At 73.1% G+C, this 49,192-nt stretch carries 28 protein-coding genes (1 of these 28 only partly in view); 17 read left to right on the forward strand and 11 right to left on the reverse strand.

Translation table 11 applies throughout. The features are described 5' to 3' along the window. The 12 genes in view from BLA60_RS04715 to BLA60_RS04775 are tightly spaced (at most 8 nt apart) and all read left to right on the forward strand, a layout consistent with a single transcriptional unit that may run on beyond the window. A protein-coding gene (locus BLA60_RS04715) for an MbtH family protein (RefSeq protein ID WP_075131374.1) crosses the window boundary here: on the forward strand, positions 1 to 77 show its end. The gene continues 145 nt to the left of window position 1, outside the view; only the last 77 of its 222 coding nucleotides appear in the window; the start codon falls outside the window, past its left edge; it ends in the stop codon at positions 75 to 77. A gap of 5 nt (positions 78 to 82) precedes the next feature. Next, complete coding sequence (locus BLA60_RS04720; protein WP_245811812.1) at positions 83 to 1,291, forward strand: MupA/Atu3671 family FMN-dependent luciferase-like monooxygenase; 1,209 nt, start codon at positions 83 to 85, stop codon at positions 1,289 to 1,291. Then, a complete protein-coding gene (locus tag BLA60_RS04725; RefSeq protein ID WP_075131375.1) occupies positions 1,288 to 1,518 on the forward strand; it encodes an acyl carrier protein in 231 nt (76 codons plus the stop codon). The genes BLA60_RS04720 and BLA60_RS04725 overlap by 4 nt, the downstream gene beginning before the upstream one ends. Further along, entirely contained in the window at positions 1,515 to 3,185 is a 1,671-nt protein-coding gene (locus BLA60_RS04730) for an HAD-IIIC family phosphatase (protein WP_075131376.1), read from the forward strand. The genes BLA60_RS04725 and BLA60_RS04730 overlap by 4 nt, the downstream gene beginning before the upstream one ends. A 7-nt stretch (positions 3,186 to 3,192) precedes the next feature. Continuing rightward, a complete protein-coding gene (locus BLA60_RS04735; RefSeq protein ID WP_162292898.1) occupies positions 3,193 to 4,677 on the forward strand; it encodes an SDR family NAD(P)-dependent oxidoreductase in 1,485 nt (494 codons plus the stop codon). A 1-nt stretch (position 4,678) separates the two neighbouring features. Then, positions 4,679 to 7,405: a type I polyketide synthase gene (locus BLA60_RS04740; RefSeq protein ID WP_075131378.1), complete on the forward strand. Its 2,727-nt coding sequence runs from the start codon at positions 4,679 to 4,681 to the stop codon at positions 7,403 to 7,405. Continuing rightward, positions 7,398 to 10,580 carry a non-ribosomal peptide synthetase gene (locus BLA60_RS04745; RefSeq protein WP_075131379.1) on the forward strand — a complete coding sequence of 1,061 codons (3,183 nt, stop codon included), beginning with the start codon at positions 7,398 to 7,400 and terminating at the stop codon, positions 10,578 to 10,580. Before BLA60_RS04740 ends, BLA60_RS04745 begins: the two co-directional genes overlap by 8 nt. Continuing rightward, complete coding sequence (locus BLA60_RS04750; protein WP_075131380.1) at positions 10,564 to 12,879, forward strand: condensation domain-containing protein; 2,316 nt, start codon at positions 10,564 to 10,566, stop codon at positions 12,877 to 12,879. Before BLA60_RS04745 ends, BLA60_RS04750 begins: the two co-directional genes overlap by 17 nt. Next, positions 12,866 to 16,660 (forward strand): type I polyketide synthase, encoded by a 3,795-nt coding sequence (locus BLA60_RS04760; RefSeq protein ID WP_084734622.1) that lies wholly within the window; start codon positions 12,866 to 12,868, stop codon positions 16,658 to 16,660. Before BLA60_RS04750 ends, BLA60_RS04760 begins: the two co-directional genes overlap by 14 nt. Beyond that, positions 16,657 to 17,637, forward strand: a complete 981-nt coding sequence (locus BLA60_RS04765) for an LLM class flavin-dependent oxidoreductase (protein WP_075131381.1) — start codon at positions 16,657 to 16,659, stop codon at positions 17,635 to 17,637. Before BLA60_RS04760 ends, BLA60_RS04765 begins: the two co-directional genes overlap by 4 nt. Positions 17,638 to 17,645: 8 nt before the next feature. Beyond that, positions 17,646 to 22,502, forward strand: coding sequence for a non-ribosomal peptide synthetase (locus tag BLA60_RS04770; protein ID WP_162292899.1), 4,857 nt, complete (start codon positions 17,646 to 17,648; stop codon positions 22,500 to 22,502). Continuing rightward, the gene (locus BLA60_RS04775) at positions 22,499 to 23,809 is read left to right on the forward strand and encodes a condensation domain-containing protein (protein WP_075131383.1); all 1,311 of its coding nucleotides are present in this window, start codon (positions 22,499 to 22,501) and stop codon (positions 23,807 to 23,809) included. Before BLA60_RS04770 ends, BLA60_RS04775 begins: the two co-directional genes overlap by 4 nt. A 3-nt stretch (positions 23,810 to 23,812) precedes the next feature. Here the strand turns inward: BLA60_RS04775 and BLA60_RS04780 are convergent, their stop codons facing one another. The 4 genes from BLA60_RS04780 to BLA60_RS04795 are packed head-to-tail and all read right to left on the reverse strand — an operon-like array spanning position 23,813 to position 32,696. Then, positions 23,813 to 24,553 (reverse strand): thioesterase II family protein, encoded by a 741-nt coding sequence (locus BLA60_RS04780; protein ID WP_075131384.1) that lies wholly within the window; start codon positions 24,551 to 24,553, stop codon positions 23,813 to 23,815. A 3-nt stretch (positions 24,554 to 24,556) separates the two neighbouring features. Then, a complete protein-coding gene (locus BLA60_RS04785) occupies positions 24,557 to 27,595 on the reverse strand; it encodes a non-ribosomal peptide synthetase (protein ID WP_075131385.1) in 3,039 nt (1,012 codons plus the stop codon). Continuing rightward, the gene (locus BLA60_RS04790) at positions 27,592 to 32,319 is read right to left on the reverse strand and encodes a type I polyketide synthase (RefSeq protein WP_281257410.1); all 4,728 of its coding nucleotides are present in this window, start codon (positions 32,317 to 32,319) and stop codon (positions 27,592 to 27,594) included. Before BLA60_RS04790 ends, BLA60_RS04785 begins: the two co-directional genes overlap by 4 nt. Further along, on the reverse strand, positions 32,316 to 32,696 hold the full coding sequence (locus BLA60_RS04795) for a phosphopantetheine-binding protein (RefSeq protein ID WP_075131387.1): 381 nt from the start codon (positions 32,694 to 32,696) through the stop codon (positions 32,316 to 32,318). The genes BLA60_RS04790 and BLA60_RS04795 overlap by 4 nt, the downstream gene beginning before the upstream one ends. A gap of 134 nt (positions 32,697 to 32,830) precedes the next feature. Here BLA60_RS04795 and BLA60_RS04800 point away from each other — a divergent pair, with 134 nt between their 5' ends. Beyond that, entirely contained in the window at positions 32,831 to 33,865 is a 1,035-nt protein-coding gene (locus tag BLA60_RS04800; RefSeq protein ID WP_075131388.1) for a zinc-binding dehydrogenase, read from the forward strand. Positions 33,866 to 33,907: 42 nt separating this feature from the next. On the opposite strand, the gene BLA60_RS04805 is transcribed toward BLA60_RS04800, so the two are convergent. From BLA60_RS04805 to BLA60_RS04820, 4 genes are all read right to left on the reverse strand, one after another. Beyond that, positions 33,908 to 35,155, reverse strand: a complete 1,248-nt coding sequence (locus tag BLA60_RS04805) for a nucleotide disphospho-sugar-binding domain-containing protein (RefSeq protein WP_084734624.1) — start codon at positions 35,153 to 35,155, stop codon at positions 33,908 to 33,910. Positions 35,156 to 35,168: 13 nt separating this feature from the next. Next, positions 35,169 to 36,077, reverse strand: a complete 909-nt coding sequence (locus tag BLA60_RS04810; RefSeq protein WP_075131389.1) for a putative sugar O-methyltransferase — start codon at positions 36,075 to 36,077, stop codon at positions 35,169 to 35,171. Beyond that, positions 36,074 to 37,201, reverse strand: coding sequence for a glycosyltransferase (locus BLA60_RS04815; protein ID WP_075131390.1), 1,128 nt, complete (start codon positions 37,199 to 37,201; stop codon positions 36,074 to 36,076). The genes BLA60_RS04810 and BLA60_RS04815 overlap by 4 nt, the downstream gene beginning before the upstream one ends. 64 nt (positions 37,202 to 37,265) lie before the next feature. Further along, a complete protein-coding gene (locus tag BLA60_RS04820; protein ID WP_075131391.1) occupies positions 37,266 to 37,979 on the reverse strand; it encodes a class I SAM-dependent methyltransferase in 714 nt (237 codons plus the stop codon). A gap of 136 nt (positions 37,980 to 38,115) precedes the next feature. On the opposite strand from BLA60_RS04820, the gene BLA60_RS04825 reads away from it, so the two are divergent. From BLA60_RS04825 to BLA60_RS04835, 3 genes are read left to right on the forward strand one after another with little or no spacing between them, the layout of a single operon-like run. After that, positions 38,116 to 39,495 (forward strand): NDP-hexose 2,3-dehydratase family protein, encoded by a 1,380-nt coding sequence (locus tag BLA60_RS04825; RefSeq protein WP_075131392.1) that lies wholly within the window; start codon positions 38,116 to 38,118, stop codon positions 39,493 to 39,495. Continuing rightward, positions 39,492 to 40,478 (forward strand): NAD-dependent epimerase/dehydratase family protein, encoded by a 987-nt coding sequence (locus BLA60_RS04830; protein ID WP_075131393.1) that lies wholly within the window; start codon positions 39,492 to 39,494, stop codon positions 40,476 to 40,478. Before BLA60_RS04825 ends, BLA60_RS04830 begins: the two co-directional genes overlap by 4 nt. After that, positions 40,475 to 41,584, forward strand: coding sequence for a DegT/DnrJ/EryC1/StrS family aminotransferase (locus tag BLA60_RS04835; RefSeq protein ID WP_075131394.1), 1,110 nt, complete (start codon positions 40,475 to 40,477; stop codon positions 41,582 to 41,584). Before BLA60_RS04830 ends, BLA60_RS04835 begins: the two co-directional genes overlap by 4 nt. Positions 41,585 to 41,642: 58 nt before the next feature. Here the strand turns inward: BLA60_RS04835 and BLA60_RS04840 are convergent, their stop codons facing one another. The 3 genes from BLA60_RS04840 to BLA60_RS04850 form a co-directional block, all read right to left on the reverse strand. Further along, complete coding sequence (locus BLA60_RS04840; RefSeq protein ID WP_075131538.1) at positions 41,643 to 42,251, reverse strand: dTDP-4-dehydrorhamnose 3,5-epimerase family protein; 609 nt, start codon at positions 42,249 to 42,251, stop codon at positions 41,643 to 41,645. A gap of 73 nt (positions 42,252 to 42,324) precedes the next feature. Continuing rightward, entirely contained in the window at positions 42,325 to 43,533 is a 1,209-nt protein-coding gene (locus tag BLA60_RS04845; RefSeq protein WP_075131395.1) for a 3-deoxy-7-phosphoheptulonate synthase, read from the reverse strand. Further along, positions 43,530 to 44,549: an FkbO/Hyg5 family chorismatase gene (locus BLA60_RS04850; protein ID WP_084734625.1), complete on the reverse strand. Its 1,020-nt coding sequence runs from the start codon at positions 44,547 to 44,549 to the stop codon at positions 43,530 to 43,532. The genes BLA60_RS04845 and BLA60_RS04850 overlap by 4 nt, the downstream gene beginning before the upstream one ends. Positions 44,550 to 44,708: 159 nt before the next feature. On the opposite strand from BLA60_RS04850, the gene BLA60_RS04855 reads away from it, so the two are divergent. After that, on the forward strand, positions 44,709 to 49,192 hold a 4,484-nt coding region (locus BLA60_RS04855), incomplete at its 3' end, for an AMP-binding protein (protein ID WP_154814107.1).

Below are 49,192 nucleotides of genomic sequence, written 5' to 3' on the forward strand. Positions count from 1 at the left end.
TGTCCTACCTCGACAGCACGTGGACCGATCTGCGACCGAGGAGCCTGCGCGAACGTACGGCCGAGGGTGGACGGTGACGAGGGTGACCGGAACAGTCGAACTCCAGGCCCTGGCCCGTCGACTCGCGGCGCTCGACCCCGACCAGCGCCGCCGGGTCGAGGAGGAGCTGGCGCGGCGGGGCGTTGACCTGCCGGCGGCGGTGCTCACCGAATCGACGGCCTCGCGCGCGAGCTTCAGCGTGTACTTCTTCTCCTCGGCGGAGAAGGCCGGGCGCGACCGGTACCGGCTGCTGCTGGCGGCGGCGGACATCGCGGACCGGCGGGGGTTCGAGGCGGTGTGGACACCGGAGCGGCACTTCCACACCTTCGGTGGTCCCTACCCGGCGCCGTCGGTGCTGGCGGCCGCGCTGGCCACCCGCACCGAACGGGTCGCGCTGCGCGCCGGCAGCGTGGTGCTGCCACTGCACGACCCGATCCGGGTGGCCGAGGAGTGGTCGGTCGTGGACAACCTGTCCGGTGGCCGCGCCGGTATCTCGGTGGCGTCCGGGTTCCACCCGGTGGACTTCGTCCTGGCGCCGGACCGGTTCGCCGGCCGGCGCGAGGTGCTGGTCGACCACCTCGACGTGGTGCACCGGCTGTGGCGGGGCGAGGCGGTGCCGGCGAGAACCGGTGTGGGGGAGGAGGAACTGATCCGCATCTACCCACGCCCGGTACAGCCGACCCTGCCGACCTGGCTGACCGCGAGCGGTGAGAACGACCGGTCCTTCGAGCTCGCCGGCCGGCTCGGGGTCAACGTGCTCACCGCGCTGCTCAACCAGAACGTCGACCAGTTGGCGCGCCGGATCACCCTGTACCGCACGACACTGGCCGAACACGGGCACGATCCCGACGCGCACCGGGTGACGGTGATGATCCACACCTTCGTCGGCGACAGCGACGACGACGTGCGCGAGACCGTCCGCCAACCGCTCTACCAGTACCTGAGCACTCATCTCGACCTGGCCAGGTCGCTGGCCGCGAGCCTGTCGGACACCGAGGATCTCGGCGACTACGCCGAGCACGAGGACGCGTTGCTGGAGTTCGGGTTCGAGCGCTACGTCGAGCACGCCTCGCTGATCGGCACCCCACGGCGGTGCGCGGACATGGTGCGGCGGCTGGTGGCGGTCGGCGTGGACGAGATCGCGGCGCTGCTCGACTTCGGGGTCGACGACGACCTGGTGCTCGCCAGCCTGGAGCGGCTGGCCGGCCTGCGGGACGAGCTGTCGCGTGTGGACGGAGAACGGTCCGGATGACCACCCTGGAAGGCGTGCTCGCCGAGGTGCTCGACCTGCCGGTGGACGACATCGGGGAGGAGACCGGGCGGGACACCACCGCGGAGTGGACCAGCCTCGCGCACGTCCAGGTCGTCACCGCGGTCGAGGGCGCGTTCGGGGTCACCCTCACCACCCGGGAGATCTCCGAGGTGACCACCGTGGGCCGGCTGCGCGCGGTGCTGCGGACCAAGGGGGTGTCGGCGTGACCGCCGCCGCCCGGTGGCGGGAGCTGCTGCGATCCGGTCGCCGTCCCGACGTCCGGGTCCGGTTGCTCGGCTCGTTCACGATGGACGCGGTGCTGCCGCACCTCGGGACCGCGCTCGCCGACCTGGGGGTCGTCGCGGAGATCACGGCGGGACCGTTCAACCAGATCGTGCAGGAATGCGTCGACCCGCGCAGCGAGACCGCCGCGCTGGAACCCGACGTGCTGGTGGTGTGGCCGAGACTGGAGGAGTTCTGGGGAGAAGGCGGCCTCGACGAGGTGGCCTCCGCCGCGACGATGGCCGCCGGCCGGCTCTGCGCGCGGTTGGTGCTCGTCCTGCCCGCCACGCCGGTGGACCGGCCGCTGGGCGCCGGGGACGCCTCGAACCCGACCGGTGTGGCGGCCAGCGCCGCCTCGGCCCGGGAGCGGGTTCGTGCCGCCGTCTGCGACGCCCCCGGGGCCGTGCTGTGTGACGCCGAGGAGACCGTACGTGCGGTCGGGGAACAGTCGGCCTACGACCACCGGCTCGGGGTTCTGTTCGGAATCCCTTACACGGAGCTGTTTCTGGCGGCGATGGGGCAGTCACTGGGCAGGTCGGTCGCCCTGGCCCTCCGGCCGGCGCGCAAGGTCGTCGTCGTCGACGCCGACAACACGCTGTGGGGTGGGGCGGTCGGCGAGATCGGCGCGGACGGCGTCGACCTCGGCCCGGGACCGGGCGAGGCCTACCTCGCGTTCCAGGACCACCTGCTGGGCCTGCGCGCCAACGGCGTGCTGCTCGCGTTGTGCAGCAAGAACCTGGAGGAGGACGTGTGGGCGGCGTTCTCCCGCCGGGAGATGCGGCTGCGCCGCGACCACCTGTCCGCGTGGCGTGTCGGCTGGCGTGCCAAGCACGAGGCGATCACCGAGATCGCGGCCGAGTTGGGTGTCGGGGTCGACGCGGTGGTGTTCGTCGACGACAGCCCGGCCGAACTCGCCGAGGCGACGGCGGCACTACCCGGTCTGGCCACGGTGGCGATGCCGGCGGACCCCGTGTGGTGGCGCGCGGCGGTGGACACCGCCGCGCTGGACCGGCTGCCACCGACCGCCGACGACATGGCCCGGCCCGAGCGGCTGCGCCAGGACCGGGACCGCGACCAGCTGCGCCAGACCGTCGCGCCCGAGATCTACCTGAAGGACCTGGAGATCTGGGTGGAGGCGCGCGACCCCGAGCCCGCCGACCACCGCCGGCTCGCCCAGCTCGTGCTCAAGACCAACCAGCTCAACCTCAACGGGGACCGGCTCTCCGGGCAGCGACTGGCCGAGCTGTGCGCGAGTCCGGACCACGCGGTCCGGCTGGTCACCGTCGGCGACCGGTTCGGCGACTACGGGCAGGTCGGTGCCTACGTGCTGGAGCTCGGTGACCGGACCACCGCGCGGCTGGGCCTGTTCCTGCTCAGCTGCCGGGCGCTGGGCCGGGGTGTCGAGCGGGCGATGGTCGCCGACGCGTTCGCCGTCGCCGACCGGCACGGGATCGGCACGATCCTCGCCACCGTGGAGGAACGCCAGCGCAACGAGCCCGCCAGGAGGTTCTTCACGTCGCTGGGCTGCCGCGTCGGTGTGGAGTCCACGGTGGACGCGGTCGACGCCCCGTCGTACGTCTCGGTCAGGGAGTCCGGTGTCGGCCGTGGGTGAACCGTCGGTGACTTTCGACCGCGGGCTGGTCGAGTTGTTCGCCGAGGCGAGCAACGACCGGAACCCGCTGCACACGCGGGGCGAGTACGCGCGGGCCACCGCCTACGGCGAACCCGTCGTGTTCGGCGTCCTCGCGGCCCTGGCCCTGCTGGGCAGGATGCGTGGCGTGGTGACCGATCCGGTCCGGCGGCTGACGGCCTCCTTCCGGCAACCGGTGTTCGTCGGGGTGGAGTACGAGGTCGTCGTCACCGGGACGGGCGACCACCGCCGGGGTGAGCTGCGGCGGGCCGGCCAGCGGGTGGTGACCGTGGCGGTGCGCGGCGGCGACCCGACCGATCCGGCCGACCCGGTGGCCGGCGAACCGGCGCCGCCCACGCCGATGCGCGCCGAGCCCGCCCGGTGGACCGTCGAGGACCTGCTGCCCGGGACGACCGTCGACGGTGGCTACCGGACCACCAGATTCGCCGAACTGGTCACCCGGCTCGGGCTCGGCGACGGACCGCTGCCGGCCGCGCACCTCGCCGCGCTGCTGTGGAGCAGCTACCTCGTCGGCATGGAGGTGCCGGGCCGGCAGGCGCTGTTCACCCGGGTCACCATGGACTTCCACGAGGAGCGGATGACCGGGACGTGCTCGTACCGGGCCGAGGTCCGCCGGGTCGACCCGAGGTTCCGGCTCGTCGAGCTCACCGGGCGGGTGCTGTTCGGCCGTCGAACCGTTGCCAGTGCGATGATCCAGGCCCTCGTCCGGCCACCCGTGACACCGGTCGCCCTGGCCGGGCCGCCCCGCGAGGTCGACGCGCTGCCCACGCTGGAGGGCCGGGTCGCGGTCGTGGTCGGCGCGAGCAGAGGGCTGGGGGCGGCGTTGGCGCTCGTCCTCGCGCGCCGGGGCTGCACCGTCGTCGGCTGTTACCGCGACTGCGAGACCGAGGCGGCGCGGCTCGAACGCGCCGCGCCGGGCGGCCTGCTGCGCCTGGAGCGCGGCGACGCCGCCGACCCGGAGTTCTGCGCGCGACTGGCCGGCGAGGTCGCCACCCGGCACGGTCGCGTCGACCTGCTGGTCTGCTCGGCCGCCCCGGCGCTGCGGCCGCTGCGGCTGCTCGCGGGTGCCGCCGGTGAGCTGGCCGACCACGTGGCCGACACGGTCCGGCTGGTCGCCACGCCCGTCGCCGCGTTCCTGCCGCTGCTCGACAGGGCCGAGGGTCAGGTCGTCGCCGTCTCCTCGCGGGCGCTGTCGGCGCCACCGGCGCAGTGGCCGCACTACGTGGCCGCCAAGGGCGCCGTCGAGCACCTGGTGCACGCGCTGGGCCCCGCCAACCCGAGGCTGCGGTTCCTGATCTGCCGGCCGAGGCGGATGGACACGGCCTATGTCGACTCGGTCACCGACGACCACCCGGCCGCCGCACCGCTCGTGGTCGCCACGGAGTTGGTGGATGCCATCGGCCGGTTCGCCGACCGGCCGGTCCGGGGGCGTGTTCCCGTGCTGGAGGTGTGAGATGAGTGACGAGACGTCGGTCGCCGTGGTCGGGCTTGCCTGCCGGGTGCCGGGCGCCGGGGACGCCGCGACCTTCTGGCGCAACGTTCGTACCGGCACGGAGTCGATCAGGAGGTTCTCCCCGGACGACCTGCGGGCGGCCGGGGTGCCGGACACCGTGGCGGCCGACCCGGCGTACGTGCCGGCCGGCGGCTGGCTGGCCGACCTCGACCGGTTCGACGCAGGCCTGTTCGGTGTGCCGGCGAGCGCGGCGGCGGCGATGGATCCCCAGCACCGGATCTTCCTGGAGTGCGTGTGGAGCGCGCTGGAGGACGCCGGCTGCGTTCCCGAGCAACCGCACCGGACCGGGCTGTTCGCCGCGGCGTCGTCGAACGACTGGCTGATCCGGCTGCTGCGCGACCGTGAGCTGGTCGACGCGATCGGGCTGGACCAGGCCCTGCTGGGCACGGAGAAGGACTACCTGGTGTCCAGGGTGGCCTACACGCTCGGTCTGTCCGGGCCGGCGCTCGCGGTGCAGACGGCGTGCTCGTCGTCGCTCGCGGCGGTGCACCTCGCGGCGAGGAGCCTGCTCACCCTGGAGTGCGACGTCGCCGTCGCCGGCGGGGTGAGTGTCACGTTCGTGGACCCCGTCGGCTACCGGCACGAACCAGGCGGGATCCGCTCGCCGGACGGGCGGTGCCGGGCGTTCGACGCGAACGCCAACGGCACCGTCGCGGGCAACGGGGTCGGCGTGGTGGTGCTCAAACGCCTCGCCGACGCGCTCGCGGACGGGGACACGGTCCGGGCGGTCGTCAGCGGTACCGCCATGAACAACGACGGACGGCTCAAGGTCGGCTTCACCGCCCCCAGCGTCCGGCGCCAGGCGGAGGTGATCGCCGAGGCGCTGGCCGTGGCGGACGCCGGCGCGGACACCGTCGACTACGTCGAGGCCCACGGCACCGGCACGGCCGTCGGCGACCCGATCGAGCTGACCGCCCTCGGCGAGGTGTTCGGCGGGCGGCCGGCGACCGACCCGGTCCTGGTCGGCTCGGTGAAACCGAACATCGGGCACCTGGACGCCGCCTCCGGTGTCGTCGGGCTGATCAAGACGGTCCTGGCGGTCGAGGCGGCGCTGGTGCCGGCCACGATCAACCTCCGCACGCCGACCGGGGCCGTCGACTGGACCACGCTCGGCGTCACCCCGAACACCGCACCGCGACCGTGGCCGGTCCGGGTGGGCCGCCCGCGCCGGGCCGGGGTGAGCTCCTTCGGCATCGGCGGGACGAACGTGCACGTGGTTGTCGAGAGCGCCGAGGTGCCCGACGTGCCGGCCGAGCCCACCACGGCGGAGATCGTGACGGTGTCCGGTGCCGACGACGCGGCGGTGGACCGCGGGATCATCGCGCTGTGCGACCACGCCGGTACCTCGGCGGGGCCGGTGCGGCTGCGGGACCTCGCCGCGACCACCCGGACGGGACGCACGGCCCTGGCGAGCCGGGCCGCCGTCGTGTGCCGGAGCGCGGACGAGTTGGCGGGGCTCGAACCGGGGTCGTGGATCCGGGGTCACGCCGACGTCTCGGCGGTGGTGTTCCTGTTTCCCGGGCAGGACTCCTGGTACCCGGGCGCCGGCTCGGGGCTGGCCGGGGAGTCCCTGTTCCGGGCCGGCGACGAGCTCCCCGTTGGCGACGATCCTCTCGCCGGCGACGAGGCGCGGCTGTTCGTGCTGGAGTACACGCTCGCCCGGCTGTGGCAGCTGCGGTGGGGTGTTCGTCCACTCACGACGGTCGGCTGCGGTGTCGGCGAGTTCGTGTCGGCCTGCCTCGCCGGGGTCCTCACCCCGGCCGACGCGCTGCGGGCGGTGACCGAGCGTGGACGGCTGCTGCGCGAACTGCCGGACCGCGCGGTCGAGGAGTTCACCGCGCTGATGGCCGGCGTGCCGCTGAGCCCACCGGACCGGCCGTTCGTGTCCACGGTCACCGGTGGTCTGCTGGACCCCGACCGGGTCGCCGACCCGGAGTACTGGGGAGGGCAGCTGCGCGCGCCGGTCCGCTTCGCCGATGCCGTCACCAGTGCGACCACACTGGACGGTTCGGTGTGGCCGCTGTTCGTCGAGGTCGGCCCCGGTGCCGCGCTGACCGCGCGGCTACGCCACCTCCGGCCCGACGCGGTGGCCGTGCCCAGCCTGCCGGCCGAGGCGGACCGCGCCGGCCCGGCCGACGACCGGACCACCCTGCTGAGCGCCGTCGCGGCCGCGTGGGCCAACGGCGCGCCCGTCGACTGGACCGGGCACGGGCGCGCCAGGAAGATCCCGCTGCCGACCTACCCGTTCGCCCGGGAGCGGTACTGGCCGGACAGGATGCCCAGGGCCACCAGTCAGGCCGGGCTGTACCTGGCCGATCCCGTCGAGCCGGGGCCGGTCGAGGCCGTGCCGGCGGACCGGTCGTCCGGCGGGGCGGACGAGGTCACCGAGTTCCTGCTGGAGTCCTGGCGCACGTTGCTCGGCGTGCCGGACGTCACCGGGGACAGCGACTTCTTCGAGCTCGGCGGCGAGTCGTTGCTCGCGATCCGGCTCACCGAAGGGATCCGGCGCCGGTTCGGCGTGCCGATCCCGCCCACCCAGCTGTTCTCGACGTCCACAGTGGACACACTGGCCGTCGTCGTCCGGGGCGGGACCGCACCGGAGGACGACGTGGTGGCCGACCTGGTGGCCGACATCGCCCGGATGGCGCGGGGCCCGGCCGATGGCTGAGCCAGCGCCGCTGGCGCACCAGCAGCACCGGGTCTGGCTGCTCGACCGACTCGACCCCGGCAACCCGGCGTTCAACGTCCCGTTCGGCACCTGGCTGCGGGGACCGCTCGACCGGTCCGCGCTGGCCGGCGCGCTGACCGAACTGGCCGGGCGGCACGAGGCGCTGCGGACCTCGTTCGTCGTGCACGACACCGAACCGGTCATGGTGGTCTCGCCGCCCGACCTCCCGCTCACCGAACTGGCCGCCGCGACACCGGCCGACGCGCTGGACCGGGCGGCCGAGGTGGCCCGGCACCGCTTCGACCTCGCCGCCGGACCGCCGGCACTGGCCGCCGTGATCAGCGTCCCGCCGGACCGGCACCTGCTCGTCCTGGTCGTCCACCACATCGTGTGCGACGGCTGGTCGGGCACGATCCTGCTGCGAGACCTCGGGGCCCTCTACTCCGCCAGGGTCAGCGGGGTGCCGGCGCGCCTGCCGGCACCGGCGATCACGCCCTCGGCGTACGCGCGCCGGCAGCGGTCGGAACTGAGCGGCCAGCGGCTGCGCGACCACCTTGACTTCTGGACCGGGCACCTCGCCGGCGCGCCACCGGTCATCGCCCTGCCGACCGACGCCCCCCGCGCCGCGAGCGGGGCAGGGGCCGGGGCGATCCACCGGTTCACGCTCGACGCCGACCTGACCGAGCGGGTCCGCCGGTTCGCCAGGCAACACCGGGCCACCCCGTTCCTGGTGCTGTACACGGCGTTCGGGGCCCTGCTGCACCGCTACAGCGGCCAGGACCGGGTGGTCGTCGGCTTCCCGATGGCCAACCGGACCGACCCGGAACTGGAGTCGCTGGTCGCCTACGTGTCCAACGTGCTGCCGATGTGCCTCGACTTCTCCGACGACCCCGGGTTCGCCGACGTCCTGACCGGGGTGCGCTCACGGCTGGCGCCGGTGTACGAGTACCAGGACGTGCCGTTCCCGGCGCTGGTCGCCGAACTCGGCGTGCCCCGTGACCTCGGGGTCAACCCGATCTTCCAGGTGCACTTCGCCCTCCAGTGGTTCCCCGGCGACGAGGCCGGGTTCACCGGGCTGGAGGTCGCCCCGGCGCCGCTGGACAACCGGACCGCCAAGTTCGACCTCTACCTCTCCCTGGAATGGGCGAGCGACGGCATGCGCGGTGAGCTCCAGTACGACGCGGACCAGTTCACCGGGGCCCGCGCCTCGGCGATGGCCGGCCACTACACCCGGCTGCTGCACGCCGCCGTGACCCACGGCGGCACGGTCGCGACACTGCCGCTGCTCACCGACGGCGAGCGGGACACCGTGGCGCGCTGGAGCGGAACCGGACGCGACACCGACGCCGGCCCACTGGTTCCCGACCTGTTCGCCGCGCGGGCAGCGCGGTGCCCCAGCCGGGTGGCGCTGGTGGACGGCGACCGGCGGATGACCTTCGGCGAGCTGGAGGCCAACGCCAACCGGCTGGCGCACCGGCTGCGCCGCATGGGCGTCGGACCGGAGCGGATCGTCGGGGTGTGTCTGGACCGGTCGGCCAGCCACCTCGTCGCCCTGCTGGCCGTGCTCAAGGCCGGGGGCGCCTACCTCCCGCTGGATCCCCACTACCCGCCGGAGCGACTGGCGTTCATGGTGCGGGACTCCTCGGTGACGACGGTCGTGACCGACACCGGGGCGGCGCACGCCGTTCCCCCCGGTCCGGCGACGCTCACGCTGGACGAGCTGGACCTGGCGGACGAACCGGTGACCCCTGTCCACCACGGGCTGGACAGGGACAACCTGATGAGCGTCCTGTACACCTCCGGCTCCACCGGCCGCCCCAAGGGCGTACTCGGCACCCACCGCAACTGGCTGCCCCCGATCGCCGCCATGCACCGCGAGTTCCCGTTCCGGCCGGGCGAGGTGTGCTGCCAGAAGACACCGGCCAGTTTCGTCGACGCGGTGTGGGAGAGCCTGGACCCGCTGCTGCACGGCGTGCCCCTGGTGGTCCTGCCCGACGGGATCGTGCGGGACCCCTCGGCGTTCGTCGCCGCCCTGGCCGAACACCGGGTGACCCGCCTGGTCGCCGTGCCGTCACTGCTGCGCCTGCTGCTGGACGCCCCCGGCGCCCTGCCCGACCTCACCCTGTGCGTCAGCAGCGGCGAGGAGCTCACCCCCGACCTGGCGCGGCGGCTGCGCACCCGCCTGCCGGCGGCGCGGCTGGTCAACCTGTACGGAACCACCGAGGTCGCCGCCGACGTCACCAGGTACACGGTGCCGGACGGGGCGCGACGGGTGGCGATCGGCGGGCCGATCGCCGGCGCCCGGCTCCACCTGCTCGACCGCGCGCTCGGCCCCGTTCCCGTCGGGGTGCCCGGCGAGATCCACGTCGGCGGCGAGGTCGTGGCGCGCGGGTACCTCGGCGCGCCGGGCCTGACCGCCGAGCGGTTCGTGCCAAGCCCCTTCGGCGACGGTGAACGGCTCTACCGCACCGGAGACCTCGGCCGGTACCGCCCGGACGGGGTGGTCGAGCTGCTCGGCCGCGCGGACCGGCAGGTGAAGGTCCGTGGCGTCCGGGTCGAGCTCGGCGAGGTGGCGAGCACGGTCGCGGAGTTCGGTTCGGTCGCCGACTGCGCGGTGCTGGTCCGGACCGAACTCGGCGACACCCAACTCCTCGCCTACGTGCTGCCCGCGCCGGGCAGGGACCTCGATCCGGCCGCCCTCGACGCCCACCTGCGCGCCAGGCTGCCCAGCCACCTGGTGCCCACGATCGTGCCGATCGCCGAACTTCCGCTGCTGCCCAACGGGAAGGTCGACACGGCCGCGCTGGCCGCCACGGGGAGCATCGCGCCGGCCGGCGTCACCGAGTACGTCGCGCCCCGAGGCCGGGAGGAGGCCGCGATGGCCGCCATCTGGCAGCGCGTGCTCGGCGTCGACCGGGTCGGCGTCCACGACAACTTCTTCGACCTCGGCGGCGACTCGGTACGCGCGCTGCGCCTGGTCGCCCTGGCCAACCAGGAGGGATTCCGGCTCCAGGCCCAGGATCCCGTCCGCAGCCAGACGGTCGCCGAACTGGTCGCGGCGTCCGGGGCCACCCAGGACGCCGCGAAGGACACCCCCTCGCTGACCGTCGCCGCGTCCGACCTGGACGCGCTCGCGCGGCTGATCACCCGGAGAGCCGATGCCCGCGATGCCTGAGGGCGCGGTGGACGCCTACCCACTGACCCCGATGCAACAGGGGATCCTCTACCACGTGCTGGCCGAGCCGGGCGGCGGCCGGTACGTCCAGCAGGTGGCGTGCGAGCTGACCGGTGACCTGGACGCCGAGGCGTTCCGGCGCGCGTGGCAGGCCACGGTCGACCGGCACGAGGTCCTGCGCAGCGCGTTCTACTGGGAAGGGCTCAGTGAGCCGCTCCAGGTGGTGCACGCCGCCGCCGAGCCGGAGTGGACCGTCCTCGACCACCGCGACCTCGACGACGCGGAGCGCGCGAGGGCCCTGGCCCGGTTCCGCGAGGCCGACCTCGCCCGGGGCATCGACCTCGGTCGCGCGCCGCTGATGCGCTGCGCCCTGCTCAGGACCGACGCCGACCGGCACCTGTTCCTCTGGACCCACCACCACATCGTCCTGGACGGCCCGTCGTTCACCCTGGTGCTGACCGAGGTCCTCGACCGGTACTCCTCGGCCGACCGGTACCGGGAACGTCCGGTCCCGCCGTTCCGCGACCACGTGGCCCAGGTGCGCGCCACGGACCGGGACGCGGCGCTGGCGTTCTGGCGGTCGCGGCTCGCGGAGGTCGACGCGCCGACCGCCATCCCGGGACTGCGCCGCTCGACCGACCGGTCCGCTCCCGCCGCCGAGACCCACCACGCGCTCGAACCGGGCCTCGCGGCGCGGCTCGACGCGTTCGGCCGGCGCCAGCGTCTCGGCGCGGCGACACTCGCGGCCGCGGCCTGGGCCCGAGCCGTCGGCCTGCTGGCCGGCACGACCGACGTGGTGTTCGGCATGACGATGGGCGGTCGCCCCGTCGGGATCCCGGACGCCGAGTCGATGGTGGGCCTGTTCATCAACACGGTGCCCGTGCGCGTCCGACTCCGTTCCGCCGGGGTGTCGCCGGAGTGGCTCGCGGAGGTCCAGGACGAACTGCTCGCCGTGCGGGACGTCGAACAGACACCGCTGGTGGACGCGCAGGGCTGCGCCGGGGTGCCTCGGGGCGTGCCGTTGTTCGAGTCGCTCCTGCTCGTGCAGAGCTATGCCGACGACCCGCCGCGCGGCCGGGCCGGGATCACCCTGGAGGTGGTCGGATCCGAGCCGCCGAGGACCGGCTACCCGGTCACGATGATGGTGGTTCCCGGTGAGGGCTGGCGGATCCGGCTCGTCCACGACACGGCCTCGCTGGACCAGGACGGCGCCCGGCGGCTGCTGGACGCCTTCGCCTGGGCGCTCGGCACGTTGCCCGACGGACCGGACGCTCCCACGTCCTGCCCGGCGGTCCGCGACGTGGTCCGGGTCCAGGCGGCCGGCACCTTCACGGTGACCGCGATGGCCGACACCGTCGAGTTCTGGCTGCGTACGCTCGGCACGGCGATGACCGTCGGGTTCGGCCGCTACGGGCATCTGCACCAGGAACTCCTGGAGCCGGGCGGGCCGCTGGCACGCGCCGCCTACCGCCTGCTGTTCGTCCGCCCCGAGGACCTGGCACCGCCGGACGAGCCGGACGCCCTGACCTCGGCCGTCGACGACCTCGCCACGATGATCGGCGGCCTCGACACGGGACTGAGCCTGGTCGTGCTGTGCCCGCCGGCGGATGACGCGCCGTACCGGGACGGCGTGCCGCGGCTGCGGGAGCGGCTGGGTGCCGTGCCGCGCGTCGACGTGGCCGACGCCATGGACCTGTGCCGCCCCTACGGTGTCGACCGGGTGCACGACCCGGCCGCCGCGCGCGCCGGGCACGTCCCGTACACGCCCGAGTTCCTCGCCGCGCTCGCGACCGGGGCGCTGCGCCGGGTCCTGGCGGCGGCGGACCCCGGCCCGGCGGCCCTCGTTCTGGACGGGGACGGCCTGCTGTGGGACGGGGCGGCCGCGGAGGACGCGACGGCCGCCGACGCCGGCTCGCCTGGCCGGGCGGTGGTGCGGGCGGCCACCGCGTGGCGGGCCGCCGGCCGCCCGGTCGCGCTGGCCGCGCGTGGTGCGCGAGCCGACGTCGAACGGGCACTGGCCCGGTTCTGCCCCGCGCTCGACCCCGGGGAACTCGCCGTGGTGCGGGTCGGCTGGGACCCGGTCTCGACGGCCGTCGGCGCTGTCGCCGCCGAGCTGGGGTTGCCGGAGGAGGAGCTGATCTACCTGACGGCCGACCCGGTGAACTGGGCGGACGTGCGGAGCAACCGCACCCGGGTGTGGAGCACGCTCGTGCGGTCCTCGGCGTTCGTCGACCACCTGTGGACGCTGGACCTCGCCCCGGCCGGCTGGCCGGCGGGAGGTGCTCGTGGAGCTGGCTGACTTCCACGCGCGTCTGCGGCTGGTGGTCGGGTTCCCCGACCTCGGCGCCGCCGAGGCCGCCCCGCTGCTCGAACGGTCGGTGGAGTTCGCCCTCAACGGCGCGCGCTGGCGGCCGGAGTGGCGCGACCGTCGGGTGTTCGGGGTGACCGTGGAGGACCGGTACGGGCGGTACGGGCTGTCGGGGGTGTGTGTCGCCGGGCCGGTCGGCGACGCCCTGGTCGTCGACGCGCTGGCCCTGAACTGTCGGGTTCTCGGCAAGCGGGTGGAGGTCCACCTGGTGCGCCGGCTGGCGGAGCTCGCCGGCGAGGCCGGTGTCACGTCCCTGCACCTGGCCTACGAGCCGACGCCCCGGAACGCGCCGTTCCGCCAGTTCCTCACCGGGCTGGTCGCGGACCTGCCGGCGACCGGTCCGGTGGTCCTGTCCCGCGAGGCCGTGGCGGACACCGGCGAGCACCGCGCGGCCCCGCCGGTGGAGCGCGGGTCGTCGCGGCTGCCGGCGTCGCCGCGCCGCGACACCGGGCTCATGGAGGACATCGCGCGGAGGTTCACCAGCGCGGCGCTGATCGCACGGGCCGCCGTCCGCCGGCCGGCCGCGACCGTGCGGTCCGGCGGCACGGCTGCCAGCGGCGATCTCGAACGCCGCCTGAGCGCACTCTGGCGGGACGTCCTGGGACTCGACTCGGTCGGTGTGGAGGACGGGTTCTTCGACCTCGGCGGGCACTCCCTGGCCATGGTCCGGCTCTACAGCCGGATCTGCGACGAGCTGGAGCGGCCGGACCTGACCATGGTCGACCTGTTCCACCACCCCACCATCCGCCGCCTGGCCGCCTTTCTGGACGGCGCCACCGAACCCACCGCCGGTGGTCCACCCGCGCGCACCGAACCGGCGCGGGACGCGGTCGCGGTCATCGGGCTGGCCTGCCGCACACCGGGAGCCGCCGACCCCGACGAGCTCTGGGCCGCGCTGACCGCCGACCGGGAGCTGCTCGACCTCCTGCCCCCGGACGGGACCGACCCCGCCGTGGTTCCCACCCTGGGCTGGCTGGCCGACCACGACGCGTTCGACGCGGACTTCTTCGGGATCGGTCCACGCGAGGCCGAGACCACCGACCCGCAACACCGGGTCCTGCTGGAGTGCGCCTGGGCCGCGCTGGAGGACGCGGGTCGGGTCCCCAGCCGCTTTCCCGGCACGGTCGGGGTGTACGTCGGGTCCGGGGAGAGCGACCACCTGGTCCGGCTGCTGGCCCGCCCCGACCTCGTCCGGTCGCTGGGGCCGATGCGGCTGCGGCTGAGCAACCTCAAGGACTACCTCGCGCCCCGGCTGGCCCACCGGCTCGGTCTCACCGGCCCGGCGATCACCGTCCAGACCGCGTGTTCCACCTCGCTGGTCGCCGTTCACCTCGCGCGCAGGGCGCTGCTCGCCGGCGAGTGCGACCTGGCCATCGCCGGCGGCGTGTCCATCACCACCCTGGAGCGCACCGGCTACCGGTACGAGGAGGGCGGCATCTTCGCCAGGGACGGGCACTGCCGCTCGTTCGCCCCCGACGCCACCGGCACGGTCCCCGGCAACGGTGTGGGTCTGGTCGTGCTGCGCAGGCTCGCGGACGCCGTGCGCGACGGCGACCCGGTGCGCGCGGTCCTGCGGGGTTCGGCGGTGAACAACGACGGGCCCGTCCGCGCGGGCTTCACCGCCCCCGGTGTGGACGGTCAGGCGCGGGTGATCTCCCGGGCGCTGGCGGACGCGGGTCTGCGCCAGGACGAGGTGGACGTCGTCGAGGCCCACGGCACCGGCACCGTGCTCGGTGACGCCATCGAACGGGCGGCGCTCGACCAGGTCTTCGGTCGCCGTGACCGTCCACTGTGGATTGGATCGGTCAAGTCGAACGTCGGGCACCTGGACACCTCGGCCGGGGTGATCGGTCTGGTCAAGACCGTGCTGGCCGTCGAGCACGCCCGACTGCCCGCCTCACTGCACGTTGCGGACCCGGGAGCCGGCGCGGTCCGCGTCAACGTCGTCACCCGGCCCTGGCCTGGTGACGACGATCGGCCCCGGCGCGCCGGGGTCAGCTCGTTCGGCATGGGCGGCACCAACGCACACGTCATCGTCGAGCAGGCTCCGCCACGGGACGCGTCGGACGGGCCGCGCAGGCCGGAGCTCGTGGTGGTGTCGGCGGCCGACGCGCGGGGGCGGGAGGAGGCCGTCGACCGGCTGCGCCGGTGGGCGGCCCGGCATCCGGACGGGTCCGTCGCCGACGTCGCGGCCACCCTGGGTCGTGGCCGCGAGCACCTGCCGTTCCGGGCGTCGCTCACCTGCCGGGACGTCGGCGCGCTGGCACGGACCGCACCGGAACACTGGACCAGGGGTGGGCCCGCCCGGCGACCGGTGGTCTTCGCCTTTCCCGGTCAGGGCACCTGGGTTCCCGGCCTCGGCGCGGGTCTCTACGCCGAGGAGCCGGTGTTCCGGGACGCGGTGGACGAGGCGGCGGAACTGCTGGCCGGTCCACGCGACCTCCGGCAGGTCATGTTCGGTCCGGACGACGGGCCGCCCGGCGGACACCTCCAGCCCGCGTTGTTCGTGCTGGAGTACGCGCTCGCCCGCCTCTGGCAGAGCTTCGGCGTCGAACCGGTGGCCATGATCGGCCACAGCCTGGGGGAGTACACCGCCGCGACGCTGTCCGGAGTGCTCACCCTGGACGACGCGCTCGCCCTGGTCGCCGAGCGGGGACGGTTGATGGAGCGCCTGCCGCCCGGCGCCATGCTCGCCGTCGCACTGTCGGAGGAGGAACTGGCCGAACGCCTCCCCGGCCGACTGCTCGACGCGCTGGACCTCGCCGCCGTCAACGGTCCGGCCCAGTGCGCGCTCGCCGGACCCCCGGACGCCGTCGCGGAGCTGGCACGGTTCGCGGTCGATGCCCGGGTGCCGCACCGCCGCCTCGCGACCGCGCACGCGTTCCACTCGCGGATGTGCGTGCCGGTGGCCGCCGAGTTCGCCGAGTTCGCCGCGCGCAGGCCGTACGCGGAGCCGGGCCTCCCCTATGTGTCCACGGTGTCCGGTGACTGGGTGACGTCCGTGGACGGCGACCACTGGGCCACCCAACTGCGCGGGACCGTCCGGTTCTCCGCCGGCGTGCGCACGGTGCTCGCCCACCACCCCGACGCGGTGTTCCTCGAGGTCGGCCCCGGATCGACCCTGTCGGGAATGGTCCGCCAGCACCAGCCGGGAGCAGGCCGCCGTGCCTCGCTGCCGCGCCCGGTCGCCCCCGCGTCGGAACGTCCGAGCCTGCTCACCGCCGCCGGGGCGCTGTGGTGCGACGGCGTTGCGCTGCGCTGGGAGACGCTCGCGCCCGGTGGTCGGATCATCCCGTTGCCCACCTATCCCTTCCACCGCCGCACCTTCCCCGTCCCCGGGACGGCCCCCGCGCCGGCCCCACCCCGCCAGGACGCACCTCCGGCCGCGACACCGGCCACGGCACTGGACGGGCTGGAACCACTGGTCGGCCTGTTCTGGGAGGAACTGCTCGGCACCGGTGACCTGACGCCGGGCAGCGACTTCATCGCCCTGGGCGGTGACTCGCTCGTGGCCGCGAGACTCGTCGCGCGGATCGCCGACGTGCTGGGCGTCGAACTGCCCGTCAGGACCGTGTTCGACCACCCGCTCCTGGGCGCCCAGGCCAGGGCACTGGAGGACGCCGCACACCGGCAACTCGGTGAGGAGCGGGCGGCGGAACTGCTCGCCGAGGCCGGTGCGCTCACGCACGAGGGCACGAGGAGACAGGAATGACCGAACGACCGCGCTACCTCACCGCTGTGCCGAGGGTCGGCGATCCGCGCGTGGCGACCCGCGTGGCCAGGGACGTCATCGGCTGGAGCGACGAGTTCGACCTGGACGGCATCCTGCTGTTCACCGGGGCGGGGGCGGTGCTCGACCCGTGGCTCGGCGCCGCCGCCATCGTCGCGGGAACCCGCAGGCTCGTTCCGCTCGTCGCGCTCAACCCGCTGTACACCCACCCCTACGCCGCCGCCCGGTCGCTGCTGTCGATCACCGAGCTGTACGGGCGCCGGGTCGACCTCAACCTCATCACCGGTGCCGCCATCAGCGAACTGACCTCGGTCGGCGACCCGCTGGACCACGGGGACCGCTACGCCAGGCTCCAGGAGTACGTCGAGCTGTTCCTCGCCCTCCTCGACGGCCGGCCGGTGACCCGCGCGGGCCGGTTCTACCGGGTGTCGGGCCTGCACCTGTCGCCCCCGCTCCCGACGGAACTGCGGCCACGCCTGTACCTGGCCGGGCGGTCGGCCGACGCCGCCCGCACCGCCACGGCGCTCGGCGCGACCCCGATGGGCATGATCCCGCCGGGCCGGGACGAGGTCCCGGACGGGGTTGGCGCGCTGCACTTCGGGGTGCTCGCGCGGGACACGGCCCAGGAGGCGGAACGGGCGGCGCGGGAGATCTTCCCGGACGACCCGGCCGGACGCGAGATGCTCCGGATGAGCCTGGCGAACACCGACTCGGTGTGGAAACACGAGCTGGCGCGGGCGCCGGGGACGACCGGCTCGCCGGTCCGGCTGACGCCCTTCCACTCGTTCCAGGCCGACTGTCCCTACCTGGTCGGGGACCACGACACCGTCGCCGGTCACATCGCCAGCCTGACCGCCGCCGGGGTGCACACGATGGTGATGGACGCCCCGGGGACCAAGGAGGACTTCGGACACCTGGCCGAGGTCGTGCGACGGCTGCGGGCGGGAGACGCGCGGTGATCCGGCCGGTGACCGAACGACTCGCGGAACGGGTCGCGGCCGACCCGGACGCGGTGGTCGTCGTCGACGGGACCCGGTCGCTGTCCTACGCCGAACTGGACGCCGAGGCCAACCGGCTGGCCAACTGGCTGATCGGCGAGGGCGTCGGGCCGGACGGCCTGGTCGGCCTGTGCCTGGACCGGACCGTCGACCACGTGGTCGCGGTCGTCGCGGTGCTGCGGACCGGCGCGGCCTACGTGCCGTTGGACCGGTCCTACCCGCCGGCCCGGCTGCGGCTCATGCTGGAGCACAGCGGGGTCGCCACCGTGCTCGTCGACGCGACCACCGCCGGGGTGCTGCCCGAGGTCCCCGGGGTGCGGCAGGTCGACCTCGGTGGGATCCCGCCGGGGTCCGACGCCGACTGCGGGCGGGTCGTGGACCTCGACGACCTCGCCTACCTGATGTTCACCTCCGGGTCCACCGGAACACCCAAGGGCGTCATGGTCACCCACCGGGTGGTCGGCAACCTCCTTGGCTGGCAGTGCACCGGGCAGCCGGGGCGCACCACGGCCCAGTACGCCCCGACCTCGTTCGACGTGTCGTTCCAGGAGATCTTCGCCACCCTGCTCACCGGCGGGCGACTGGTGGTGGTCCCCGAACCGGCGCGGCGGGACCTGGACGCACTGCTGGACCTCGTCGCGACGCACCGGGTCGAGCGCTGGTTCCTGCCGGCCGGCGTGCTCCACTGGGCGGTCGAGGCGTTGCGGGACAACGACGTCGCCGCCGGCTCGCTGCGGGAACTGGTGCTCGCCGGGGAACAGCTCACGGTCACCGGCACGATCCGGGAGTTGGCCGCCCGGCACGGCTGGGTGCTGCGCAACCAGTACGGGCCGACCGAGACCCATGTCGTCTCCGAGTTCGTCCTCGACGGCGACCCGGCGCGCTGGCCGGACCTGCCACCGATCGGCGCCGCCATCCCCGGTGTCGACCTGCGGGTGCTGGACCGGGACCTGGCGCCGTGCGACGAGGGTGAGCTGTTCGTCGGCGGGGTGGCGGTGGGTCGCGGGTACCGGGGTTGCGGTGGGGCGACGGGGGAGCGGTTCGTGCCGGACCCCTTCCGGCCGGGAGAGCGCCTGTACCGCACGGGGGATGTGGCGCGGCGCCGGGCGGACGGCGTGCTGGAGTTCGTCGGGCGGGTCGACGACCAGGTGAAGGTGCGGGGAGTCCGGGTCGAACCCGGTGAGGTGGCGGCGGTGCTCTCGGCCGAGCCGGGAGTACGGGAGGTCCGGGTGGTGGTCCGCGAGGACGTCCCCGGCACGCGACGGCTGGTGGCCTACGTGGTCGGTGCGGTGGACCGGGCCGAGCTCCGGTCCCGCGCGGCGCGGGTGCTGCCCGAGCACCTGGTGCCCGCCGCGTTCGTCGTGGTGGACGAGTTGCCGTTGACGGAGAACGGGAAGCTGGACCGGGCGGCGCTGCCCGCACCCGCGACCGGTGGGCGCTGGCCGGAGGACGAGGTCGAGCGGCTGATCGCCGGGGTGTGGGCCGAGGTGCTCGGGGTGGACCGGGTCGGGGCGTCGGACACCTTCCTCGAACTGGGCGGCCACTCCCTGAGCGCCTCCCGCGTGGTGGCCCGGCTGCGGGCGTCGTTCCCCGGCGTCACGCTGGCCGATCACCTGCGCCACCCGACGGTGGCCGGTCTCGCCGCGGCGCTGCGTCCCCGGTTCCGCGTGCCGACGGAGGAACCGGTGCCCCACCGCGAGACGCGGGCGCTGTCGGCCGGGCAGCGCGGACTGTGGCTGTCCGAACGGACGCACCCGGGCACCGCCGCCTACCACGTCCCGATCGCCGTCGACCTTCGCGGCCCGCTCGACCAGGCGGCGCTGCACGCCGGGCTGAACGCTCTGACCGAGCGGCACAGCGAGCTGCGGGCGTGTTTCCCGTTGGTGGACGGCCGGCCGGTTCGCCGGATCTCGCCCGCCGGCGACTGTCCGCTGACCCTGCTCCACGCCGAGTCGGTCGACGCCGCCCACGACCAGGTGGTGCGGGCGGCGCGCCAGCCGTTCGACCTCGAGTCCGGCCCGCTGACCAGGGCCGTGCTCGTGCGGGTGACGCCGGAGCACCACCTGCTGCTGTGGACCGCGCACCACCTGGTCCTCGACGGCGTCTCCGTCGACGTGCTGGTGACCGAACTGGCGCTGGCCCACCGGGCCGCCGGCCTGCCGCGGCCCCCGGGCGCCTACGACCGGTACGTGCTCCACCAGTCCACGCTGGCGGGGGAGGTCCGGTACGCGGAGAGCCTGGCGTACTGGCGGGAGCGGCTCGTGTCGGTGCCGCCGGTGGACCTGCCGGCGGTCCGCCCCCGCCCACCGGTGCGGACCCTCGCCGGGGCGGCCACCTCGGTCCGGCTCGGCGAGGACCTCACCCGCCGGCTCCGGGAGTACGCGCGACACTCGGCGACCTCGCTGTTCACCGTCCTGCTGACCGGGTACGCGATCATGGTGCGCCGCCACAGCGGGCAGCACGACCTCGCCATCGGCACGTTCCTCACCGACCGCCCACTTCCGGAACTCGACCGCACGGTCGGCTTCTGCGTGAACACCGTGGTGCTGCGGGCAACCCTGACCGGCGGTCGCACGTTCACCGAGACGCACCGGCTGTGGGACGACACCCTGGTCGAGGCCGTGGAGCACGGCCACGTGCCGTTCGACGACCTCGTGGCGGAGCTGGCGGTCCGGGACCCGGCGCGCCACCCGGTGTTCCAGGTGGCGTTCGGCTTCGAGGAGCGTCCGTGGGCGCGTGGCTGGTCCCTTCCCGGGCTGTCGGCCAGCCCTTTCCCGGTCGACCTCGGGGCCGCCAAGTACGACCTGGAGACCGTGGCCGTCGACCACGGCGACTCGGTGGAGCTGCGTGCCGAGTACACCACCGACCTGTTCGACGAGGCGACGGTCCGGCGCATGCTCACCGACGTCGGGACCGTCCTGGACGCCGCCCTTGCCGCACCGGACCGCCCCCTGTACACCCTGCCGGTCGACGGCCCGCCGGAACCGGTCGCCGAGCGGACCCTCGTCGTCGAGGACGACCGCGTCCACCGCGTGTTCGAGCGCCGGGTCCGGGAGGCCCCCGACCGGGTCGCCGTGACCGACACCGACCGGACCATGACCTACGCCGAGCTCAACGCGGCCGCCAACCGGCTCGCCAGGGTCCTGCGCGGCCACGGGGTCGGACCGGAGCATCCGGTCGTCGTCCACCTGGGACGAACCGTCGACGCCGTGGTGGCCGTCCTGGCGGTGCTCAAGGCCGGTGGGCTCTACGTTCCGCTCGACACCACCCACCCGCCGCGGCGACTCGGCCGCACGGTGGCGCTGTCCGGCGCGCGGATCGTGGTCAGTGACCGGCCGGACGTCCCGGGCGCGGACGCGTTGACCGTGGTGCACCCGACCGCCGGCGCGGCCGGATCCCCGGCCGACCTGGACGTCCCCGTCGACGGCGGGAACCTCGCCTACCTGGTCTTCACCTCCGGATCGACCGGTGAGCCGAAAGGGGTGGCGGTCGAGCACCGCAACCTCGTGCGCCTGTTCCCGGCCTGCGCGCCGTGGCTGGCCGCCGGGCCGGACGACGTGTGGTCACTGTGCCACTCACTGGCCTTCGACGTCTCGGTGTGGGAGATGTGGGGCGCGCTGCTGCACGGCGGCCGGCTGGTCGTCGTGCCCGACGAGGTCCGCCGCGAGCCGGGGGCACTGCTCGACCTGCTCGACCGGCACGGCGTGACCGTGCTCAGCCAGACCCCGTCGGCGTTCACGAACCTGCTCACCGAGGACGGCGCGGCGCTGGACCGGGCGGCCCGATCGCTGCGGGCCGTCGTGTTCGGCGGTGAGGCCCTGGACTTCCGGTCGCTCGCGCGGTGGACCGACCGGTTCGGGGTCGACCGGCCGTGCCTGGTCAACATGTACGGGATCACCGAGATCACCGTGCACGGCACCGGGCACCGGATCACCGCCGCCGACCTGACCAGCGACCGGAGCGTCATCGGCCGGCCACAGCCCGACCTGAGGATGGACGTGGTGGACGCGGACCTCGCACCGTGCGGCGTGGGGGTCGTCGGCGAACTGCTCGTCGGCGGGGCGGGGGTCGCGCGCGGCTACTGGGGCCGTGGCGGGCTGACCGGGGAGCGTTTCCTGCCCGATCCCTTTCGTCCGGGGCAACGGGTGTACCGCACGGGTGACCTGGTGCGACGTCGTGCGGACGGGGTGCTGGAGTACGTCGGCCGCGTCGACAGCCAGGTGAAGGTTCGGGGGTTCCGGGTCGAACCAGGTGAGGTCGAGTCGGTGCTGCTGCGGGCGCCCGGGGTGACCGGTGCGGTGGTGGTGGGTGACGGGGACCGGCTGGTGGGTCATGTGCTGGGAGACGTGGACGTGGGCGCCGTGCGGGGTTTCGTCGCCGACGTGCTGCCGGAGTACATGGTGCCCTCGCTGGTTCGGGCAACGACGTTTCCGTTGACGGCCAACGGAAAGGTGGATCGCGACGCGCTGTCCTCGCGGACCGTGCGGCCGGCCGTGGCCGCCGGGTTCGTGGCGGCCAGGGACCGTGTCGAGCGGGTGATCGCCGGGGTGTGGGGCGAGGTGCTCGGCGTGGATCGGGTCGGGGTGTTCGACAACTTCTTCGAACTGGGCGGGCACTCCCTGGCGGCGGTCCTGGTCCAGTCCCACCTGGACGGTCGCCTGCCGCGCCCGGTCAGCGTGCTCGACCTGTTCCGGTACCCGACGGTCGCCGCGCTGGCCGGGTCGGTGACCGGTGCGACGACCACCGAACCCGCCAGCCGGGACCGGGGCAGCTCCCGGCGCGACGCGCTCGCCAGGTTCGCCAACAATCCGAGGAACCCACGATGAACGACAACCCGCTGGCCGGTCCCGCGTCCTACGCACAGGCGCACCGCCACGCCATGGAAGCGGCCCAACCCGACCATCCACAACGGACGATGCGGACCGCATACCGCCTTCGCGGCCCGCTGGACACCGGGCGGCTGGAACGCGCCTTCCACACCGTCCTCGCCCGGCACGACGCGCTGCGGATGGCGTTCACCGAACACCGGGGCGAGCTGCGCTACGAGGTCCACGACAGCGTGGACTGGCACCTGTCCCGGGAACCCGACGTTCCCGTCGACGGCGGACCGGTGCCGCCGGAACTGTTGGGGGAACTGGACGTCAGCGACCCCTTCGCGCGACACACACCGCCGCTGGTGCGGGCCAGGACCTGGCGACTGGGCACCGACGACTGGCTGCTCGCCCTCACCGTCGACCACATGATCGCCGACACGTCGGCGGTCGAGGTGCTCACCGACGAGGTCGGCCGCGCCTACCACGGCGAGCGGTTCGCCGACCCCGCCCCGAGTTTCGCGCACTGGATCGCCGACCAGGCCGACTACCTCGACGGCCAGGCCTGCGCCCCCGACCGGGACTACTGGGACCGCACCCTCGCCGGCAGGGCCGCCGGCTGGGACACCCCACTGCCCGACTTCGGGACCTCAGCGCAGGAGTCGGGCCACCGGACCAGGTCGCTGCCGCCCGCGGTCGCCGCGAACGTCTCGGCGTTCGCGAAGCGGCACCGACTGACCCCGTACATGGCCTACCTGTCGGCCGTGGTCCTCTGCCTGGCGCGGCGCACCGGCGACCCGGACGTGTGCGTGCTCGGAACCACGGTCAACCGCTCGCGGGCCACGCGCGGACTGGTCGGGTGGTGCGCCCACGGCCTGGCGTACCGGGTCGACGTGTCCCCGGCGAGGACCCCGGTCGACCTGGCCCTGCTGGTCCGGGCCGGTTGTCTCCAGGTGCTCCGGCACCAGCGGTACCCGCTGCTGCGCTGGCGGTTGGACAACCGGCCGGGCGAGCACGGGCAACGGCTTCGCCGGCCGTACGTGTTCCTGCACCCGATCACCGAGTACTTCACCCCGCCCCGGTTCGTCGGGCTCACCACCGAACTGGTCGAGGGCACCGCGGTCGAGGCCGATCCATGCCTCGGTTTCCTCGTGCGCGCCCTCCCCACCGGTGGGATGAGCCTCGGCCTGCACTACGGCGGCTTCGGCTACGACGACGACCGGGCCGACGCGCTGCTCGCCGACCTGGAGGAGTCGGTGCGGCTACTGGTCGACCAGCCGGACACCGACCTGACCCGCCTGCTCCCCGACTGGCCGGGCTAGCGGTCAGGTCAACCAGTCGCGCAGCGCGGCGGCGACCGCGTCCGGCGCGTGCTCGACCAGCCACCGCCCGGTCGCCGCGACGTCGTCGGTCTGTGCCGGCCGGGTGGTCTGGCGCCGCCACCCGAGCAGCTCACCGCGCCGCAGACCACGGTCCTCGGCGCCACGCAGGGCGACGACGGGAACGTCCAGCGGTGGCGCCGGCCGGTGGCGGTAGTCGGCGAACAGGGCGAAGTCGGCGCGGACGGCGCGTTCGGCCAGGCCGAGGAAGACCGGGTCGTCGGGCAGTTCGTCGGGGACGCCGTCACCGCCACGCAGGTACTCCCACAGCGTGGTCGCGGGGAGTTCCGCCACGCGGTGCGGGATCGGCGCGACGTCCGGCGCGGCCGCCGACAGCACCGCCAGGACCGCCGGCGGCCGGACGAGGTCGGCACGCAGCGCGCGGGCGATCTCCAGTGCCAGGTAGGCGCCGCCGCAGCTGCCGAGCAACGCGAAGGGCCGCGCCGGCGTGCGGGACACCTCGGCCGCGACCGCGTCCGCCAGGTCCCGCACCAGGGGGAGGAACTCGGTGCGGGCCGGCTCATGCGCCCGGGCCAGCCGACCCGGCAGGTCGACACAGCGCAGCGCGCAGCCGACCGGCAGGGCACGCGCGAGCGGCGCGAGACCGGTCAGGTTCCCGCCAGCGTGGGGGAAGGCGTAGACGACCGGGCCGGCGCCCGCGACGTCCTCCAGTACCGGTGTGAACATGGTTCAGTCCTCGGTCCTCTCGCGCAGCCGCTTGCCGAGCAGCGCCGGGGTCGGGGCAGCGAACAGCGTTTCGTGGTCGACCCGGTGGCCGAGCCGGTCGATCTCCCTGAGCAGTTCGGCGGCCCGCAGGGAGTGGCCGCCGTTGAGGAAGAAGTTGGCGTCGGCGCCGAGCCCCGGCAGCCCGAGCAGCCCGCGCCAGAGCTCGATGAGCTCGCGGACCAACGGATCCGCCGGCGGCGGCTCGGTGACCGGTGTGGTGGGCAGCAGCCCCGCGAGGCCGAGGTGGTCGACCTTTCCGTTGCGGGTGAGCGGGAAGTCCGCCACCGGCACGATCCGGTTCGGCACCTCGTGCGGTGGCAGCCGGTCGCGGGCGTGGCGCCACACCGCGTCCACCAGATCGCCGGGGTCGTCCTCCCGCGCGGGCCGGACGAACGCGGCCAGCAGGTCGTCGCCGTGCGGTCCCTCGGTGAGGCAGACCGCCGCCGCCGCGACACCGGCATGACGCTCGATCACGGCCTCCACACTGCCCAGCTCGATCCGATGGCCACGCAGCTTGACCTGCCGGTCGGCCCGACCGTGCAGGACAAGCGACCCGTCGGCGCGCCAGCGAGCCAGGTCACCGGTGCGGTAGCGGCGCGCGGTGCCCTCACCGACGAACCGCAGACCGGTCAGCTCCGGCTGGTCGAGGTAACCCTCGGCCAGTCCGGTACCGCCGATCCACAGCTCGCCGACGACACCGGGCGGGCACCGCCGGCCGGCCTCGTCCCGGATCTCGACGATGGTGTTGGCGATCGGCCGGCCGATGGTGACCGGTTCGGACACCGGCGCGGTGACGGTGGCGAGGGTGGACCAGATGGTGGCCTCGGTGGGTCCGTAGGCGTTGAACACGGCACACCCGGTGGCCAGGATCTGCTCGGCCAGCGCGGCCGTGAGCGGTTCGCCGCCGCTGATCGCCCGCACCCCGGTGAGCCGGCCGGCGGCGACCGGGGCCAGTTCGCGCCACAGCGTCGGGGTCGCCTGGACGACCCCCACCCGCCGCTGGGTGACCAGGTCCAGCAGGGCACTCGGGCGCCGCCGGACCTCGTCGTCGGCGACCACCACCGTCGCCCCGCTGACCAGCGGCATCAGCAGTTCGAGCGCTGACACGTCGAAGCCGAACGTCGTGGACCACAGCACCCGGTCCGACGGCCCGACCGCGAGCCTCGCGGCGAGGTCGCCGACCACGTTGACCATCGCGCGATGACCGACCACCACGCCCTTCGGTCGCCCCGTCGTGCCCGAGGTGTGGATGACCACCGCCGGCTCCTCCGCCCGCGCACCACGCGGACGGCCCGGTGCCGTGTCCGGCGGCCGCGCCAGCAACTCGGCGACGTCGACCACGACCGGCACCGCCACCTCGGGCGCCGCCCCCGCCGGCACGAGCAGGCCCGCCGCACCGTCGAGGTAGGCCTGAGCCAGCGCGGCCGGGAGCGTGGGATCGACCGGGACGTAGGCCGCGCCGACCGACCAGACGCCGAGCACGGCGGCGGCCAGCTCAGCGCCCCGGTGACCGACCACCCCGACCCGGCGGCCGGGGGTCACCCCGAGCCGCTCCAGCTGTCGGGCGACCCGCTCCGCGCCGGCCAGCAGGTGCCGGTAGGACCACGTCGTGGTGCCGTGGACGATGGCGGTGTGGTCGGGCCAGGTCCGTGCCGCCGCGTGGATCCGGTCGAGCAGGGTGGCTTCGTCCACGGCGGTGGCCGTGGCGTTGACGTCGTCGAGCAGCCGGCGGTCCTCGGGGCTGGTGATGTCCAGGTCGGCCACCGGACGGTCCGGCGTGGCGTGCGCGGCGGCCACCAGCGGGGCGAACCTGCGCAGCATCGCCTGGATCTCGTCGTGGTCGTGGATCTCGCTGCCGAACCAGCCCCGCAGGGTCACCTCGGTCGTGCCGAGTTCCGCGGTCAGCTCCAGGTCGGTGCGGCACCCGATCCGGTGTACCCGGACGCCGCCACCGTCCGACGGTGTTCCCCGGGCGACCGGCAGGAGGTTGACCACGTGCCGGAACAGCGGTGCGCGCCAGTCGGCGCTGCGGTGCCCGGCGTGTTCCAGGACGTCCTCGAAGGACACGACCCGGCCGGCGAGGATGTCGCGCATCGCGGCGCGCGCCTGGGCGACGAGGTCGCGGAAGGTCGTGCCGGGTCCGAACCGGACGCGGACCGGGACGGTGCTGACGTGGAACCCGACCGCCCTGACGGCCGTCGCCGGCCGGACGTTGACCGGGACACCGAGCACCAGGTCGGCACCGGCGCCGTGCCGGTGCAGCAACGCCGCGCTGGCCGCGAGCATGACGACGCTGTCGCTGACCCTCATCTCGCCACGCAGCCCCGCCAGAGGCCCGCGATCGGTGAGCCGGACGGCCGCCATCCCGCAGCTGAAGCGCGGCGAGCCGCTGACCGGCCGGGCGCCGTCGAGGCTCATCCCGGCGGAGTCGGCGCCCGCCAGGTTCTCCACGCAGTCGCGCACCGAGGCGGCGTCGGGTCGCGGCTCGTGGAAGCTCGGCACCACGGCCGGCAGTTCCGCGCCGTCACCGCCGGCCAGCCGGGTGTAGTCGCGGGTGAAGTCCTCCGCGAGGATGCCCAGCGACAGCCAGTCGACGACGATGTGGTGCGCGACGACGACCAGCGCGCTGCCGCCCGGCAGCCGGACGTGGGTGGCACGGACCAGCGGACCGGCCGCGAGGTCGAACGGCCGCTCGGTCAGCCCGGCGACGAGCTCGTCGAACGCCGGTACCGAGTCCGTGCCGGCGCCGACGATGTCCAGGGGGATCTCGAAGGCGTCCGGTGCGGCGACCCGTCGGGTCGGTGTCCCACCGACGCTCACGAACGTCTGGCGCAGCGCGGCGTGCCGGGCCCCGAGCAGCCGCAGCGCCTCCTGGGCCGGCCACCAGCGCAGACGGTCGGGGAACCGGTAGGACACCGCGAGGTTGCCGATCCCGGTCCGCCCGGCGACCTGGTGCAGGAACCACTGGCCGCGTTCCTTGCTGGTGAGCGGACCGGCGGTCATCGTCCGCGTTCCCGGTCGAGTGCCGACGCGAAGTCCCGCACCGTCGGGGCGTCGAAGATCACCGAGGGATCGAGGTCGACGCCGAACTGATCCTGGACGATCGCGAGCACCTCGACGGCGCTGAGCGAGTCCCCGCCCAGGTCGAAGAAGTCGGTGTCGTCGGCCACCTCGGCCACGCTGAAGACGTCGGACCAGATCCCGCGCACCGCCGCCAGGGTGTCGCCCGGCGCGGGGCGTCCGTTGCCGGTCGTCGCCGGCGGCGCGGCGGCGACCTCCGCCCCGGTGCCGTCGGTGTGGCGCGGTTCGCCGACGAGCACCTGGGCCGGTGTCCGGCCCTCCAGCAACGCGAGTGCGGTCCGTACGCCGAGCCGGGGGTCCAAACCGGACGCCTCGCCGGCGCCCGGTCGCGCGGGTGCCTCGCCGGTGGCCGGCTCCGCCCCGCCGGCCACCAGCATGGTGAAGCCCCGGATCTCCATCAGCGGTCGCCCGTCGGCCGTGCACAGGTCGATGTCGGCGGTCAGCGACCGGGCGCCGTCCTGACGGATCCTGATGTGGCTGAAGAACTCCGCCGGCAGGTCGTCGTGCACCACGACCTGGCGGTAGGTGAACGGCAGGAACAGCTCGGGCCGTCCGTAGCAGAGCATCCCGGTCGCCATGTCCAGCAGTGCCGCGTGGGTCGGGTGCTCGTCGAGGTCGTCGGCGAACACGTCCGGCAGACGCAGGTGGACGTAGCGCTCGTGCTCGGCGGGCGACCACATCGCCTCGACGACCTCCCAGCGCGGGCCGAAACTCAGCCGCGCCGCCCGCGAGCGCACGGGCGGCCGGCGGACCAGCGGTTCGGTCCCGGCCAGCCCCGCGACGTCGACCGTGCGCCCTGGCTCGTCGCCGGCCGGCGCGACGCGTGCCGTCGTGCTGAGTGTCCAGTCCTCGTCGGACCGGAACCACAGTTCCGCCGTCCAGCCCTCGCCCGCCGGCCGGAGATCGACGCGGACCTCGCACGCCGCCGGTGCGATCAGCGAGGCGCGGAACGTCAGGTCGGTCACCACGACCGGTCCGGTGACCACGCCGCATTCCCGGGTGGCCCGCAGGACCAGGGCAAGCAACCCGGTTCCGGGCGCGATCGGCACGCCGTCGAGGCGGTGCTCGTCGAGGAACCAGTCGTCCTCGGCGCAGCAGCGGCGGGACCAGGTCAGTGGTTCGGCCGGGGTGGGGGTGCGGGAGACGCGACCGGTGGCCAGCGCTCGCAGGTCGACCGAGGCCCTGGCGGCCATGCCGACCTCGGTCCAGGCCGGCCAGTCGACCGAGAGCACCCGGCGGGCGGGGAAGTCACCGCGCAGCGCGACGGCGTCCTGGAAGGCGCAGGCCGCGGCGTAGTCGCCGCTGCCCATCACACCGCGCACGCCCGACTGGCTGCTGAACAGCATGGCGAAGTCCAGTTCCGGCTGCTGGCCGAACGCCTCCGCCAGCGCCAGCGTGCCGTGCACCTTGGGGCGCAACACGGTCATGGCCTCAGCGGGGGTGCGGAACCGCACCAGCCCACCGCCGGCCAGACCGGCGAGGTGGAACACCCCGTGGAACTCGCCGTCGCCGATCGTCGCCCGCAGCCGGTCGGTGTCGGCGACGTCGCAGGCCACCACGTCGACCGTGGCGCCGAGTTCGGTGATCTCCCGCAGCCGGGCGGAGGTGTCGGCGTCGAGCGCGGTGCCCGCCCGCCGCTGCAGCAGGACGAGCCGGGGCCGAAGGCCGGTCTCCGTGAGCCCCCTGGCCAGCGCGAGTCCGAGTCCGCCGAGGCCACCGGTGATGAGGTACCGGCCCCGCTCGCGCAGCGGGGTGCCGGCCGGGTCGGCGCCGACGGTCAGCGGCGACTCCTGGCGGATCCACCGCCGGCGGCCACGGAGCGCGACGATGTCCTGGTCATCGGTCGCGGTCAGCTCGGCGGCCAGTTCGGCGACCGGTGTCCGGGGGCCGACGTCGACCAGCCGGGCGCGCTGTCCGGGTTCCCGCCGCAGGGTCAGGGCCAGGCCGTGCAGGGTCGCCTTGGCCGGGTCGATCCGCTCGCAGCCCGACACGTCCGACGATCCGGTCGTGACGACGACGATCTCCGGTGAGCGGCCCAGCACCTGCGGGGCGCGCTGGGCGAGGAGGAAGAGGCTGAGGAACGTCCGTGACAGGTGGTCCTCGACGGTGCCGGTGGTCGTCTCGCCGAACTCGTCCAGGGAGACGGCGTGGACCAGCAGGGAGACCTCCCGGTCGCCCAGGTCGCGCAGGGCCGCGTCGAGCGCCTCGGTGGGGTCGCGCCGGTCCTGGTGCGGCCAGGGCACCGGTACCGGGACGTGCCCGGCGGCCCGCACGGCATCGAGAACGAGGTCGTCGCGGGAGTCCGTGGGCAGCAGTACCACCGCGGTGCCGGTCGCCGGGCCAGGAGCCGCGGCCGGCCTCGGCCGTTCGGCCCAGCCGGTCCGGTACAGCGGAACCGTCGGCTCTCCGCGTGGGGTGTCGGCGACGGCCGGCGACTCCGACGGGAGATCGATCCACGCCCGTTGTCGCTGGTAGGGATAGCCGGGCAGGGCTGCCCGGTGAACCGGGTACCCGGGATCCAGCGCCGGCCAGCTGACCTGGTGGCCGTGTGTCCAGAGCCGCCCGACCGCCGTGAGCAGCCAGCGGTGGGCGTCGTCGGTGGCCTCCAGCGGCAGCGCGCACACCGGTGTGGTGGCGGCGAGTCGCTGGCTCGTCGGGCAGTGGGGGGCCAGCAGGACCACCGAGGCGCCGTCGGCGACGTCCTCGGTGGGGCCGTCCGGGACCGGGGCGCCCATGGTGATCGCGGTGACGGCGTCGGCGACCGCCAGCGCGCCGGTGAGCGTGGCGGCGGCGAACCGCCCGGTTCCGGTGCCCACGGTCGACACCGGGTCGAGACCCCACCCCCGCAGGGTGCGGGCGAGCGCGACCTGGACCAGGTACGTCGCGGCGGCGTCGCCGCCGCCCAGGCCGCCCAGCCACCGGTCGAGCACGGGCGCCTCCGCCCGCTCGAACAGTTCGGCGAGCTCGTCGACCTCCACCGTGAACGGCCCCACGGTGCCGTACAGCGCCCTGGCGACCCCCGCGTCCCACTCGTCGGCCCCGGGGAAGGCGAACACCAGCGCCCGGTCGGTGGCGTGGCCGACGACGAGGGTGTCGGCGCCGGAGGTCAGTGCCCGCGCCACCTCCGCCGGGTCGGCGCAGGTGACCGAGGCCCGCACGGGGTGGGCCGTGCGGCCCTGCTGCAGGGTGGCGACCGCGTCGGCGAAGGAGTCGTCCGCCACGCCGGTGAACGCCCGGCCGAGCCGGGCACGCTGGTCCAGTTCGGCGGTCTCGCTCCTGGCCGACCAGACCACCAGCCGAGGACGGCCGTCCGGTCGGGTCGGCGGTCGTCGCGGCGCCTCCTCGACCACGAGGTGGGCGTTGGTGCCGCCGATGCCGAAGGAGGACACCCCGGCGCGTCGTGGCCGGCCGGCGACGCGGGGCCACGGGCGTGCCCGGTCGTCGATCCGGAACGGGGTGTCGGCGATGCGCAGCTTCGGGTTGGGCTCGGTCACGTTGATCGACGGCGGCAGCGTGTCGTGGCGCAGCGAGAGGACGACCTTGATGAGGCTCACCAGCCCGGCGGCCGCCACCATGTGGCCGATGTTGGACTTGACCGAGCCGACGGCGCACGACGCCGGTTCGAGTTCGGTCTCGGTGAGGAGACGGTAGGCGTTGGTCAGCGACGCCATCTCGATCGGATCGCCGAGAAGCGTGCCGGTGGCGTGCATCTCCACGTAGGACATGTCCGCCGGGGTGAACCCGGCCAGGGACATGGCTTCCATGACCACCGCCGCCTGGCCGGTGACCGAGGGCGCGCTGAAGCTCGACTTCTGCCCGCCGTCGTTGTTGATCGCGATCGCGGGGACCAGGGCCAGGATGTTGTCGCCGGCCGTCTGGGCGTCGGTGAGCCGTTTGACCGCGATGGCCGCGCCCCCGTTGCCGAAGATGGTGCCGCTGGCGTTCGCGTCCAGCGCCCGGCAGTGGCCGTCGCGGCTCCACACGCTGCCGGGTGTCCACCGGTAGCCGTGGCGGAAGGGGAACAGGACCGAGGCCGCGCCGACGACGGCCATGTCGCACTCGCCGGAACGCAGGGACTGGCCGGCGAGGTGCAGGGCGACGAGCGAGCTGGAACAGGCGGACAGCACGGTGAAGCTGGGGCCGGTCAGGTCCAGCTTGTAGGAGGTGAGGGTGGTGAGGTAGTCGAGGTTGTTCGACGTCATCACGGTGAGCCCGGCGGCCTCGGTGACCAGGTCGGGCCGTTTGTACAGGTGGTGGTGCAGGTAGTCGTTCGGTCCGGTCGCGCCGAAGACCCCGACCGCTCCGTCGACGTGGAACGGGTCGTGCCCGGCGTTCTCGATGGCGGCGTGCGAGAGTTCGAGGAACAGGCGGATCTGCGGGTCACACAGCTCCATCTCGCGTCGGCTCATGCCGAACAGGTCACCGTCGAAGTGCTCCAGCTCGTCGATGGTGGGTATCGCGCGCACGTACTGCGGGTCGCTGAGCACCCCCGGGCGGACACCGGCGGCGAGCAGTTCCTCCTCGGTGGGAAAGGAAATGCTTTCCCGGCCGTCGGACAGATTCGCCCAGAATTCGCCCGGGGTGGCGGCGCCGGGAACTCGCGCGCTCATTCCGATGATGGCGAGCGGTTCTGTTTCACTGCTCAACGAATTTTCCCCACTGCCGCACGAATCTGATTCCTCAGGTTCTTTCGTTCTGCGGCCGAGCCGGCCCGACGGTCGCTGACCGGTGCGGTGTTCCCCTGCCGTGCCGGGGGAGCGCTCAGCGTCGCGTGCACGAAGTCGGCCACGCTGGCCACGGTGCCCCGGCCGAAGTACACCTCCACCGGGATGTCCACGTTCCAGCGGGCCGCCGCCCCCGCCGTGAGCGCGGCGAGGTTCGCCGAGGTGAGCCCGCTGGCCAGCAGCCCGGTGTCCCGGTCGATCCGAATTCCGGCCACGTCGTCGACGAGTTGAATGAGATACTCGGTGATCTCCGATGCGGATGGCGGTTGTGCCGCATGGTGATCACGACGAGCCAGCATGGTCGGTATTCTGTCGAATGATCGGCGTCGTCGACTGTCCCATAAATGGGTTACACGCGAAGTGGCGTCCGGTGAAACGGGACCGTGGGAAGGTTCGGACGACCTTTCCCGCCCGACACCGGAGGACGCCCACGATGCTGGCCGGACGGTTGGAGACCGCGAGTCGGACGTTCGCCGTGCGTGAGGTACCCGAGCCGGAGCCGGGCCGGGGCGAGGTGCGGGTCAGGGTGCGGGCCGCCGGTGTCTGCCTGTCCGACGTCCACCTGATCGACGGCTCGCTGCGCCCGTCGTTCAGCGGCCTCGCCGAGGTGACGTTGGGCCACGAGGTGGCCGGCGAGATCGATGCCCTCGGGTCGGACGTTCCGGGATGGTCGGTCGGGGACCGGGTGCTGCTGCGGGCCGGCGAGCGCTGCGGGACCTGTGCGACCTGTGTGCGTTTCCGCCTGCCGTGCCTCGCCGTGCGTGCCAGGGGCATCGACTACGACGGCGGTTGGGCCGAGTACGCCGTGGCCAGCCACCACACGCTGGTCGCGATCCCCGACGAACTCCCGTTCGAGCAGGCCGCGATCGTGCCCGACGCCGTGTCGACGCCGTGGGGCGCGGTCGCCGGCACCGGGCGGGCGGGCCCGGCACGGCCCGCCGGGGTGTGGGGTGCCGGTGGTCTCGGGGCACACGCTGTCCAGCTGCTGCGGTTGGTCGGAGCGGCCCCGATCGTGGCGGTCGACCCGAGGCGGGCGGCCCGGGAGCGGGCGTTGGACCTCGGCGCGGACGCGGTGTTCGCCCCGGACGATCCGGAGCTGCCGGCGGCGGTGCGGGCGGTGTCCGGAGGAGGACTGGACGTCGCGTTCGACCTGGCCGGGGCGGCGCGGGCCAGGGAGCAGGCGTTGGACTGTCTGGCCCCCGGTGGCCGGCTGGTGCTGGTCGGGCTGACGCCAGAGCCGTTGCGGGTCGACGACGCCACCACGATGACGTTCAACGGGCAGCAGATCCTCGGCCACTACGGTTCGCTGCCCGGTGCGGTGGATCAGCTGGTCACGTTGATCCGGCACGGTCGGCTCGACCTGAGCCGCTCCGTCTCCGGCGTCGTCGCCCTGGCCGACGCTGCGGACGCGGTGGCCAGGGTCAGGGACGGGATCGGCGATCCGGTCCGGCTGGTTCTCGTCCCGTGACCACGTCCCCGGGAGGCCGGGGCCGGAACGTGGTGATCGGCCCTACGAGCGGGAGGCGATCGCCTCGGTGGTGAGTCGTTCCAGGATCGGGACGGCGTCGTTGGGGCTGGGCAGGGTCAGGGTGGCCGCGTGCATGCGACTCATCCCCTCGGCGAACGACGGCTCGTCGAGCACGCGCAGCAGTGCCTCGCGCAACCCGCCGGGTGTCAGCTCGTCGAGCGGGATGACGATCGCGCCGCCCTGGTCGGCCGCCTTCCGTGCCAGCAGTGGATCGCCCCACTTCTGCGGTGGGATGATCACCTGGGGCACCTTGTGCCACAGCGCGGCCATCATCGTGGTGCCACCGGAGTGGTGGATGGTCGCCGAGCACGTGGACATGAGTGTGTGGATCGGCACGTAGTCCACCAGCCGCACGTTGTCCGGGACCTTGACCCCGTCGGGCACCTGCCCCGCGGTCAGCGTCGCGACGACGTCGAGGTCGAGGTCGGTCACCGCCTCGAACAGGTCCTCGACGGCGATGCCGTAGTTGTCGTTGTCGCGGATGTCGCGTACGGACCTGCCCAGTGTCAGACACACCCTCGGCCTGGTCAGCGGTTCGTACAGCCACGACGGGGTCTGCGTGGTGTGGCTGTACGCGAGTTGCCGCAGCGCCACGGTCGGTTCGGTCGAGCCGGTGTCGAGCATGGGGAGCGGGTTGATGGAGAAGTCTCCGACCACGACCCGCTCGTCGAAGGGCGCGTCGTACTTCGCGAGCATCCGTGACAGCAGGATCTCCATGCTGTCCTCGACACCGTCGCGCGCCTTGCGCCGGTTGAACGCCCCGCGCATCCGGCCGAACGGGTCATGTCCCCAGAGCAGGCGGGCGCTGGCCGCGCCGGCGAGCCTGGCCGCCACCATGGTCTGGGACGCGAAGGTGTCCCAGACCACGAGGTCCGGGCGCCACGAGCGGGTCTTGTCGATCAGCTCCGCCATGGTCTCGCGGAGCGCGTCCGAACCGTAGTGCATGACGAACGGCCCGAGGATGAGGCTGCGTAGTTCGTCGTCGTGGGCCGTCCCGCCGCTGTCGATGCCGGAGATCCGCGAGAGCCACGTCATCGCGCCGATGTCGAGGCTGAGGTCCGCGGGCTCCCCGTAGGACTCGACCGCCAGTCCGGTGCCGGTGACGGTGTCGACGACGTTGGGCGCCGTCACCACCCGCACGTCGTGTCCCGCGTTCTGGAAGGCCCAGGCGAGCGGCACCATCAGGCAGTAGTGCGACGGCGCCGGGAACGGCACGAACTGAACGCGCACGGATACCCCTCTCTCAGGCCTTCCGGAACAGGCCCTGCCAGTAGTGCGTGTAGGCCAGGTGGTGGTCGTCGGCGACCGACTGCCACGCGGCACCGGGACGGTAGGCGTCGAGGTAGGCCGGGACCTTGGCCCGCACCTGGTCGGAGTGCGAGATGTCGATGACCTCGTGCAGTGTCCTCGGCCCGGTCGCCATGGCCATGTTCACGAGTTCGGGGCCGTAGCTGTGTCCGTCCAGCGTCGGGTCGTAGTACTTGCCGACCGGGTTCACCGAGTAGAACCACCGGCAGGTCCCGTCGATGGCCGCGAGGTAGCTCGTCACCGTCTCCGGCGTCATCTCGGCGAAGGAGTCGATGTTGATGGCCAGGTCGAACCGCGACACCGCGAACAGCGCCTCGGCCTCGTCGATCGTCACGAACGACATGCGCGAGAGTTGTTCTGGCGTCAGCACCTCGGTCAGGTAGGCACGGGACAGCGCGAGCGTGCTCGGCAGGTCGACGATGGTGTACGAGGCGATGTCGTGGTTGGACAGCAGGGTGTGGCAGGTGCGGCCGAAGCCGGCGCCGATCTCCAGGACCCGCGCGCCGTCCAGGGCGACGTGCGGTGCGATGAAGTCCAGCTCGTGCACGCCGAGCAGGTAGTCCATGCACATCGGCTCGCCGTTGATGTGCACGGTGATCGGTGACCCGACCCGTCGGTTGTTGATCGCGCGCAGCCTGGTCAGGTTCTGTTCGGACAGCGCCATGCCGATGTGGAAGATCAGTGACCGGACGTAGCGGACGCCGTTCACCGCCGGGTCCCACATGGACAGTTTGTTCTCGGGGCTGGACTTGAATTCCGTGAGATCGGTCGCCAGCTCCTCGGTCACCGTGGTCTGGCTGTAGCGCGCCCACAGCGGGCTCGCTCCGAACTGGTGGGTCGTCATCGCGTCTCCAGTAGTTCGACTACCTCTGCGGGTGGCGGCATCGCGGCGATCTCGTCGGCGAGGGCGGCCGCGGCCCCGCGTACGGCGTCGTCGGCGAGCAACGAACTCGCCAGCTCATGGATCACGTCGGGGGTGACCTCGTGTTGGGGCAGCATCGCGCCGGCGCCGGAGTCCCGCACCGCCGCCGAGATGCCGGGCTCGATGGCCTGGGTGTCCGGCAGCACGAGCTGGGGGAGTCCGGCGGACAGGGCGTTGAGCATGGCGCCGGGTCCGCCGTGGTGCACGACCATGGCGCAGTGCGGGATGACCAGGCTCTGCGGCACCCACGGGTGGACGTGCACGTTGTCCGGCAGGCCGGCCAGGTCCTCGCCGGTCATCACGCCTGTGGACATCAGTACGTCGACCGGCAGCCGGGCCAGGCCGGTGGCGATGTCGCGCAGCAGTCCGCTGGCCCCTGTGTCCAGCGCGGAGCTGACGGTCACGTAGACGATCGGGCGGGTGCGCCGCGCCACCACCGGGGGCAGCTCCTCGTCGGGGAAGCTCCACCCGAGGGGGCGCATCGGGATCCGTTCGACGCCGGAGCGGAAAGCGGGAGTCTGCAGCGACTCCGGGCAGATGTCGAGGTAGGGCACGACCCCCGGGACGCCGAGGTCGGCGGCCACCTTCGCGGTGCGGTCCGCGGTCTGGCTGGTGATGGCGGTGGTCATCACCGGTCCCCACGTCGAGCCCATCGCGGGCACCCCGGCGTACTCCGCGGCGAACCACCCGCCGGGGTTGCCGATCTCGCTGACCACCAGGTCAGCGCGGAAGCGGTCGATCACCGGCAGGAGCGTGGCGAACATGGCCCGTGGCACGACGTCGCCGAACACCACGGTGCCGATGTCCGGCATCTCCTCGGCGATGTCCAGCCCCGCCGCCGCCCTGGCGGTGATCACCCGGTCGAAGGCCTTCAGGTGCGGGATGCCCGCCTCGACCGTCTCGATGCCCGACCGGTGCAGCGCCGGGAACAGTTTCTCCCCGGTGGCGAACAGGACGTCGTGCCCGGCGGCGCGCGCGGCGTCGGCCAGTGGCAGCAGGGGGAAGACGTGTCCGTAGGCGTCGACGGCAGCGAAGAGGATCCGCACGGTGACAACGATAGGCAGCGGGCCGGCGGGTTTTCCCTAGACCCGGGGCTGACGTGCCGGGCGGTCAGGACTCCTTCGTGCCGATGAACAGGCCTCGGCCGGTCGGCCAACCCGGGGTGTAGGTCGCCGGGCAACCCGCGTCGGCGAACGCCGAGAGGTACTCCTCCTTCGTCCACAGGCAGAGCATGTCGATCTCGGTGAACTGGGTGATGCCGTCGTCGTCGGCGTACACGTAACGCAGGTCCATGCGGGTCTGGTGACCCACCTTCGTGGAATGGGAAACACGGGTGACCACGCGGTTGCCCTCCTGGGCGGCGAAGCCGGCGGCGTAGCCCTCGATGAACTGCTCGGGGAACCACCACGGCTCGATGATCAACACGCCACCGGGGTTGAGGTGCGCGCTCATGGCGCGCAGCGCGGCACGCAGGTCGTCGCTGTCGTCCAGGTAGCCGATGGAGCAGTACATGCACACCATCGCGTCGTAGGTCGTGCCGAGGTCGAACGTGCGCATGTCGTCCTCGTGCAGTGTCACCCCGGGCAACCGCTTCCTGGCGAGCTCGAGCATCGGCACCGCCAGTTCGAGCCCCTCGGCGCGGCCGAAGAGGTCCACGAACGTCTCCAGATGGGCGCCGGTGCCGCAGGCGACGTCGAGCAGCGAGTCCGCGTCGGGCTTGATCTCCCTGATCCGCTCCGCCAGGACCTTGGCCTCCTGGCCCCAGTCCTTGCCTCGGCCCCGGTAGAGGAGCTCGTAGACGGCGGCGTGCGCTTCGGTGAACATGGGATCTCCTCATCTGCTTTCGGCCACACTATGGCATGGCCCAGTGGAGATCCCCCCAGATCCATGGCAGGGATTTCCCTAGCTCTCACGGCACTACCGTCCCGGTAAGACATCGTAGTGGACGAGAGACAGTCGTATGAGACGGTGGGAAGACATCTCGATCTCCGAGCGCCTGGCCCGTTCGGCCTCGCCGGCCGTGGACACGGTCGGCGACCTGGACGCGTTCCGTGAGCTCATGCGCTCGTCGGCGGCGACGATGTACACCAACGTCGAACGGGTCGCCCTGTCGGCACTGTCCGACTGGTACGAGTGCACCGACACCGGCGCGTTCCGCCACCGCAGCGGCAGGTTCTTCACCATCGAGGGTGTCTCGGTGGACGTCCCGTCGATGCCGATCCCCCGGTGGGACCAGCCGATCATCCGCCAACCGGAGATCGGCATCCTCGGCCTGCTGGTCAAGGAGTTCGACGGGGTGCTGCACTGCCTCGTGCAGCTGAAGGCCGAACCGGGCAACTGCAACGGTATCCAGGTGTCGCCGACGGTGCAGGCCACCCGCAGCAACTACACCCGGGTGCACGGCGGGACGGAGACCCCGTACCTCGACTACTTCCGGGACCGTGCTCGGCACCGGGTTCTGGTCGACGTCCGTCAGTCCGAGCAGGGCAGCTGGTTCCTCAGCAAGCGCAACCGGAACATGGTGGTCGAGGTGAGCGGCGACGTCGAGGTGCACGACGGCTTCGGCTGGCTGACCCTCGCCCAGGTGCACGACCTGCTCGGTCAGGACGACGTGGTCAACATGGACACCCGGTCGGTCCTCGCCTGCCTGCCCTTCGGCGAGCCCGCGCCAGACGAGCGGAGCAGGCACAGCACCGGCGAACTGCTCGGGTGGCTGACCGAGACCCGTGCCTCGGTGGACATCTCGGTGCGGCGCAAGCCGATTCGCGAGCTGAACGGGTGGCACTACGACGGGAACATCGTCACGCACGAGGACTCGCGGCACTTCGACGTGATCGGGGTGGTGGTGCAGGCGCACGGGCGTGAGGTCGGCACCTGGGACCAGCCGATGATCGCCGCCCGCGGCACGGGGCTGACCGCCTTCCTGCGGACCACGATCGACGGCGTGCCGCACGTTCTGGTGCACGCCAAGGTGGAACCGGGGATCTTCGACGTGGCGGAGATCGCGCCGACCGTGCAGTGCGCCCCGGAGACCTACATCCACCTGCCACGACAGACCTGGCCGCCGTTCCTCGCCGAGCTCCTCACCGCGGACGCGAGCCGCATCCGGCTCGACGTGACGCAGTCCGAGGAAGGCGGCCGGTTCCTGCGGACCCGCAGCCGCAACCTGATCGTGGATGTCGACGAGCCGGTCGAGCACCCGGACTACCGCTGGGTGACCGTGTCGCAGCTCGCCGAGTTGCTGCGGCACAGTCACTACGTCAACATCCAGACCCGCAGCCTCCTGGCCTGTCTGCGTTCGCTGCGGGACAGCCCCACCGCCGTGGAGTCCATCGTATGACGACCATCACGGTGCTCGGCGCCGGAGGGTTCATCGGTTCGGCCGTCGTGGCCGCGCTGTCCGCTCGAGACATCGACCTCCGACTGGTCGCGCGGCGGCCGTTGGAGCCGCCGGTGGGCGCCGTCGCGACCGTCACCACCCATGTCGTGGACGTGACAGAACCCGAGGCGTTGTCGCCGGTACTCCTCGGTTCCGACATGGTCGTGCACCTGGTGAAGCACAGCGGTGACTGGCGACTGGCCGACACCGACCCGGCCACCGAGGCGGTCAACGTCGATGTCATGCGGACCGTGGTCGACACGTTCGCCGGCCGCGACGAGACCCCGCTCGTCGTCTGGACCGGTACGGTCGGCCAGGTCGGCGTCACGCCGTCGCACCCGATGGACGGCAGCGAACCCGACGACCCCAGGGACGGCTACGACCAGCAGAAGCTCGCCGCCGAACGGATCCTGCTCGACGGGCACGCCGCCGGCGCGGTGCGCGGTGTCAGTCTGCGGCTGGCGACGATCTTCGGGCAGCGCCGGGGCGGCCCGGCCGATGCCGGCGTGGTGGTCAGCATGGCGCGCCGGGCGATGGCGGGCGAGCCACTGACGATGTGGGGCGACGGGAGCGTCCGGCGGGACCTGTTGTACGTGGATGATCTCGTCGGCGCGATCCTCGCCGCGATCGACAACCCGCACGGGCTCGTCGGCCGGCACTGGGTGCTCGGCTCCGGCGAGGAGTGGTCCCTGCGGGAGATCTTCACGGCGGTGGCGAACGCGGTGTCCGTCCACACCGGAAGGACCGCGGTGCCGGTGACGGCCGTGGCGCCACCGCCCAACACGAGTGCTGGTGACGCGCGTGACGTGCTCATCGACCCGGGTCCCTTCCGGCGCGCGTCGGGCTGGGCGCCGAGAGTGCCGCCCGGGGAAGGCATCGACCGCACGGTCGCTGTCCTGGTGGAAACACTCGCCGTAGCGGAGCGACCATTGGAGGGAACATGACGGTTCGGGTCTGGGACTACCTGGCCGAGTACGACGAGGAACGCGCCGACATCCTGGACGCGGTGGACACGGTGTTCCGCTCGGGCCAGTTGGTGCTCGGTGAGAGCGTGCGGTCCTTCGAGGCGGAGTTCGCCGCGTGCCACGGTCTCGCGCACTGCGTGGGAGTGGACAACGGCACCAACGCGATCGAGCTGGCGTTGCGGGCCATGGGCGTGAAGCCCGGCGACGAGGTCATCACGGTCTCGAACACCGCGGCGCCGACGGTGGTGGCGATCGACGCGCTCGGCGCCACTCCGGTGTTCGTGGACATCCGCGAGTCGGACTACCTGATGGACACCGACCAGGTGGCCGACGCGATCACCAGCCGTACCAAGGCGATCGTGCCGGTGCACCTGTACGGCCAGTGCGTCGACCTGGCGCCGCTGACGGCGTTGGCCCGTGATCACGGCCTGGGGATCATGGAGGACTGCGCGCAGGCACACGGCGCACGGCGCGACGGCGTGCTCGCCGGGGCGACCGGTGACGCGGCGTCGTTCTCGTTCTACCCCACCAAAGTGCTCGGCGCCTACGGGGACGGCGGAGCGATCATCACCAACCAGGAGAGCGTCGCCGAGGGTGCCCGTAGGCTGCGGTTCTACGGCATGGCCGAGCGGTACTTCGTGGTGGAGACCCCGGGCCACAACAGCAGGCTGGACGAGGTGCAGGCGGAGATCCTGCGGCGCAAGCTGCGCAGGCTCGACGCCTACGTCGCGGGCCGGCAGGCACTCGCGAGGCGTTACGCGGACGCGTTGGCCGACACCGACCTCGTGCTGCCGGCCGTGACCGAGGGCAACGAGCACGTGTACTACGTGTACGTGGTGCGCCATCCCCGCCGCGACGACATCCTGGAACGGTTGAAGGGCTACGACATCAGCCTGAACATCAGCTATCCGTGGCCGGTGCACGTCCAGACCGGGTTCGCGAAGCTGGGCTACGAGGTCGGCTCGTTGCCGGTGACCGAGGCGCTCGCGCACGAGATCTTCTCGCTGCCGATGTACCCGTCGCTGTCGGAGGACGTGCAGGACAAGGTGATCCACGCACTGCGCGAGGTCCTGGCCACGCTGTAGAGCCGCCACTGCGGGTCGCCAGGTCGAGCCGGCGACCCGCAGTGGTTTCAGGGTCTGTTCAGGATCGTTCGAGGCGGCCTTCGTCGAGGGCCAGGCAGGTCTCGTAGTCGGGCAGGCTGCCCTTGGCGAGCGCCTCGGCGAGCGTGTCCGCCGTGGTGTCCCGGGGCGAGAGCATCGGCTCGATGTCGTCGGGGATCGGCAGCTTGAGCTCGGGGTCCAGAACCGAGACCGACTGCTCGTTGGTCGCGATGTACTCGGTCGACAGGGAGTACGCCACCACCGAGTCGTCGGCCAGCGCCACGAACATGTGCCCGACCCCCGTCGGGAAGTACACCCCGCGTGGCTGCTTCCAGTCCAGGACGAGGGAGTCCCACTCGCCGAAGGTGGGCGACCCCCGACGCAGGTCGACGATGACGTCCAGCACGGTCCCGTGTGGACAGGTCACGTACTTCGCGGCGCCCGGTGGGGTCGTCGTGTAGTGGACGCCGCGTACCACGCCGCGCTGGGACACGCTGTAGCTCATCTGCCGGACGGGGAACAGGACCCGATCGAGCGTCTCCTCGAACGCCGAGGTGAGGAACGGCGAGACGAACAGGCCCCGGTCGTCGCCGTGCACCGGGGGAGTGAACTCGAAGGCGCCGACGACGCCGAGCTCGCGGACCTTCACGCGCACCACCCCGCGTGAGCCTCTCGACCGCCGACTCGCGAGCTCCGGCACGTGGCCATGTTCGGGGGCATCCTCACTCCTTCGACGTGACGAACACACGATCGACCAGCTCCGCCGCCTGGTCAGTGTTGAGTCGAGGGTCGCACAGGGATGTGTAGCGAGTCGCCAGTTCCTGTTCGGACCGGTCGGACCGGATGGCTCCGCCGACACATTCGGTGACCGGGTCCGGCGAGGTCTCCAGGTGCAGGCCGCCCGCCGGTACGCCGCAGGCCGCCAGCACGGCCAGGAAGGTCGCCGCCTCGGCGACGATGGTGTCCAGGTGGCGGGTCTTGCGCCCGGTCTCGGTGCGGAGGGTGTTGCCGTGCATGGGATCCGACAGCCACACCACCGGGTGGCCCGCGTCGCGGACGGCACGGACGAGCGGTGGCAGCGCCGCCGCGACGGCGTCGGCGCCCACCCGGGCGATGAGGGTGAGCCTGCCGGGTTCGCGGTCGGGGTCGAGCGCCGCGCACAGAGCCAGCGCGTCGGCCGGTGTCGTCGCCGGGCCGAGCTTGGCGGCGACCGGGTTGACGACCGCGGCCAGCAGCGCGACGTGCGCCCCCGCCGGGTCGCCGGTCCGCAGGCCCACCCACGGGAAGTGGGTCGAGCCGAGGTACCGGGCGCCGGTCGTGGGGTCGGTGCGTACGAGCGCACCGTCGTAGTCGATGACCAGCGCGTCGTGGCTCGACCATGGTCCGGACACCGACTCCAGCCGTCGGGCCCGCAGCGCGCGCTGGACCTCGCCGGAGAACTGGTAGCCCCACAGCAGCCGGCGCGGGTTGTGCCACCGGGCCTGGACGGAGGCTACCTCGGAGTTCACCAGGTGCCCCCGGAACGAGGGGAGGGTGATCCCGTCGACGACCTCGGTGGGGTTCGTCCTCGGTTTCGCGTACTGGCCACCGAGACGGCCGACCCGTATCACGTCCTGGCCGACCCGATCGGCGAGGCGGTCGGCGAGCGTGTCGAGAGCGGCGATCCGCCGAGCCGTGTGCTCGGCGGTGCTCTCGTAGAAGCTCTCGGCGCAGTCACCGACCTGCAGCAGCCGGGCCTCGCCCCGCGCGACCGCGGCGAGCCCGGCACGCAGCTCGCGCAGCTCCTCGGGCAGCACGAGCGGGGGCGCGTCGGCGAGCTTCTCCCGGACGCGGTCGTAGGCGGGGTGGTGGCGCCAGTCGGGTTGCTGGAGCGCGGGGAGGGTGTCCCACTCGGCGGTGGGCGGCGCGCCGGGGAGCGATGTCGCGGTCATGGGCCCGGCCTCACCGCGACGATGCCCTCCACCTCGACCAGCAGGTCGGAGCGGCAGATGTCGGCGTTGAGGTAGGCGACGTCGGCGGTGCCGGAGATGGCCGCGTCGCAGATCTCGCGCACCACCGGGATGTCGGCGCGGTGCCGGACGTAGATCTTCACGGTCGACAGGTCGGTCAGCGCGTGCCCCTCGCACGAGCCGATGTCGTGGGCGAACATGTTGCCCGAGCCGATGACGTGCGCGATGTTGTCCAGCGCGAGCCGGCACTGGCCGGCCACGTCGCCCTCGTGCATCGTCGCGTGCCCGAGGATTCCGGCGGTGCCGGACACGTACACGAACGCGGCGCCGTCGCAGGTGGCCAGGTGGGTGGCGCGGGCGAAGTTCGGCGCCTTGGGGCCGTACTGGCGCGGGTAGTGGTAGGCGGGGACCTGGCGCGGGTTCTCCAGGTTGACCTGGGTGCCCGACCGGTGCGCGAGCAGGTAGCAGACGATCCCGCCGCCGTGGGCGCCGATGACGGTGGCCGCCGGCATGTCGTGGGTGATGCCGTGCCGTTCGAGCACGCGCGCCCGGCCGACGCAGAAGTCGCGGTACACCTCCAGCCCGTCGGCGTTGAGGTCGTTGAGCGAGCCGATGTAGTGCCAGATGCGGAACGGTCGGTAGCCGAGGGAGGACGTGAGGGCCAACGCGTCGGCGTAGGCGGCCTCTGTGGCGTCGGCGTAGGTGTGCGACTCCGGCAGGTGGAACGCGCAGAACAGGAATTCGCCGTCGGCGGCGTAGGAAATCTCGCCGTACCGTCCCGGCGTCACCGGTCGCGCGGTTGTCCACACTTCGGAGAAACCGTCCGAAATTGTGGTGGCGAGCTGGACCGAGACTCGTGGGCAGGAACTGTCAATAGTGATTTCCCTAGACTTCGTGGTGAAGTCGACCACGCCGAGCAGATGGCGGCCGGCATCTGGCGTCAGTTCGTCCTTGAGCCCGTGTAGGGTCACTGTCGGCGCGTTGAGCTGGGTGTTCACGTCCTCAGGAGTAGCGCAACACCTGCTGGCGCGACGCCAGTTAGGGGTGGGAGTAGGGGGATTTGTGGGGTGCTGGGGCGGGTAATGCGATAAAAACCCCTAGCGTCGCGCTGCCTAGGGTGAGAGCACCCGAAGTCGGTCATTCGAGGATGTGGTGAAGTGCTGCGCACCGACCTGATCCGTCCCCTGTACGACCTCCTACGCGCGCACGCGACGCGCGCGGGCGAGCGCGTCGCCTTTCTCGATTCCCGCCGCGAGGTGACCTACGCCGAGCTCGAGCGGCGGACCGGTCGGCTGGCCGGGCACCTCGCCGCGCTCGGCGTCGACAGGGGCGACCGGGTCGCCGTGCACTTCGGCAACCGGGTCGAGATGGTCGAGGGTTACCACGGGGTCGCGCGCGCGAGCGGGGTGTGCGTGCCGGTGAACCCGAGGATCAGCGACGCCGAGTTGGCGCACGTGCTCGCCGAGAGCGGCGCGGTGGCGGTGCTGACCGACGAGTCGCGCCTGCCGCAGGTGACGCGGGTCGCCGGCGGTCGCACGGTCGTGGCGACCGGGACCTCCCTTCCGCGCGGCGTGCACGCCTACGAGTCGCTGGCCGGTACGCCCGCTCCCGAGCCCCCGCGCGACGACCTCGGCCTCGACGAGCCCGCCTACCTGTTGTTCACCTCGGGCACCACGGGCAAGCCGAAGGGCGCGCTGTGCACCACCCGCAACTCGCTGTGGACGATCGCGTCCTGCTACGCGCCGATTCTCGGACTGTCCGCCGAGGACCGGCTGCTGTGGCCGCTTCCGCTGTCCCACAGCCTCGGGCACAACCTGGGCGTGCTCGGTGTGACGGCGGTCGGCGCGACCGCGTACGTCATGGACACCTTCTCCGCCGGTGAGGCGCTCGCACTGCTGACCGACCAGCGGATCACCTACCTGGCCGCCGTGCCGACCATGTACCACCAGTTGGTGGCCGCTGCCCGCGAGCGCGGCAGTCGCGGCGAGCCGCTCGGCTCGCTGCGGATGTGCATGACCGCCGGGTCGCCCGCCTCCGAGGCGCTGCGCGAGTCGGTCCTCGACGCGTTCGGCGCTGACCTGATCGAGCACTACGGCTCGACCGAGACCTGCGGCCCCATCGCGACCAACTGGCCCGCCGGGACACGGGTGCCCGGATCGTGCGGGCTGCCGGTGCCGGGGCTGTCGTTGCGGCTGGTGGACCACGAGACCGGTCTCGACGTGCCGACGGGTGCCGAGGGCGAGGTGTGGGTGTCGAGCCCGGGTGTGATGCTCGGCTACTACGATCCGGCGACCGGCGCCACCCCACCGCCCGGTGGCTGGCACCGCACCGGCGACCTCGCCCGCCGCGACGAGGCCGGCTACCTCACGATCACCGGCCGCATCAAGGAGCTGATCATCCGTGGCGGGGAGAACATCCATCCCGGTGAGGTCGAGGCGGTGCTCGCCTCCCAGCCCGGTGTCGTCGAGGTGGCGGTGGCGGCCAAACCGCACGAGGTGCTCGGGCAGGTGCCGGTCGCGCTGGTGGTGCCCGGCCCGGACGGGGTCGACCCCCGGGCGCTGATCGCCGCGTGCCGCGAACAGCTGTCCTACTACAAGGTGCCCGAGGAGGTGCACGCGATCACGCGGGTGCCGAGGACACCGTCGGGCAAGATCCTGCGCCGCGAACTGGACGACGAACCACGCAGGCTGCTCGGTGCGGGCGCGGGATCGGTCGACGGCCTGTTCCGGGTCGGCTGGCGGCCCCTGGCCGACACCGAGCAGGTGGAACCGCTGCGGTGGACGGCGTTCGACGCGAATCCAGGAGAGGACACCGTCGCGGCGTGCGCCATCGCCGGTCTGGCGGGCCGGGTACGCGCCTGGTTGGCCGACGAGCGCAACGGCGGTACGACACTGGCCGTGGTGACCCGCGAGGCCGTGACCGACGGCTTCGCGGCCGATCCGGAGTGGGCCCGGCTGCGGGCGGCGTCGCCCGGGCGGCTGGTGCTGGTGGACATCGACGAGCCCGGCCTGGCGCGTGACGAGCTGGCCAGGTTGGTGGAGTCGGGAGAGCCCTGGCTGACCGTGCGCGACGGGATGGCGCTGGTACCTCGGCTGGCACGGGTGCCGCTCGGCCCGACACGGGACTTCGCGCCCGAGGACGTGGTCCTGCTGACGGGCGCGGCCGATCCGGTCGGCGCCGCGATCGCCACGCAGCTGGTGAGCGGGCACGGGGTACGCAACCTGCTGCTGGTCGGGACCGCCGTCGGCGGGGACGACCTGGTGGCGAGGCTGGGTGCGCTCGGTGCCGAGGTGGCGACGGTGGCCGGGGACCTCACCGACCGGTGGACGGCGGCCGCCGTGGTGGCCGAACTGACCGGACCGGTGGCCGCGGTGGTGCACACCTCGAACGCCGGTGACGACCTCGCCGCCCTGTGCGCGCTGGGCGCGGACGCCCGACCTGTGGTGGTGACCGGCGTCGGCGACGTGATCGGTGCGCAAGGGGAGGACCGTGCGGCGCGGGCCGCGTCGGCCGCGGCGTTGGTGCGTGCGCGCGGCGGGGTCTTCCTGGCGACGACGCGGTGGGCGCCGGACGGGCTGACCGTGCGGGAGGGACTGTCCCTGTTCGACGCGGCGATGTCCGCGGGTGAGGTGTGCCTGATCGCCCCCGGCCCGGCGGGCGCCGAGCCGTCGTTGACCCTGCGCGGCGAGGCCGAGGAGGAGGCCGTCGCCTGGTCGGCGGTGGACGACACCGTGCGCGGCGAGCTGACGGCCCGGCTGATGGCGCTGCGACCGGCCGACCAGGAGACCCTGCTGCTGGAGCTGGTCCGTCACGAGGTGGCGGCCGTACTGGGCGAGGCCTTCGACGGTGGCGCCGACATCGCCGCCGGGGTGGCGTTCAGGGACCTGGGGCTGACGTCGGTCTCCGCGGTGCGGTTGCGTAACCGGCTGGCCGAGGCGACGGGCCTGGCGCTGCCGGCGACCGTCGCCTTCGACCATCCCTCCTCGCGGGCGGTCGCGCGGTACCTGCTCACCGAGTTGGGCGGCGTGGTCGAGGCCGCCGCGACCTCGGAGAGGCGGGTCGAGGCGGTGCGCGCCGACGACCCCGTGGTGATCGTCGGCATGAGCTGCCGCTACCCGGGCGGCATCGAGTCACCCGCCGACCTGTGGCGTCTGGTGGCCGCCGGAGGCGAGGCCATCGGCGACTTCCCGACCGACCGGGGCTGGGACCTCGGGTCCCTGTTCGCTGACGTCGAGTCGGACGAGAGCGGCACCTCCTATACCAGCCGGGGAGGGTTCCTCGACGGTGTCGGCGACTTCGACCCCCTGTTCTTCGGGATCTCGCCGGGCGAGGCCCTGGTGATGGACCCGCAGCAGCGTCTGCTGCTCGAAACGGCCTGGGAGGCGCTGGAGTCCGGCGGCATCGACCCGGCCTCCCTGCGGGGCAGCAGAACCGGGGTGTTCGCGGGACTCATGCACCACGACTACGGTGCCCGGTACGCCACCGTGCCGGGCGACCTGGAGGTGTACCTGGGCACGGCCTCGGCGGGCAGCGTCGCCTCGGGCCGGATCGCCTACACGCTCGGGCTGGAGGGCCCGGCGGTCACGATCGACACGGCGTGCTCGTCGTCGCTGGTGGGATTGCACCTGGCCGCGCAGGCGCTGCGGCTGGGGGAGTGCGACCTCGCGCTGGCCGGCGCGGCCGCGGTGATGGCCTCACCGCAGGTGTTCGTCGAGTTCTCCCGGCAGCGGGCGCTGGCGCCGGACGGCCGATGCAAGGCGTTCTCCGACGACGCCGACGGCACCGGCTGGTCGGAGGGCGTCGGCATGCTGGTGCTGGCGCGGCGTTCGGACGCGGAACGGCTCGGCTACCCGATCCTGGCGGTGGTCCGTGGATCGGCGATCAACTCCGACGGGGCGTCGAACGGGTTGACCGCGCCGAACGGTCCGTCGCAGCAGCGGGTGATCCGTGCGGCGCTCGCGTCGGCCGGTCTGTCGGCGGCGGACGTCGATGTGGTGGAGGCGCACGGCACGGGCACGTCGTTGGGTGATCCGATCGAGGCGCAGGCGCTGCTCGCGACCTACGGTCAGGACCGGGACATGCCGTTGCTGCTCGGGTCACTCAAGTCGAACCTGGGGCACACGCAGGCCGCGGCCGGTGTCGGCGGCGTGATCAAGATGATCGCCGCGATGCGTCACGGTGTCGTGCCGGCGACCCTGCACGCGGGCCGACCGTCCTCCACAGTGGACTGGACGGCCGGGTCGGTCGAACTGGTCACGGCCAACCGCGAGTGGGTGGCGGAGGGACGACCGCGCCGCGCCGCCGTGTCGTCGTTCGGGATCAGCGGCACCAACGCGCACGTGATCCTGGAGCAGGGTCCGACCGAACCCGTCCCGTCATCGACGGCTCCGGGGTGTGTGCCCTGGGTCGTGTCGGCCGCCTCCGGCGCCGCGTTGGACGGGCAGGTCGCCAGGCTCGCCGGACTGTCCGGATCACCGGCCGACATCGGTGTGTCCCTGTTGCGGCGCAGCGGATTCGCGCATCGCGCGGTGGTCCTCGACGGCGTGGAGGTCGCTCGTGGGATCGCCCGGCCTGGCCGGGTTGGGTTCGTGTTCGCTGGTCAGGGTGCGCAGCGGGTGGGTATGGGTCGTGAGTTGTGTGA

Source organism: Actinophytocola xinjiangensis (assembly GCF_001921215.1).
GTDB lineage: Bacteria > Actinomycetota > Actinomycetes > Mycobacteriales > Pseudonocardiaceae > Actinophytocola > Actinophytocola xinjiangensis.

What these genes read in the sequence shown, in the direction of transcription:
- BLA60_RS04725 (WP_075131375.1), top strand. Translation starts at nt 1,288, where the DNA reads ATGACCACCCTGGAAGGCGTGCTCGCCGAGGTGCTCGACCTGCCGGTG.
- BLA60_RS04740 (WP_075131378.1), top strand. Translation starts at nt 4,679, where the DNA reads ATGAGTGACGAGACGTCGGTCGCCGTGGTCGGGCTTGCCTGCCGGGTG.
- BLA60_RS04745 (WP_075131379.1), top strand. Translation starts at nt 7,398, where the DNA reads ATGGCTGAGCCAGCGCCGCTGGCGCACCAGCAGCACCGGGTCTGGCTG.
- BLA60_RS04750 (WP_075131380.1), top strand. Translation starts at nt 10,564, where the DNA reads ATGCCCGCGATGCCTGAGGGCGCGGTGGACGCCTACCCACTGACCCCG.
- BLA60_RS04765 (WP_075131381.1), top strand. Translation starts at nt 16,657, where the DNA reads ATGACCGAACGACCGCGCTACCTCACCGCTGTGCCGAGGGTCGGCGAT.
- BLA60_RS04775 (WP_075131383.1), top strand. Translation starts at nt 22,499, where the DNA reads ATGAACGACAACCCGCTGGCCGGTCCCGCGTCCTACGCACAGGCGCAC.
- BLA60_RS04780 (WP_075131384.1), bottom strand. Translation starts at nt 24,553, where the DNA reads ATGTTCACACCGGTACTGGAGGACGTCGCGGGCGCCGGCCCGGTCGTC.
- BLA60_RS04785 (WP_075131385.1), bottom strand. Translation starts at nt 27,595, where the DNA reads ATGACCGCCGGTCCGCTCACCAGCAAGGAACGCGGCCAGTGGTTCCTG.
- BLA60_RS04795 (WP_075131387.1), bottom strand. Translation starts at nt 32,696, where the DNA reads ATGCTGGCTCGTCGTGATCACCATGCGGCACAACCGCCATCCGCATCG.
- BLA60_RS04800 (WP_075131388.1), top strand. Translation starts at nt 32,831, where the DNA reads ATGCTGGCCGGACGGTTGGAGACCGCGAGTCGGACGTTCGCCGTGCGT.
- BLA60_RS04810 (WP_075131389.1), bottom strand. Translation starts at nt 36,077, where the DNA reads ATGACGACCCACCAGTTCGGAGCGAGCCCGCTGTGGGCGCGCTACAGC.
- BLA60_RS04820 (WP_075131391.1), bottom strand. Translation starts at nt 37,979, where the DNA reads ATGTTCACCGAAGCGCACGCCGCCGTCTACGAGCTCCTCTACCGGGGC.
- BLA60_RS04825 (WP_075131392.1), top strand. Translation starts at nt 38,116, where the DNA reads ATGAGACGGTGGGAAGACATCTCGATCTCCGAGCGCCTGGCCCGTTCG.
- BLA60_RS04830 (WP_075131393.1), top strand. Translation starts at nt 39,492, where the DNA reads ATGACGACCATCACGGTGCTCGGCGCCGGAGGGTTCATCGGTTCGGCC.
- BLA60_RS04835 (WP_075131394.1), top strand. Translation starts at nt 40,475, where the DNA reads ATGACGGTTCGGGTCTGGGACTACCTGGCCGAGTACGACGAGGAACGC.
- BLA60_RS04845 (WP_075131395.1), bottom strand. Translation starts at nt 43,533, where the DNA reads ATGACCGCGACATCGCTCCCCGGCGCGCCGCCCACCGCCGAGTGGGAC.